The sequence below is a fragment of the Rhizobiaceae bacterium genome (assembly GCA_023953845.1).
In the GTDB taxonomy this organism is placed as follows: Bacteria; Pseudomonadota; Alphaproteobacteria; order Rhizobiales; family Rhizobiaceae; genus Arvimicrobium.
Map to the genome: position 1 here is coordinate 621,362 of JAMLJC010000001.1, position 57,671 is coordinate 679,032.

Annotated in this window: 49 protein-coding genes (1 of these 49 cut by a window edge); 16 read left to right on the forward strand and 33 right to left on the reverse strand. The window is 64.4% G+C overall.

Annotated elements, in window-relative coordinates; translation table 11 throughout:
• Window positions 1–101 precede the first annotated feature (101 nt).
• Both M9955_03090 and M9955_03095 read left to right on the forward strand, forming a co-directional pair.
• A complete protein-coding gene (locus tag M9955_03090; GenBank protein MCO5080627.1) occupies window positions 102–1,697 on the forward strand; it encodes an NAD(P)/FAD-dependent oxidoreductase in 1,596 nt (531 codons plus the stop codon).
• A gap of 178 nt (window positions 1,698–1,875) precedes the next feature.
• Window positions 1,876–2,700 (forward strand): IclR family transcriptional regulator, encoded by an 825-nt coding sequence (locus M9955_03095; protein MCO5080628.1) that lies wholly within the window; start codon window positions 1,876–1,878, stop codon window positions 2,698–2,700.
• A 30-nt stretch (window positions 2,701–2,730) separates the two neighbouring features.
• Here M9955_03095 and M9955_03100 read toward each other — a convergent pair whose 3' ends face one another.
• From M9955_03100 to M9955_03120, 5 genes are read right to left on the reverse strand one after another with little or no spacing between them, the layout of a single operon-like run.
• The gene (locus M9955_03100; GenBank protein ID MCO5080629.1) at window positions 2,731–3,924 is read right to left on the reverse strand and encodes an aminomethyltransferase family protein; all 1,194 of its coding nucleotides are present in this window, start codon (window positions 3,922–3,924) and stop codon (window positions 2,731–2,733) included.
• A gap of 12 nt (window positions 3,925–3,936) precedes the next feature.
• On the reverse strand, window positions 3,937–5,598 hold the full coding sequence (locus M9955_03105) for an ABC transporter ATP-binding protein (protein MCO5080630.1): 1,662 nt from the start codon (window positions 5,596–5,598) through the stop codon (window positions 3,937–3,939).
• A complete protein-coding gene (locus M9955_03110; protein ID MCO5080631.1) occupies window positions 5,595–6,479 on the reverse strand; it encodes an ABC transporter permease in 885 nt (294 codons plus the stop codon). Before M9955_03110 ends, M9955_03105 begins: the two co-directional genes overlap by 4 nt.
• Window position 6,480: 1 nt before the next feature.
• Complete coding sequence (locus tag M9955_03115; GenBank protein MCO5080632.1) at window positions 6,481–7,389, reverse strand: ABC transporter permease; 909 nt, start codon at window positions 7,387–7,389, stop codon at window positions 6,481–6,483.
• 39 nt (window positions 7,390–7,428) lie between these two features.
• Window positions 7,429–8,985 (reverse strand): ABC transporter substrate-binding protein, encoded by a 1,557-nt coding sequence (locus M9955_03120; protein ID MCO5080633.1) that lies wholly within the window; start codon window positions 8,983–8,985, stop codon window positions 7,429–7,431.
• Window positions 8,986–9,420: 435 nt separating this feature from the next.
• On the opposite strand from M9955_03120, the gene M9955_03125 reads away from it, so the two are divergent.
• From M9955_03125 to M9955_03135, 3 genes are all read left to right on the forward strand, one after another.
• Complete coding sequence (locus M9955_03125) at window positions 9,421–10,533, forward strand: M14-type cytosolic carboxypeptidase (protein ID MCO5080634.1); 1,113 nt, start codon at window positions 9,421–9,423, stop codon at window positions 10,531–10,533.
• A gap of 175 nt (window positions 10,534–10,708) precedes the next feature.
• Entirely contained in the window at window positions 10,709–11,530 is an 822-nt protein-coding gene (locus tag M9955_03130) for an SDR family oxidoreductase (protein ID MCO5080635.1), read from the forward strand.
• A gap of 21 nt (window positions 11,531–11,551) precedes the next feature.
• Window positions 11,552–13,042: a GMC family oxidoreductase N-terminal domain-containing protein gene (locus M9955_03135; GenBank protein ID MCO5080636.1), complete on the forward strand. Its 1,491-nt coding sequence runs from the start codon at window positions 11,552–11,554 to the stop codon at window positions 13,040–13,042.
• A gap of 24 nt (window positions 13,043–13,066) precedes the next feature.
• Here the strand turns inward: M9955_03135 and M9955_03140 are convergent, their stop codons facing one another.
• The 10 genes from M9955_03140 to M9955_03185 all read right to left on the reverse strand — a co-directional run bounded on the left by M9955_03140 (window position 13,067) and on the right by M9955_03185 (window position 25,663).
• A complete protein-coding gene (locus tag M9955_03140; GenBank protein ID MCO5080637.1) occupies window positions 13,067–14,875 on the reverse strand; it encodes a dihydroxy-acid dehydratase family protein in 1,809 nt (602 codons plus the stop codon).
• Window positions 14,876–14,935: 60 nt separating this feature from the next.
• Window positions 14,936–16,555 (reverse strand): GMC family oxidoreductase N-terminal domain-containing protein, encoded by a 1,620-nt coding sequence (locus M9955_03145; GenBank protein ID MCO5080638.1) that lies wholly within the window; start codon window positions 16,553–16,555, stop codon window positions 14,936–14,938.
• Between the two features lie 11 nt (window positions 16,556–16,566).
• Window positions 16,567–17,313, reverse strand: coding sequence for an SDR family oxidoreductase (locus M9955_03150; GenBank protein MCO5080639.1), 747 nt, complete (start codon window positions 17,311–17,313; stop codon window positions 16,567–16,569).
• A 12-nt stretch (window positions 17,314–17,325) separates the two neighbouring features.
• Window positions 17,326–17,982, reverse strand: a complete 657-nt coding sequence (locus M9955_03155; protein ID MCO5080640.1) for an RraA family protein — start codon at window positions 17,980–17,982, stop codon at window positions 17,326–17,328.
• 63 nt (window positions 17,983–18,045) lie between these two features.
• Window positions 18,046–18,813, reverse strand: coding sequence for an SDR family oxidoreductase (locus tag M9955_03160; protein ID MCO5080641.1), 768 nt, complete (start codon window positions 18,811–18,813; stop codon window positions 18,046–18,048).
• A gap of 90 nt (window positions 18,814–18,903) precedes the next feature.
• A complete protein-coding gene (locus M9955_03165; protein ID MCO5080642.1) occupies window positions 18,904–20,619 on the reverse strand; it encodes an NAD(P)/FAD-dependent oxidoreductase in 1,716 nt (571 codons plus the stop codon).
• Window positions 20,620–20,632: 13 nt separating this feature from the next.
• A complete protein-coding gene (locus M9955_03170) occupies window positions 20,633–21,691 on the reverse strand; it encodes a galactose mutarotase (GenBank protein ID MCO5080643.1) in 1,059 nt (352 codons plus the stop codon).
• Between the two features lie 14 nt (window positions 21,692–21,705).
• A complete protein-coding gene (locus M9955_03175) occupies window positions 21,706–23,430 on the reverse strand; it encodes an ABC transporter permease subunit (protein ID MCO5080644.1) in 1,725 nt (574 codons plus the stop codon).
• On the reverse strand, window positions 23,423–24,484 hold the full coding sequence (locus M9955_03180) for an ABC transporter ATP-binding protein (protein MCO5080645.1): 1,062 nt from the start codon (window positions 24,482–24,484) through the stop codon (window positions 23,423–23,425). The genes M9955_03175 and M9955_03180 overlap by 8 nt, the downstream gene beginning before the upstream one ends.
• Window positions 24,485–24,556: 72 nt before the next feature.
• Complete coding sequence (locus tag M9955_03185) at window positions 24,557–25,663, reverse strand: extracellular solute-binding protein (protein ID MCO5080646.1); 1,107 nt, start codon at window positions 25,661–25,663, stop codon at window positions 24,557–24,559.
• 365 nt (window positions 25,664–26,028) lie between these two features.
• Here M9955_03185 and M9955_03190 point away from each other — a divergent pair, with 365 nt between their 5' ends.
• Complete coding sequence (locus M9955_03190; GenBank protein MCO5080647.1) at window positions 26,029–27,072, forward strand: LacI family transcriptional regulator; 1,044 nt, start codon at window positions 26,029–26,031, stop codon at window positions 27,070–27,072.
• 280 nt (window positions 27,073–27,352) lie between these two features.
• Here the strand turns inward: M9955_03190 and M9955_03195 are convergent, their stop codons facing one another.
• The 3 genes from M9955_03195 to M9955_03205 all read right to left on the reverse strand — a co-directional run bounded on the left by M9955_03195 (window position 27,353) and on the right by M9955_03205 (window position 30,897).
• Window positions 27,353–28,135 (reverse strand): IclR family transcriptional regulator, encoded by a 783-nt coding sequence (locus tag M9955_03195; GenBank protein MCO5080648.1) that lies wholly within the window; start codon window positions 28,133–28,135, stop codon window positions 27,353–27,355.
• A gap of 163 nt (window positions 28,136–28,298) precedes the next feature.
• Window positions 28,299–29,795, reverse strand: coding sequence for a pyridoxal-dependent decarboxylase (locus tag M9955_03200; GenBank protein MCO5080649.1), 1,497 nt, complete (start codon window positions 29,793–29,795; stop codon window positions 28,299–28,301).
• Window positions 29,796–29,808: 13 nt separating this feature from the next.
• Window positions 29,809–30,897, reverse strand: coding sequence for a pyridoxal-phosphate dependent enzyme (locus M9955_03205; GenBank protein MCO5080650.1), 1,089 nt, complete (start codon window positions 30,895–30,897; stop codon window positions 29,809–29,811).
• Between the two features lie 141 nt (window positions 30,898–31,038).
• On the opposite strand from M9955_03205, the gene M9955_03210 reads away from it, so the two are divergent.
• Entirely contained in the window at window positions 31,039–33,009 is a 1,971-nt protein-coding gene (locus tag M9955_03210) for a transcriptional regulator (GenBank protein MCO5080651.1), read from the forward strand.
• Between the two features lie 23 nt (window positions 33,010–33,032).
• Here M9955_03210 and M9955_03215 read toward each other — a convergent pair whose 3' ends face one another.
• The 8 genes from M9955_03215 to M9955_03250 are packed head-to-tail and all read right to left on the reverse strand — an operon-like array spanning window position 33,033 to window position 45,153.
• A complete protein-coding gene (locus M9955_03215; protein ID MCO5080652.1) occupies window positions 33,033–33,545 on the reverse strand; it encodes a DUF2478 domain-containing protein in 513 nt (170 codons plus the stop codon).
• Between the two features lie 36 nt (window positions 33,546–33,581).
• Window positions 33,582–34,865, reverse strand: coding sequence for a molybdopterin molybdotransferase MoeA (locus M9955_03220; GenBank protein ID MCO5080653.1), 1,284 nt, complete (start codon window positions 34,863–34,865; stop codon window positions 33,582–33,584).
• Window positions 34,862–35,701 carry a peptidylprolyl isomerase gene (locus M9955_03225; protein ID MCO5080654.1) on the reverse strand — a complete coding sequence of 280 codons (840 nt, stop codon included), beginning with the start codon at window positions 35,699–35,701 and terminating at the stop codon, window positions 34,862–34,864. The genes M9955_03220 and M9955_03225 overlap by 4 nt, the downstream gene beginning before the upstream one ends.
• Before the next feature lie 4 nt (window positions 35,702–35,705).
• The gene (gene narI, locus M9955_03230; GenBank protein MCO5080655.1) at window positions 35,706–36,446 is read right to left on the reverse strand and encodes a respiratory nitrate reductase subunit gamma; all 741 of its coding nucleotides are present in this window, start codon (window positions 36,444–36,446) and stop codon (window positions 35,706–35,708) included.
• 11 nt (window positions 36,447–36,457) lie between these two features.
• Entirely contained in the window at window positions 36,458–37,141 is a 684-nt protein-coding gene (gene narJ / locus M9955_03235) for a nitrate reductase molybdenum cofactor assembly chaperone (GenBank protein ID MCO5080656.1), read from the reverse strand.
• Window positions 37,138–38,658, reverse strand: a complete 1,521-nt coding sequence (gene narH / locus M9955_03240) for a nitrate reductase subunit beta (GenBank protein ID MCO5080657.1) — start codon at window positions 38,656–38,658, stop codon at window positions 37,138–37,140. The genes narJ and narH overlap by 4 nt, the downstream gene beginning before the upstream one ends.
• Complete coding sequence (locus M9955_03245) at window positions 38,655–42,419, reverse strand: nitrate reductase subunit alpha (protein MCO5080658.1); 3,765 nt, start codon at window positions 42,417–42,419, stop codon at window positions 38,655–38,657. Before M9955_03245 ends, narH begins: the two co-directional genes overlap by 4 nt.
• 16 nt (window positions 42,420–42,435) lie before the next feature.
• Window positions 42,436–45,153, reverse strand: coding sequence for an MFS transporter (locus M9955_03250; protein ID MCO5080659.1), 2,718 nt, complete (start codon window positions 45,151–45,153; stop codon window positions 42,436–42,438).
• Window positions 45,154–45,404: 251 nt separating this feature from the next.
• Here M9955_03250 and M9955_03255 point away from each other — a divergent pair, with 251 nt between their 5' ends.
• From M9955_03255 to M9955_03265, 3 genes are all read left to right on the forward strand, one after another.
• Entirely contained in the window at window positions 45,405–46,118 is a 714-nt protein-coding gene (locus M9955_03255) for a helix-turn-helix domain-containing protein (GenBank protein ID MCO5080660.1), read from the forward strand.
• A gap of 324 nt (window positions 46,119–46,442) precedes the next feature.
• Window positions 46,443–46,892, forward strand: a complete 450-nt coding sequence (locus tag M9955_03260; GenBank protein MCO5080661.1) for an Rrf2 family transcriptional regulator — start codon at window positions 46,443–46,445, stop codon at window positions 46,890–46,892.
• Window positions 46,893–46,920: 28 nt separating this feature from the next.
• Window positions 46,921–48,258 (forward strand): FAD/NAD(P)-binding protein, encoded by a 1,338-nt coding sequence (locus M9955_03265; protein ID MCO5080662.1) that lies wholly within the window; start codon window positions 46,921–46,923, stop codon window positions 48,256–48,258.
• Between the two features lie 31 nt (window positions 48,259–48,289).
• On the opposite strand, the gene M9955_03270 is transcribed toward M9955_03265, so the two are convergent.
• The 4 genes from M9955_03270 to M9955_03285 form a co-directional block, all read right to left on the reverse strand.
• Entirely contained in the window at window positions 48,290–49,174 is an 885-nt protein-coding gene (locus tag M9955_03270; GenBank protein MCO5080663.1) for an LLM class flavin-dependent oxidoreductase, read from the reverse strand.
• 60 nt (window positions 49,175–49,234) lie between these two features.
• Window positions 49,235–49,390: a hypothetical protein gene (locus tag M9955_03275; protein MCO5080664.1), complete on the reverse strand. Its 156-nt coding sequence runs from the start codon at window positions 49,388–49,390 to the stop codon at window positions 49,235–49,237.
• A 181-nt stretch (window positions 49,391–49,571) separates the two neighbouring features.
• Complete coding sequence (locus M9955_03280; protein ID MCO5080665.1) at window positions 49,572–49,796, reverse strand: hypothetical protein; 225 nt, start codon at window positions 49,794–49,796, stop codon at window positions 49,572–49,574.
• A gap of 87 nt (window positions 49,797–49,883) precedes the next feature.
• On the reverse strand, window positions 49,884–50,090 hold the full coding sequence (locus M9955_03285; protein ID MCO5080666.1) for a hypothetical protein: 207 nt from the start codon (window positions 50,088–50,090) through the stop codon (window positions 49,884–49,886).
• Window positions 50,091–50,273: 183 nt separating this feature from the next.
• Between M9955_03285 and M9955_03290 the strand changes: the two genes are divergently transcribed.
• Entirely contained in the window at window positions 50,274–50,834 is a 561-nt protein-coding gene (locus M9955_03290; protein MCO5080667.1) for a LysE family transporter, read from the forward strand.
• A gap of 76 nt (window positions 50,835–50,910) precedes the next feature.
• Here the strand turns inward: M9955_03290 and M9955_03295 are convergent, their stop codons facing one another.
• Both M9955_03295 and M9955_03300 read right to left on the reverse strand, forming a co-directional pair.
• Window positions 50,911–52,251 (reverse strand): four-carbon acid sugar kinase family protein, encoded by a 1,341-nt coding sequence (locus M9955_03295; GenBank protein MCO5080668.1) that lies wholly within the window; start codon window positions 52,249–52,251, stop codon window positions 50,911–50,913.
• On the reverse strand, window positions 52,241–53,494 hold the full coding sequence (locus M9955_03300; GenBank protein MCO5080669.1) for a ribulose-bisphosphate carboxylase large subunit family protein: 1,254 nt from the start codon (window positions 53,492–53,494) through the stop codon (window positions 52,241–52,243). The genes M9955_03295 and M9955_03300 overlap by 11 nt, the downstream gene beginning before the upstream one ends.
• Window positions 53,495–53,598: 104 nt before the next feature.
• Between M9955_03300 and M9955_03305 the strand changes: the two genes are divergently transcribed.
• Entirely contained in the window at window positions 53,599–54,318 is a 720-nt protein-coding gene (locus M9955_03305; GenBank protein MCO5080670.1) for a transcriptional regulator NanR, read from the forward strand.
• A 30-nt stretch (window positions 54,319–54,348) separates the two neighbouring features.
• Here M9955_03305 and M9955_03310 read toward each other — a convergent pair whose 3' ends face one another.
• Window positions 54,349–55,176, reverse strand: coding sequence for an NAD(P)-binding domain-containing protein (locus M9955_03310; GenBank protein ID MCO5080671.1), 828 nt, complete (start codon window positions 55,174–55,176; stop codon window positions 54,349–54,351).
• Window positions 55,177–55,371: 195 nt separating this feature from the next.
• Between M9955_03310 and M9955_03315 the strand changes: the two genes are divergently transcribed.
• The 4 genes in view from M9955_03315 to M9955_03330 are tightly spaced (at most 58 nt apart) and all read left to right on the forward strand, a layout consistent with a single transcriptional unit that may run on beyond the window.
• Window positions 55,372–56,049 (forward strand): FCD domain-containing protein, encoded by a 678-nt coding sequence (locus M9955_03315; protein MCO5080672.1) that lies wholly within the window; start codon window positions 55,372–55,374, stop codon window positions 56,047–56,049.
• Window positions 56,046–56,345 carry an antibiotic biosynthesis monooxygenase gene (locus tag M9955_03320; GenBank protein ID MCO5080673.1) on the forward strand — a complete coding sequence of 100 codons (300 nt, stop codon included), beginning with the start codon at window positions 56,046–56,048 and terminating at the stop codon, window positions 56,343–56,345. The genes M9955_03315 and M9955_03320 overlap by 4 nt, the downstream gene beginning before the upstream one ends.
• Window positions 56,346–56,403: 58 nt before the next feature.
• Window positions 56,404–57,195, forward strand: a complete 792-nt coding sequence (locus tag M9955_03325; GenBank protein MCO5080674.1) for an aldolase/citrate lyase family protein — start codon at window positions 56,404–56,406, stop codon at window positions 57,193–57,195.
• Window positions 57,195–57,671 carry the beginning of a dehydrogenase gene (locus tag M9955_03330; protein MCO5080675.1) on the forward strand. It continues 576 nt past the right edge of the window, so the window shows 477 of its 1,053 coding nt (coding positions 1–477); it begins with the start codon at window positions 57,195–57,197; its stop codon lies beyond the right edge, outside the window. The genes M9955_03325 and M9955_03330 overlap by 1 nt, the downstream gene beginning before the upstream one ends.

Consider the following 57,671-nt stretch of genomic DNA (forward strand, 5'->3'; position numbering starts at 1 on the left):
TCGGAAGCCTCCTCCAAGTCTCTTGCGACCGCCCACCGGCGCGATGGACGGGGAGCCGCGCGACGCTCGGGTGCGCAGCAGGATGAGGCATAACGCCCGGTATGAAATATGATGTCGTGATCGTGGGTGCGGGCCACAACGGCCTCGTCTGCGGCGCTTATCTCGCCAGGGCGGGACTGACCGTATGCGTGGTCGAACGCCGTCCATTGGTGGGTGGCGCCTGCACGACGGAGGAAGTGTGGCCCGGCTACAAGGTGAGTACGGCGGCCCATATGCTGGGCCTGCTCCAGCCGCGCGTGATCCTCGATCTGGAGCTGCAGAAATTCGGCTACGAAGTGCTGACCACACCGCCGATCGTGCAGCCCATAGAGGGCGCCGGCCCGGTGGTGCTGTGGCGCGAGACGGACAGGCTCGCCGCGCAGCTGGCGCGGTTTTCGGCCAGGGACGCCGCCGCCTATCCGGAATACCTCGCCCATCTCTCGCGGGTCGGCCCGGTGTTCCGAAACCTGATGTGGGAGATCCCCTTCGACCCCGGCGTGACGAGCCCGCGCAACCTCCTCGACATAGCACGGTTCGGCTGGCGCAATCGCGGCATGATCGCCCGTTTCCACGATGTGGCCGACCTGCTGACGATGAGCGCCTATGACTATCTTCGCCGCTGGTTCGAATCCGACGCGGCATTGGCGATCCTTGGCTATTATCCGGCAGGCGGTTCCGGCCAGAGCGTCGGTTTCCACACCGAGGGCACGGCATACTTCCTGCTGCGCGGCCAAATGCGCGAGAACAACACACCGGCGGGCGGCACCGGCCTCGTACGCGGCGGCATGGGCACGGTGAGCGAGGCGATCGCGCTCTCCGGCGCCCGGTTCGGCATGAAGACGAGGGTGGATTCGGACGTCGCTTCCATCGTCGTCGAGAACGGCAGGGCGCGCGGCGTCGCCCTTGCGGACGGCGAGGTGATCCACGGCGATGTTGTCATCTCCAACGCGTCCGCGCGGCACACATTCCTGAGCCTCGTCCCGGAAAGCACGCTGCCGGCAGAGTTTCTGACGAGACTTCGCAGCTTCGACGGCCGCGCCACCGCCTTCAAGGTGCATCTCGCCGTGGAAGAGCTTCCGCGACTGGACGGCTTCGAAGCTTCCGGTTTCGGTCCGGGCAGTCCGTCCCAGATAACGATCGCTCCGAGCGTGGCCTATCTGGAACAGGCCTTCGCCGACCTGCAAGCGGGCATCCCTTCGAAGCGTCCCTATCTTACCGTCCAGACTCCCTCCGTCGTCGATTCGACCCTGGTTCCGGCCGGCCGCCACCTCTTGTCGATCTATGGCGGCCATATCCCGTCCGGACCGGAAGCCGATCATGGCGAGGCGACCAAGGAAGCCGTGACGGCGCGAGCGATCGATACGATCCGGCAATTCGCGCCTTCGTGGTCCGGCGAATATCTCTACAGGCATGTCATGCTTTCGGCGGATTACGAAGCGCAGTTCGGCCTGCCGGGCGGCAACCCGCATCACGCCGATCTCACGATGAGCCAGCTCTTCTTCCGTCGGCCCGTTCCCGGCTTCGCCGATCACACCACGCCGATCCGCGATCTTTTCCTGTGCAGCGCGTCGAATCACCCCGGCGGCGGCGTTACCGGCGTCCCCGGCTACAATGCCGCGCGTGTCGTCCTGAAGCGGTTTGGCAAAGGCCGCCCCTGAGCGCGGCAACGGCTCGGCTACTGGTGCACAACGCAAACGATCGGTGGGCTGCAATGGCGCAGATCGTTTCAAATATTGGAATTTGCTTGCAGCCGCGCTACAGCCTTTGTCGTGGATCGAAACGATTTACACGACCGATACCTGAAAATATCGGCAACGCCAGGGCGGGAGCGTCGGAATGGAAACAACGGTCGTAAAGGGACTTCGCGTGCTCGAAGCGCTGGCGACGAGCCCGGGCGACCGCACCCTCACCGACCTCGCCGTCGAATGCGGCATGAGCAAGAGCAACGTCCATCGGCTCCTGCGCACGCTGGAGGAATGCGGCTATGTGCGGCGCAACCCCGACGCGCGGACCTACAGGGCGTCGTTGCGCCTCTGGGAACTCGGGATACGCGTCTATTCACGCCTCGACCTGCGATCCTATGCGTCCCGCCATCTGCGCGAACTGGCGGAGGCGACCGAGGAGACCACCCATCTGTCGGTCTTTGATGGCGAAGGCGTGCTTTACCTCGACAAGGTCGACGGCATCCACGCCGTGCGCACCTACGTCAATATCGGCGACCGCGCACCCGCCTACTGCTCCTCCACCGGCAAGGCAATGCTGGCCTATCTTCCGGAGGAAACGATCCGGCGCGTCAGCAGCAATCTCAAGCGCTTCACCGACAACACCGTGCGAAGCGCGGCCCAGCTGCGCGCGCAGCTCGAACTGATCCGCCAGCGCGGCTACTCGGAAACATCCGGCGAGTATCGGGCAGGCGTGCTCGGCTTCTCCACGGCCATACGCAGCCCGTCCGGCGAGGTGATCGGCGCCATTGGCGTTGCCGGTCCGGAAGAACGGATGCGGCAGCGCGACGTGAATGAAACCATCGCGGCGGTGCTGCGCGCCGGCCGGCGTGTCGAGGCCGACCTCGGCTTCGGCAATGCGGGACCGGTCGCCGACGAAGCGCCGGCGAAGCGACGCAAGGCGAACGGCGCCAGCGATAACGCGGTCGCCGTCGACTGACCGCATCCCGCGATCGGGCAGCCGGTCAGCCTATGCCTTGGACAGCTTCCGCTCCGGATCGAAGAACGGCATCGGCGAAACGGTGCCGGAAAACCTGCTCCCGCCGGCAAGGACCTCAACCGCCGTGCCATGCGCAGCCGACGGCGTTTCGAGGAAGGCGATGGCGAGCGCATGGCCGAACTGCGGGGACAACGTCGCCGAGGTGATGAAACCCACATCGCGGCCATCGATCAATACCCTGTCGCCGTCGACCGGCGCTTCCGTGCCTGCGATTTTCAGACCCGCGAGCTGCGTCGTCGGCCCGGCCTTTTTGGCATTCACGAGAAGGTCCTTCGCGCGATAGTCGCCCTTGGTCTCGTTCACCATCCAGCCGAGGCCGATCTGCACCGGATTGTGCTGCCAGTCGAAATCCTGACCGAAATTGAGGATCGAGGCTTCCATGCGCCTGAGGTTGAGCGCCTTGCTGCCCGCCAGTTTGACGTCGTGCGCACGGGAATGATCCCAGAGATCGGCGAACATCCTGGCGCCGTGCTCGACCGGCACATAGATGTCGTAGCCGAGTTCGGCCGTGTAGCCCGTGCGCGAAATGATGACGGGCACACCGCACACGTCGGCTCCGACGGACCAGTAGAACGGCACCTGCGACAGATCGGCCGAGCACACTTCCTGCAGGATCTCGCGCGACATCGGGCCCTGGATGGACGCGACATGGATCGTGTCGAGATGGCTCTTGACGGTGACGCGTTTGCCGACAGCGTTGGTATAGATCCAGAGTTCCGATTCGCCCGGTCCCCCGACCCACCAGAACTTTTCGGCCGAGAAGCGGATCAACACGGCGTCCTCGACAATGCCGCCATGGTCGTAGCACATGATGGCGTAGTAGCACTGCCCGTCCTTCATGCGGGTCAGATCGCGGGGAACGAGACTGTCGAGAAGCGGCAGCGCATCCGGCCCGGTGATCTCGATCACCTCCTCGCCAGTGACGTCCCAGAGGCCGGCGACCTTCCGGCAGGCCCAGTATTCCTCCACCGGATCGGTGAAATAGTCCGGCTTGAGATAGGTGTTGTGCAGCTTGAAATCCGTCGCGATGGCGCCGATCGTCGGATAGAAGGCTGTCCGCTTCAGGCCCGACCGCGAGCGCATGCCGGTGCGCGCGTAGGGCGGCGCGCCGGTGACGCTCGCGAATTCGGTTCGCGCGAAAGGCACGCTTCTCTTGGCTGGCATCAAGGTCTCCGTTCAGGCCGGCGGTGTGGAGGAATGATGAGCAGCGGCGATCCGCGGCACCGCATCGAGCAACTGCGTCGTGTAGGCGCTGGACGGCGCACTGAGCGTCGTCTCCGTATCGCCGGCTTCGCAGAGCTCGCCCCGGCTGAGCACGCCAATATCTCTCGCGAACCAGCGCACCACTGCCAGATCGTGTGAAATGAACAGATAGGTCAGCCCGCGTTCGCGCTGGAGCGATTCGAGCAGCCGCAGGATGCTTGCCTGCACGGAGACGTCGAGCGCCGACAGGATCTCGTCGCAGATGATGAGTTCGGGATCGGCGGCGAGCGCACGGGCGATCGCCACGCGCTGCCTCTCTCCGCCCGAAAGCTGGTGCGGCCGGCGATCCGCATAGGCCGGATCGAGACGGACCGCCGTCAGCAACTCGATGACGCGGGCGTCGCGACCTGGGCCGTCGAGCTTGCCGAACATGCGCAGCGGGCGCGACAGGATGCTGCGCACCGTCTTTCGCGGATTGAGGGAGCTGTCCGGATTCTGAAAGATGATCTGGATCTTCTGGCGCAGTTGCAGCGACCGCTGACCGGCAAAAGCCGGCAATAGCTCGCCTTCGAACCGGATCGCGCCCGCGCGCGGCCCGGTGAGGCCGGCTACGGCGCGCGCGATGCTCGACTTACCGCTACCGCTTTCGCCGATCAGCGCGAAAGTCGTCCCGCGCTCCACCTTGAAGCTCACGCCCCTGACGGAATCCGCGTCCGTCGGCACTGATCCGAAGCCGAACAGGCCGCGCCTTGCATAGGTGATGCTGAGATCCCGAACGTCCAATAAGGTCGCGGGATGCTCCGGCGCGGCAGGCTCCGCCCGGTCGGTCGGCGGAACGTCGATCCGCGGAATGGCCGCGATCAGCCGGCGGGTGTAATCCTGCCACGGTTTCTCGAACAGCGAGCCGATCGTCCCGCTCTCGACAAGCCGCCCCTTCTGCATCACCGCGACGCGCTCGCAGATCTGCGCCAGAGCGGCGAGGTCGTGGCTCACATAGAGCATCGAAACGCCCGTCTCGCGCTTCAGGCCGGCAAGCAGTTCGAGGATGCGCTTCTGCGTCGTGACATCGAGACCGGTCGTGGGTTCATCGAGGATGACGAGATCCGGCCGGCAGGCCAGCGCCATGGCGATCGTCACCCGCTGTTGCTGGCCGCCCGACAGTTCGTGCGGATAGCGGCGTGCAGCGGAAGCCGGCGACGGAATGCCGACGGAATCGAGCAGTTCCGCGACCCGCGCGCCAACGCCCTGCGGCACAGCCTGCACGTGGAAACGCAGCATCTCGCCAATCTGGTCCCCGACCTTCATGGACGGGGTCAGGCTGGCCATCGGGTTCTGCGGCACGAACCCGATCGAACGGCCGCGGATGGACCGCAATTCCCTATCCGTCAGCGCGAAGACGTCGCGCCCCCTGAAAAGCACCTCGCCGCCGGCGACGCGGCTCGCACCCCGACGCTCGCCCATCAGCGTATAGGCGACTGTGGTCTTGCCGCTGCCCGACTCGCCCGCGAGCCCGAGCGCTTCGCCCTGCCCGATCTCGAGCGACACGCCGTCGACCGCCCGCAACCAGCCCCCGTCGGAGTGATAGTCCACCGACAGGTTCTTCAACTGGGCCACGGGTTGCGACGACTGGCTCACTTCGCCTCCGCTTCGACGCCATGACCCTGCTGGCCGATCAACCGCGACAGCCCGTCGGCGAGGAGGTTGATGCCGATCACCAGCACCGCCATCGCCGTCGCCGGCGCCAGCACCGGATAGAGGGAGTTGTTCGCATTCGCGCGCGCCTCGTTGATCATCAAGCCCCATTCGGGCGTAGGCGGCGGAGCGCCGAAGCCGAGAAACCCCAGCGATCCGATGAAGATGATGGCGAAGGCCGAACGGATGGCGAATTCGACCAGCATGACGCCCGTGATATTGGGCAGTATTTCCCGCAGGCATATGCTGAGCGTGGATTCGCCTCGAGCCAACGCCGCCGCGATGTAGTCGTTGGTAACGACGTTGAGCGTGGCGGCCCGCGCCACGCGCGCAACGCGCGGCGCGAACAGGAAGGCGACCGTGACCACGACGAGCCACAGGCTGTTGCCGACGCCGCTGATGATCAGCAGGGCCAGAACCAGCGTCGGTATGCTGATGAAGATGTCGACGATGCGCATTCCGATCTCGTCGATCCAGTTGCGCAGATAGCCGAGGACGACCCCTATGAGACCGCCAACGGCCACGGCCAGCAGCGTTGCGGCGAAGGTCATGGCCAGCACGGAACGCGTGCCGATGACCACCCGGCTGAACACGTCGCGGCCGAGATTGTCGGTGCCGAAGGGATGTTGCAGCGAAGCCCCCTCGAAGGGGTTGCCGGTGAGTATCTTCGCCGCCTCGTAGGGCGCCCACAGCGGGCCGGTCAGGGCGACCAGAACGTAGACGAGGACGATTGCAGCCCCCACCCACCCGCTTCTCGAAAGGCGGAGGCGGGCGCGGCCGGCGCGCGCACGTCCCTCCCCCGCATCGGCTTCCGCAACGCTCATCTTACCGCAGCTTCGGATTGAGCAGGATGACGAGGATGTCGGCGACGAGATTGGTCGCGATATAAGCGCCGGTCATCACCATACTGATGGCCAGGATGACCGGCACGTCCTTGTGGCTGATGGAATCCACCATGAGCCGGCCGATGCCGGGAAACTCGAAGACGGCCTCGACGACGACGACACCGCCGATCATCCAGGCGACGTTCAGCGCCGTGATGTTGATGGCGGGCCCGAGCGCATTTGGCAGCGCATGGAACAGCAGCACGCGCCAGGTCGGCAGCCCCTTCAGACGCGCCATCAATACGTAGCTGGACTCCAGAACCTCGATCAGGCTCTCCCGCATCATCCGCACGGCGTAGGCCGACATTGCGGCGACGATCGTGACGGTAGGCAGGGCGATCAGCTGGATCAGCTGCCCGAAACTCTGCGCCTGCCCGATCAGGGCGAGCGGCGGCAGCCAGGCGAGCTTGATGGCGAAGATCGAGATCAGCAGGATGCCGATGACGAATTCCGGCAGGCACATGAAGACGATGACGATCGCCGAGATGGCGTGGTCGATCATCTTGCCGCGATAGATGGCAGTGATCACGCCGAGCGCGATCGACACAGGAATATAGAGAAGCAGCGCGAAACCGGACAACAGCGCCGTATTGGCGATGCGCGACGAGATATAGTCGAGAACCGGACGGTCAGCGACGATGGACGTCCCGAGATCGCCCGACAGCAGTGCCGAGAGCCAGCGTAGATAGCGCTCGCCCGCGGAGAGGTTGAGATGCAGCTTTTCGCGCAGCAACGCCAGGGACTCCGGCGTCGCGTTGCGGCCGAGGATGCGCTCGGCGGCATCACCCGGCAGCAATTCCACGCACCAGAAGATGATGGCCGACACTGCGAGAAGGCTGATGAGAGCCATCCCGATCCGTGTCAGCACCATGCGCGACATCGACGGGGATCAGCCGATCTCGACTTCGGAGAAGTCTTTCGTCGACTGCTGCGGATGCAGCTTCCAGCCGGACACGTTGGCGCGCGTGGCGCCCAGCGCATCCGGGAACATGGAAATGATCGCGCCGCCATCGTCGCGCAGCAGCTGCTGCGCCTTCTGGTAGAGCTCCGTGCGCTTGGCGACATCCGTGGTTGCGCGCGCCTCGTTGATGAAGGCGTCGAACTCGGGGCGTTTCCAGTGCGTCTCGTTCCAGTCCGAGGTCGAGAGATATGGCGCGGCCAGCGCATCGTCCGCACCGCGGCCCGACCACGAGGAGCACACGAAGGGCTGCTTCAGCCATACGGCGCTCCAGTAGTCGTTGGACGGCGCCTTGTTCAGCTTGACGCGGATGTCGGCTTCCGAAGCCATGGCCTGATAGAGCGTCGCCATCTCGATGAAGCCCGGCGTCGTCTCGGACGTGTAGAGTTCGATGTCGATGCCGTCCGGATGCCCGGCCTCGGCGAGCAGCGCCTTCGCCTTCTCGATATCGCGAGCACGCGTCTCGACCTGCAGCGCATACTGCACCCACGGCGCCACCGGATTGTCGTCGCCGATGTTGCCGTAGCCCCGCAGCACGAGCTGCAGCATCTGCTCGCGGTCGACGACATACTTCATCGCCTGGCGCACGCGCACGTCGTCGAAAGGCGGCGTGTCGGCCCAGCAGCTCATCGTCAGCACGAAGGGCGAGCGGGTCGTCACCACCTTGATGTCGGCGTTCTTCTTGAGATCCTCGACGCCGGCGCGGCCGAGATCCCACACGAGGTCGATCTGGCCGGACTGGATCGCGGCAAGGCGCGCGGACTCTTCCGGGATGGCGCGCAGCTCGACGGCGTCCACCTTCGGCAGGCCTGGACGCCAGTAGTTCTCGTTCTTGACGTAGGTGCTGACGTCCTCGCCGGGAACGAAATGCTTCACCTTGAAGGGACCCGTGCCGATGCCGGCGGTGCGCAGCTCCGATTCCGGCTGGCCTTCGCGCAGGATGTAGGTGAAGCGGTTGGCGATGAGCGCCGGGAACTCCACCGTCGCCGCCTTGAGCTTGAAGCGGACGGTCAGATCGTCCAGCGCCGTGATGCCTTCGGGATCGATGGCGCTCATCGACGAAGCCCCGGGCGACGCGGTCTTCGGATCGAGCAGCCGCTTGAACGTATAGATGACGTGCTTCGCGGTGAAAGCCTCGCCGTCATGGAACTTGACGCCATCCTTCAGCTTGAAGGTCCACTCGTCGCCCTTGTCGTTGGTCTCCCACGACGTCGCGAGCTGCGGCGCCGCGGAGAACGTATCGTCCAGCACCACCAGCCGCTCGAAGACCAGACTGATGCGCGCGGCATCGGGATCGGCGGTGCTGAGAGCCGGGTCCATGGTTCCGGTCGCGCCGTCGGCTTCGCCCGCGGCGATCCTCAACGTCTTGGCCTGCGCCCAGCTCTTCGGGACATGCAGGGCGGCAGAGAGCGGCCCTGCCGCGAGCGCTGCTCCCGTTCCAGCCAGAACCTTGCGGCGCGAAATTCGAAGAATGTCCTTGCCGTACATGCAACCCCCTTGAGCTGGCGACGCGATGTCGCCCGTTTGACGTGATCTCTCATCGTTCCATCGAAGGCCATGATTATGCGCCAACGATGCCGGCTGCGCCGGTTCCCCGGTCTGAGAACGCTAACGCACAATCTCACTATTTGGAATAGCGTTTTTCATTCTGATACTCGCGAGCAGGAACATTTGATCGTACGCCGTCCGGTTTTCCGTGAGATGATCGGCCGCCGAGCGCCGAGCATCCCGCAAAATCGCCTGCCGGGACGCGCATGTTAAGCCAATTCTTCCTCAAGCGGCACATCGCACGCGAACGGACAACTCTTGTTGACCCGGAACTTGGCAAATCCACCCGCCATCACCGAAAGGCACGTTTCCAGTCGAAGCAAAGACGATCGGTTGCTAGGATTGCGTGCGAGCGGAAGGGAGCGCCGTGGAAACATGATCGAGCATGACGCCGGGTACTTCCTCGCCGCGCGTCGGTGTCCGAACGGACGCCCTGCGGCTTCTTTCGACGGCCGTTCGCTGGACGTGGCGATAGAGCCCGATCCGGTCACCGGGTCAGCCCAGTGGTTTCACTTCCGCGCCTTCGCCCGGGAAGCCGTCCCAATCCGGATCGTCAACGCCGTCGCAAGCAGCTATCCGCGCGGCTGGAGCGAAAGCATCGTCTGGGCTCGCCATGGCAGCCGGCGATGGACGCCTGTCGCCGCAAGCTATGCAGACGGGGTGCTTTCCTTTTCGCATGTGGCGCCCCGAGCAACCGCTTCCTATGCGCTGTTTCCGCCCTTTCCCTTCTCACGCCTCGCCCGGATCGCGGCGAACGTCGCCGCCAGTTCCTTTGGATCATCGACGATGGCAGTGCCGGAAGCCGGTGCGGCCTGCCACCTTGCCCTCGGCGATCCCGATCCTGCCGCGCGCCAGATCTGGATCGTCTGCGGCCAGCACGGCAACGAGCATCCGGCCATCTGGTTTGCCGACGGGTTCGTCGCGGCGCTGCTCGAACGCGGCAGCCTGCCGGCGGGAAAGCGTTTCCACATCGTCCCGGTCGCCAATCCGGCGGGCATGAAAGCAGGCCATCTGCGGACCAATTCCGACGGCCAGGACCCCAATCGGCATTGGGGCGTCAGCGATTCCCCGCAATGCCCTGAGGTCCGCACGCTGCTCGATGCGATGGAAGCGACCGGCGTCGATCTCCTCGTCGACGTCCACACCGACTTCGAGATGGCGTGCGTCTATCTCGACGTGCTCGAAGAATGGCTGGAAACACCGCCGGCGCTCGTCGCCATGCGCGAAGTCTTCGAGCGCGGCCTTGCGGACCGATCGCCGGACGTCTCCTTCGGCCGCCGCTACCCATGGGAGACGCCGCCCCGCGCCGAGCAACTGGCCGGCATGTGCGCGCCCGCCATCGAAAGGCGGTTCGGCGCTGCCGCAATCACGCTTGAACTGCCGATCGGCCGCTATCGCGACGGCGATGACAGGCGGGGAATCTGGACACCCCGCAAGTCACGGGCGCTCGGACGTGTGGCGGCTGAAATCCTTCTCGCCGAGTCTTGAGCGATGTCTAGCTCAGCCGGTCCGTCAATCCACGTCCAGGCGCCTTGCAATCGTATCGAATGCTAGAAGCCTGTTGCGATATCCGGAATATTCTGCATTGCTCACCGGATCGTCCGGAGACGTGCCGCGCCGATAACAGCGCGTGGCCAAGGGTCCTTTCTTGGAGAATCGAAACATGAAGCGGTTCGAGGGCAAGGTTGCGATCGTATCCGGCGGCGCAGACGGCATGGGCGCCGCCTGCGTGCGGCAACTCGCGGCAGAAGGCGCGGAAGTCTTCGCACTCGATGTCAAGATCGATGTAGCACAGGCGCTGGCGGGAGAGCTTTCGCAGACAGGTGCGCAGGTGACCGCGCTGGAAGCCGACGTTCTGGATGAGAACCGGTTTCGCGCCGCACTGCAGGCCGCGACCAATGCCGCAGGCCGCGTCGACGTGCTCGTCAACGTCGCAGGCGGTAGCGCGCCGGGACTGATTGCCGACATGGATCTCGGCATCTGGGACCGTCTCTACCAACTGAACGTGCGCAGCACCCTGATCGCCTGCCAGGAAGTCATTCCCGTGATGCGCCGGCAGGGCAAGGGCAGCATCGTCACCATGGCTTCCATCTCGGGTCTGCGCGGCGATCCGGGCTGGGCGGCATACAATTCCGCCAAGTCGGCCATCATCTCCCTCACCCAGTCGCTGGCATGGGAAGAAGGCCTGAACGGCATCCGCGTCAATGCCATCTGTCCCGGTCCCGTGGCTTCGCAGCGCATGCTCGCCACCCTGCCGCCCGAAGCCTTCGACCAGTATGACGAAGCCTGCGCCATCGGCCGCATGGGCCGGGCCGAGGAACTCGCGGAGGCGATCCTGTTCCTGGCCTCCGACCAAGCCTCTTTCGTCACCGGAGCCTCGCTGGTCGCCGATGGCGGACTGACGGCCAGCACCGGCCAGCCCACTGATTTCGACAATGTCCGCCGCGCGGAATTCGCCCGTCGACGCCGCCAGCGCAACGCCTGACCGATCCGGAAGAAGCCAACGATGGAGCGGCAGGAATTCGACTATGTGATCGTCGGCGGCGGCGGGTCCGGCGCGGTGCTGGCGCGAACGCTTGCCGAAAGGACCACCGCGACCGTGGCCCTGCTGGAAATCGGTCCCGACGACGCGGATCGCGACGAGGTGCTCGACTTCCGGCGCTATCGTGAAGTGCCTGCCGGCCCGCTCGGCACGCGCATACCGATCGTGCCGCCGCTGCGCGGAAACGGCCGCTTCGGCTACCCCATCAGCCGCGTGCTCGGCGGTTCGACCTCGCAGAACACATGCATCTGGTTTCGACCACCGGAGAGCGATTTCGATGACTGGGCGGCGGCAGGTGCGAAGGGCTGGGGACCGGACGCGATTACGCCTCATTTCAACGCGCTGGAATCGCGCATCCATGTGGAGACGGAAGCGGCCGATCTGGATTCTCACCGCGTCCTGTTCGACGCCGCGCATGAGGCCGGCTTCCAGCGGATCGATTTCAGCAGGCCTTTCGATGCTGGCATCGGCCAATACCGGATGAGTAAATCCGGTTCCTATCGCCAGTCGACGTCGGTCGTCTTCTTGCGCCCGGCCTCCGCCTTGCCAGAGAATCTGGCCGTCCTGACGGAAACCGCGGTCGAACGTCTCCTGTTCGACGATGGCGGCAAGATTTCCGGCGTCGCGACGAATCGTGGAGCGATCCATGCGCGACGTGAGGTCGTTCTTTGCGCCGGGGCGTTGGAGACGCCGAAACTGCTGATGCTGTCCGGCATAGGGCCTGCCGACGAACTCGCGGCGTTCGGCATTCCCGTCAGGCAGAATTTGCCCGCCGTGGGACGGCATCTGCTCGATCATCCGGCCGCCTGCGTGAACTTCGCGGCGACACGGGCGCTCGCCCGCGACGATGTCTGGAATTATGCCGGCGTTCTGTTCGAGCGCATCGAGAAGAGCGCGCCTTGGCCGGACATCGAGGTCCAGCTCGGGCCTGAGCTTTTCGAACAGCAGACGGGACCGGCCGGATACCCCTCCTCGGCATATGGCTTCACCGCCTATTTCACCGTCAACCGCGCGCGGAGCGAAGGCCGCGTGACCCTGGCGTCGCCCGATCCGCGCCATCATCTCAGCGTCGATCCCGCCTATTTCAGCGATCCGGACGGCTATGACATGCGCATCATGATCGGCGGTGTCCGTGCGGCGCGGCGGCTCTTCGCGACGGCAGCGATGAAGGGATGGATCGGCGCCGAACTCGCTCCCGGCGCCTCCTGCGCCAGCGATGCCGGGATCGAGGATTTTATCCGCGAAACCGCGACGACCGGCTATCATCCCGCCGGTACGTGCCGCATGGGCGATCCGGCGGACCCACGTTCCGTCGTCGATCCCGAACTCCGCGTCATCGGCGCGCCCGGCCTTCGCGTCGCCGACGCCTCCGTCATGCCGACGATGGTCAGCGTCAACATAGCGCCGACCTGCATGATGATCGGGCACCGGGCGGCGGCGCTGATCGCGAGGTAAGCGACGGCGCTTGTCGCGCGGCCGTCAATGATTATCGCGTGGCACGCCGCTTGTGTGGGCGACGTCGCGATACTTGATGGCCGGCTTGAGCACCATGCCCTCGTCGAACTGGTCGACCATGGAGCGCTGGATCTCCTGCCACGGCGTCTGGCTCTTCGGATACTGGTAGCCGCCGGCGGCCGCGAGCGCCTTGCGCCGCTCCTCCAGATCCGCCTCCGGGATCAGGATGTCGGCCGTGCCCTTCCTCAGATCGATGCGCACCCGGTCGCCGGACTTGAGCAGGGCCAGTCCGCCGCCGATGGCCGCCTCCGGCGCGGCGTTGAGGATCGACGGCGAGCCCGACGTGCCCGACTGCCGCCCGTCGCCGATGCAGGGCAAGGACAGCACGCCCTTCCTGATCAGATAGTCCGGCGGCTGCATGTTCACCACCTCCGCGCCACCCGGATAGCCGATCGGACCGGTGCCGCGCATGAACAGCACCGTGAACTCGTCGATGCCCAGCGACGGGTCGTCGATGCGCCTGTGATAGTCCTCCGGCCCGTCGAACACCATCGCCCTGCCCTCGAAGGCTTCCGGATCGTCCGGGTTGGACAGGTAGCGGTCGCGGAACTCAGGCGAGATCACGCTGGTCTTCATGATGGCGCTGTCGAACAGGTTGCCCTTGAGGTTGATGAAGCCGGCCGCCCGCTTCATCGGCTCGGCCACCGTCATGATCACACGGGTGTCGAGGTTCTCGACGCCCTTGCAGTTGTCGCCGATCGACTTGCCGTTGACCGTCAGCGCGTCCGGGTGCGGCAGCAGGTTGGCCTTCATCAGCTCCATCGCCACCGCCGGCACGCCGCCGGCATGATGGTAGTCCTCGCCCAGATACTCGCCGGCCGGCTGCAGGTTCACCAGCAGCGGGATCTCGTGGCCGACCTTCTGCCAGTCGTCATTGTCGAGCTGGACGCCGAGATGGCGCGCAATGGCGTTGAGATGGATCGGCGCATTGGTCGAGCCGCCAATGGCCGAGTTGATGACGATGGCGTTCTCGAAGGCCTTTCGCGTCATGATGTCGGAGGGCTTCAGATCCTCCCTGACCATGTCGACGATGCGCTTGCCCGTCGCATAGGCCATCTGGCCGCGCTCGCGATAGGGCGCGGGGATCGCCGCCGAGCCGGGAAGCTGCATGCCGAGCGCCTCGGCAAGGCTGTTCATCGTCGTCGCCGTGCCCATCGTGTTGCAATAGCCGACCGACGGCGCCGACGAGGCGACAAGCTCCATGAACTCGTTGTAGTCGATCTTGCCGGCGGCATGCAGCTCCCGCGCCTTCCAGGCGATGGTGCCGGAGCCCGTCCGCTCGCCCCGGTGCCAGCCGTTCAGCATCGGCCCGACCGAGAAGGCGATGGCCGGCAGGTTGACCGTGGCCGCCGCCATCAACAGCGCCGGCGTGGTCTTGTCGCAGCCGATGGTCAGCACCACCCCGTCCAGCGGATAGCCGTAGAGCAGCTCCACCAGTCCCAGATAGGCCAGGTTGCGGTCGAGCGTCGCCGTCGGCCGCTTGCCCGTCTCCTGGATCGGATGGACCGGGAACTCCATCGGGATGCCGCCCGCCGCCTCGATGCCGGAGCGGATGCGTTTGGCCAGCTCGATGTGGTGCCGGTTGCAGGGCGACAGGTCCGACCCCGTCTGCGCAATGCCGACGATCGGCTTGCCAGACTGCAACTCCTCACGCGTCAGGCCGAAGTTCAGATAACGCTCAAGATAAAGCGCCGTCATCCCCGGATTGTCAGGATTGTCAAACCACTCCTGAGACCGGTATTTTTTTGGGGGTCTGCTGCCTGCGTCGCTCATATTCGTCTGCCTTGATGGTGGATCTCTAAGCCGGGGTGATCGACGCTTGCTCGATGCGCATCAAGCGTGCGCCCCGGCTTCCTTCAGTATCAGTTCGGAAGCCTTCTCGCCGATCATCATGCACGGTGCGTTGAGGTTGCCGGAGGTCACGTTGGGCATGATCGAGGCGTCGGCGACGCGCAGATTGCGCACGCCGTTGACCTTCAGTTCGGGCGTGACGACGGCCGCATCGTCGGCACCCATGCGGCATGTGCCGCTCGGATGGTAGATGGTCGTGGCGGTCGCCCGAAGATACGATTTCATCTCATCGTCGGCGATGTCCTTCCACGACGGCTCGATCGGCCGTTTCACGACATCCGCGAGCGGATGCGTACCGACGATGGCGCGTGCGGCGCGGACGCCGCGCGACAGCCGCTCGAGATCGTCCTCATTGCCGAACAGCCTGTGACGGATAGCGGGCGGCTGCGCCGGATCGCCATTCTTCAACGCGATCTCGCCGCGACTCCTCGGACGGCACAGGCTGGCGATCATGGTGAAGGAGCTTTCCCTGAGGATGAGCTCGCCCTCGCCCGCCACGAGATAGCCCGCCGGCGTGACGTGGATCTGGATATCGGGAAGCGCTTCCGAGGCGCGCGATTTGATGAAGCCGACGACATGCGCGTCCGGCGTGGTGCCCACACCCTTGCCGCGGAACAGCCAGTTGGCGCCGTGCACCATCTGCTTCCAGAGTTGCATCTCGTCGTTGAAGGTCGGAATGGACACCTCCCACGTCATGCCGAGACCCGGATGATCCTGAAGGTTCTGTCCGACCTGGTCCCGGTCGGCGACCATGGCGACGCCATGTGCCTTGAGCTTCGCCGCCTCGCCGATGCCCGACAGCATCAGAAGCTGCGGCGAGGCGATCGCGCCGCATGACAGGATGATTTCGCGTGCGGCCTTGACGCGGGATACCGTGCCGCCGCGCATGATCTCCACACCCGTGGCGGAGGTGCCGTCGAACAGCACGCGCCGGACCGTCGTCCTGGTCATGACATGGAGGTTCGGCCGCTTGCGGACCGGATCGATGAAGGCGCACGCGGAACTGCACCGCCAGCCTTTCCGTTGGGTCGCCTGCACGAAGCCGAACCCCTCGACGCCGAGGCCGTTGACGTCGTCGACATGGGGATAGCCGCGCTCGCCGGCGGCAGCGATGAAGCGTCGGGCAAGGGGATGCGGGTCGGGAATGTCCGACACGGAAAGCGGGCCGCCGGCGCCATGCAGGGCGGAAGCGCCGCGCTGGTTGTCCTCCTGCCGCCTGAACAGCGGCAGAACGTCGGCCCATCCCCAGCCACGATTGCCAAGCGCTTCCCAGGCGTCGAAATCCTGCGGAAAGCCGCGGACATAGAGCATGCCGTTTATGGAGCTGGTGCCGCCCATCACCTTGCCGCGCGGCCAGATGTTGGTGCGGCCGTTCAGCGACGGATCGGCTTCGACCGGGTACATCCAGTCGAAGCGGGGATTGCCGATGCCCTTCACATAGGTCGCGGCGGGCATCTGGATGAACACCGATTTGTCGGAGCCGCCCGCCTCGATCAGCAGTACCTTCACCCCGGGATCGGCGGACAGCCGGTTTGCGATGACGCAGCCGGCCGAGCCGGCGCCGACCACGATGTAATCCCATGCGACATCGATCGGATTCACGGGAGTCGTCCTCAGACCATCGTTGTGCCGCCGTCGAGCCGCAACGTCGCGCCCGTGGCGTATCCCGCATCGGCGGCAAGGAAGAGGATCGCTCTCGCGACCTCCTCGGGCCGGGCGAAGCGCTTGAGCGGCACGCGGCCGATAGCCTCGTCGATCACCTCCTGCGTCCCGCCGAAAAGCTCGATCTCGGCGCGCAGCATCGGCGTGTCGATCGGACCGGGGCTGACAGAGTTGACGCGCACCTCGGGCGCCATTTCCGCAGCCAGCGCCATGGTCAGCCCCAGGACGCCGGCCTTCGCCGAACAATAGGCGACATATTGCGCCATGCCGATATGCGCGAGTTCGGACGAGACGTTGACGATGGAGCCGCCGCCGTTCTCCCGCATGTGGAGCGCGGCTGCCTGCGCCACGACGAAGTTTCCGACGAGATTGATGTCGAGCTGACGCCGGAAGGATTCGACCGACACGTCCTTCAGCGGACAGGGTTCGATCGACCCGGCGGTATAGACGAGGATATCGAGGCCGCCCATGGCCTCGATCGCCTCCCGCACGATACGCGCGCAATCGTCGGTGTCGGCGACGTCGCCGACCACGACATGGGCTCCGGCGCCAAGCTCGGACGCCAGGGCGCGCAGCTTGTCGGCGGACCGCGCCGCGATGGCGACGTCGGCCCCCTGCCCGGCGAAAAGCCGGGCCGTCTCCAGTCCGACGCCGGACGATGCGCCGACGACCAGCGTTCTCTTGCCCCGGAGCCTCATCGCCGCCCTCCCTCAGAGCACGCCGTACTTCTCGTAGACCTCGCGCAGCAGACGGCCCTGGCGCAGTTCGTCGCGGCTGTGGTTCTCGCTCGTGATCTTTTCCTGGGCGCGGGCGATGACACGATCGGCATAATCCCCGGGGATCACGACGACGCCGTCGATGTCGCCGAACACGATGTCGCCCGAGGAAACCTTCACGCCGCCGCACATCACCGTCGTGTCCATCTCCACCATCTTCGCGCGGCCGCGCGTGTCGAGCGGCCCGATACCGCCGTGGAACACCGGGAACTTCAGCGATCTGATGTGCCTGACGTCGCGGATGAGGCCGTCGGTGACGCAGCCGGCGCTGCCGCGCGCGATGGACGCGGTGGTCAGCAGTTCGCCCCATGGGGCGATATGGTTGGTCGGGCCGCCGCAGGCAAGCACGGACACTTCGCCCGGCTTCAGATCGTCGAGCAGGGCCATTTCGATCTCGTAGGGATTCTCGCCCTCAGCCGGATCGCCTGCTTCGACGAACTTGCCGGTGCGAGCCCGGCCCATGAAGACCAGTTCGTCGTCCACCGGACGCAGGAACGGCCGCATCGCCTGATTCTTCAGGCCGAAACTGTCGAGCGTATCGGAGATGACCGCGGAATAGAGAATTCCGGTAAGTTTTTTGAAATCGTGCATGTCGTCCTCACAAGTGTCTTGGGTTGCGGGACGGAGCCTTGCGCCGGCGATCCGTCCGAATTGTCATATCCAGCCGGCGTCGACTATGAAGGTCTGCTTCGAGCACATGCGGCTGTCGTCCGCCGCCAGGAACAGCGCCATCCGCGCTATGTCCGGCGAATGCAGGCGCGCCTTGAGCGCCTGACGGTCGGCGATCTGCTGTTCGCCCTTCTCGTCCAGCCAGAGCGAGACCTGGCGCTCGGTCATCACCCAGCCCGGCGCGATGGCGTTCACGCGGATATTCTCGCCGCCGAGTTCGGTCGCGAGCGCCCGCGTCAGTCCGACCACCGCCGATTTGGAGGTGACGTAGACGACGCAGTCGCCATCGGCCACCATCCAGGTGATGGAGGAGAAATTGATGATCGAGCCGCCGCCGGCCTCACGCATCTGCTTGCGCACGGCCTTGGCCGCGAAGAGCTGGTGCTTCAGGTTCACGGCGACGCGGTCGTCGAAATATTCCGACGTCACCTGGTCCAGCGTATGCCGGTCGTCATTGCCGGCATTGTTGACCAGTGCCGTGATCGGTCCGATCTCCTTGCCGATGCGGTCGATCACCGCGCCGAGTTGTTCGACGTCGCGCAGGTCGCAGACCTCGAAATGCGGCCTGTGGCCGCCTTTTGCGGCAAGCTCGTCGGCGAGTTCGCGCCCGGCCTTCTCGGCGATGTCGATGAATGCCACGCGGCTGCCCTGATCGTGGAAATGCTCCACGATGCTGCGTCCTATTCCCGACGCGCCGCCGGTGACGAACACCACCTTGTCCCGCAGGCTCGGATAGCGGGCCGTGTCTTTCATGATTCCGCGTTCCACGAAATGCCTCCTTTATTCAGGGCGTACGAAGCCCGGCCGGTCGGGGATCGGCCTGCCGGGTCCGTTGTTGATGTTTCAGCGTTTAGTCTTGGACAGATGCTTGGTCAGCGAGCGGAAGCCGCGCGATTTCGCGATCTGGAATCCCACCTTCTGACCGATACCGGTCTCCATGATGCTGTCGATGAACGTCTTGCCGCCGGCGCGCGTCCGCACCTGCCGCACATTGATCTCGCCGCGCAGATCCGCGAGGATGCGCATGGCCGCATTGTGGCCGGGAGCCCCGGTGACGCCGCCGCCCGGATGCGTGCCCGCGCCGCAGAGATAATAGTTGGCGACCGGCGTGCGATAATGCCCCGCAGCCCAGAGCGGGCGCGCGTCGAGCAACTGCTGCAGGCCGACCATCGACGCCTGGAAAATGTTGCCGCCGGTCAGGTTGTAGGTGTGTTCCAGATCGCGGGGCGTGACGACGTTGCGGCCGACGATATGGCCGCGTAGGTTCGGCGCGTAGCGGAAGAGCATCTCGCAGACGCTGTCCAGCCAGCTCTCGCGATGGTCGTCCCATGTGCCGTCGGCGAGATCGTAGGGCAGTTGCTGCACGCCGAGAGCCAGCGTGTGGTAGCCCGGCTGGCAGACCGACGGATCGGTGACGGAGTGAATCAGCGCCTCGATGACGTAGTCGTCGGCGAATACGCCCCGGCGCTGCGCTTCCCATGCCTGCTCGAAGAGCTCGACGCTGCCGCCGAGGATCGCGTGCCCCATATGCTCCGGCCCCGGCTTGCTGCTGCCGAAGCCGACATATTGGGGCAGTTCGTCGATCAGCAGATGAATGCGCGCCATCGAGCCCTTCTGGTCGATGTTCTCCGCTGCCTTGCGCACGCGGTCGGGCAGATGCTTGCGATCCAGCAGTCCGGTGAGCGAGCGCTTCGGATCGGCGTTCGACACCACAAGGCTCGCCTCGATTTCCTCGCCGGATTTCAGCACCACGCCGACCGCCTCGCCGCCCTTGACGAGCACGCTCTCGACGGGCGCATCGGTGCGGATCACCGCGCCGTGCGCCGCGGCGCTTGCCGCCAGCGCGCGGGTGATCGCGCCCATGCCGCCGACCGGCAGCGCCCAGCGGCCGAGTATCTCCTCGAACTCGCCCTGCGCGTGGTAGCCGTAGACGTAGGATGTCCCGGGCGTCGACGGTCCGCCCCAGGTCGAGACCATGCCGAGGAAGTTCATATAGCCGCGCATGCGTTCGGACTTGATGTACTTCTCCGTCAGTTCGCGCGCCGACGAGAAGACGAAGTCCTGCAGCAGCTCGTGCTCGCCTTCGTCCTCGAACATCTTGATGAATTCGGAGCGCGACATCGGCTCCGACAGGAGCACGTCGCGGGTGACGTCGCCGAAGCGCTTCATCCGGGACGCGAAGCGCAGGAAGTTCTCGCCGTCGCCCCTGCTGTGCTTCTCGATCGACGCCAGCGTCCGGTCGAGTTCCTTGTGGATGAAGAAATGGTCGCCGTCGTCCCAGAGCGCGAAGCCCTGCACGTCCGGCGCCTTGGACACCAGCCCGTATTTTCCGAGTTCGAGGTCGCTGATGATCTCAGGACGCAGCATGCCCTGCACGAAGGAGCAGGACGACCATGTGGAGTTCGGAATCAGTTCCTCGCTGACGCATGCGCCGCCGACCACATGGCGCGCCTCAAGCACCGCGACGGACAGACCGGCGCGGGCGAGATAGTTGGCGCAGACAAGGCCGTTATGCCCGGCTCCGATGATGACCACGTCGTATTTGTTCGCGTTTGCCATGGCGGCGCGCTCCTCAGCGGGCGAAGAACCGGTATTCCATCACGTGCTCGTAGACCTGGCCGGGATCGAGCCTGGTCGACGGGAAGTGCGCAAAGTTCGGCGAGCCGGGATATTTCTGGGTCTCGAAGGTGAGCCCGGCATAGGCGCAGTAGGGCCTGTCGCCCTTGCCGATCACCTTGGGCGTGATGTAGCCGCCGGTGTAGATCTGCACGCCGGGCTCGGTGGAGCGCAGCGACAGCCCGCGTCCGGATTTGGGGTCGAACAGGGTCGCGACCGGCCGCAGGCCGTTCTCGACATCGCGCAGCACCCAGTTGTGATCGTAGCCGCCCCCGCTCAGGCTGGCGACACCGGCATTCGGCACCGCCTCCAGATCCTGGCCGATCGTCTTCGCCTTGCGGAAATCGAATGGCGTGCCGGCGACCGTGACGATCTCGCCCGTCGCCAGCAGTTCCTCGGCGACCGGCGTGTAGAAGTCGGATTCGACCGTCAGCAACTGCTCGTGCAGGCTGCCGGAGGCGTGGCCGGCGGCGTTCCAGTAGGCATGGTTCACCATGTTCAGGATGGTCGGCTTGTCGGTCGTCCCGGTCATGGTGATGACCAGCCGGTCGTCCTCCGTGAGCACGTAACGGCTCTTGGCGACGACTTCGCCCGGATAGCCCTGGTCGCCGTCGGGCGAGACATGGGTGAAGGTGACGGCATTCGCGGCCTCGTCCGGGAAGGCGGACCAGATATACTTGTCCATTCCCTTCTTGCCGCCATGCAGGTGGTTGGGACCTTCATTGGCGCTCAGCGAATAGGTGTTTCCGTCGAGCCTGATCTCGCCTTTCCTGATGCGATTGCCGTAACGGCCGCAGGTGGCGCCGAAATAATGGTCGGTGGCGATGTAGCTCGCCATGTTGTCGAACCCCAGAACGACGTCCTCGACAGCGCCGCTCCTGTCCGGCACGTTCATGCCGACCAGACGCGCGCCGAAGGTGATCAGGTCGGCCGACAGGCCGTTGCCGTTGGTGAGCGTGTAGGCGTCGACCTGCCGCCCTTCCAGTTCGCCGAATTTCCTGCTGCGAATGCCCATGGTGTTCCAACCTGTCAGTTCGAGTTCTGTTTCGACGGCGCCGGATTGATCAGCGCCTGCGCAATGACGACGAGGATGAGGGAGAACACGCCGATGCAGGTGAAGATCGCATTCACCGAGGGCGTGAAGCCGAACCGCGTCTGGTTCCAGACGTAGACGGGCAGCGTCGGTTCGTTGCCCGTCAGGAAGAGGCTGACAACCACCTCGTCGATCGACAGGGTGAAGCCAAGCACCGCGCCGCCGATGATTGCGCTCTGGATCATCGGAAGCTGGATGTTGCGGAATGTCCGCCAGGCATCGGCGCCCAGATCCCGCGACGCCAGCGCGAAGCTCGGATCGATGCGGCGAAGCCGTGAAACCACGATGAACATCACCACCGGCATGACGAAGACCACGTGCCCGAGCACGAGACGGCCCATGCCCGCGGGAATACCGACGACCGACGCCGCCATGACCATGGTGATGCCGAGCACGACGCCGGGGACGGCAAGCGGCAGGGCGATGAAATTCTCGATGATTGTCGAGATGCGGCCCGGCCAGCCGGCGAAAACGAAGGCGAAGGCCGTGCCGATGACCGCGCCGAGCGCCGTGCTGATGAAGGCGAGTTGGATGCTTTTCCAGAGTGCGCCGAGCAGCGGCCCGTTCGACGGCAGGTCGAGATACCATTTCAGGGTGAAGCCCTTGAGCGGCAGCGACTGCACGGTGGAATCGTTGAACGAGAAGAGCGTCACCACCGCCAACGGGGCATACAGATACACATAGGGCAGCAGGAACAGGATGCGCCCGGCGACGCGCTTTGCCTTGGCCCCCGGCGTCAGGCTGGACCATGGCGCCGGCACCGGGGCGACGCCAGCATCGACCTCGGTCAGCACGCCGCGCGACCGCATCACCGCAAACAGCACGCCGAGGCATAGGGCGACGAGAATGAGGATATAGATCGCCTGCGCCGCGCCGAGCGACCAGTTGCCCGCCATGCCGAATTGCGAGGCGATCACCATGCCGAGCATCGTACCGTTGAGGCCGCCGACCATGGACGGGGTGACGTAGTCGCCCACGGCCATCAGGAAGGCCAGCGCAACGCCGATGGCGGTGCCTTGCCGCGTCAACGGCCAGATGACGGTCGTGAAGGTGCGCAGCGCCGACGCTCCGTTGTCACGCGCCGCCTCCACAAGGCTGAAGGGCACGCGCTCGATCGCCGTGTAGGCGGCGACGAAGACGTAGGGGATGGCGACCGACGTCAGCGTCAGCACCACCGAGAACGAGGTATAGAGAAACAGCGAACTCGGCTTGCTGATCAGGCCGATCTGCATGAGGGCGGTGTTAAGCAGGCCCTTCTCGCCGAGGATGACTCGCCAGGCGAAGATACGCATCAGAAGGCTGATCCAGAGCGGTATCACGATCAGAAGCGCGGCCGTCGTCTTGCTCCGCGCCAAGTTGCGGCTGACGTAGAAGGCGAGCGGATAGGCGATCAGCGTCGCGAGCGCGGCGGAAATGGCGGCAACCACGATGGTCTTGAGCGCCAGAAGCTGGACCGTGGCCGAACCGAAGACCGAGGCATAATTGCCGAAATTGAGTTCGTAGACCACCACGCCGCCGGACGACCGCGTGAAGCTTGTAGCGAGCAGCAGAAGATTGGGCAGGATCACCAGCGCGAGCAGCCATGCATAGACCGGCACGCGATCAAAGCTGGGCCGCCTGCGGGCCGGCGCGCCCGGCGTCGAAATCGCGACGTCAGTCATGGAGCACCACCCCGTCGGCCGGATCGAAGCAGCAATGGACGGCATCGCCGGAAGCCAGACCGCGTTCGCGCCGCGCGGGAACCAGCGCGATGATTTCAGTACCGTGGCAGTCGACGGACACTTCGAGGCCGGTGCCCATGAAGAGGACGTGCCGGACCGTCGCCGGCACGCAGACACCGCTTGCCGGCTTGTCGCTGCCGAGCGTCACGCTTTCGCAGCGCAGCACGAGCTTGGCGCGGCCGGCGCGGGTCGCCCGCGCGACCTCGAAGCGCTGGCCGGCGAATTCGGTTTCGTAAGTCGTTCCGTTCCGTTCGACGTCGATCTCGATGAGGTTCGATTTGCCGACGAAGCGCGCCACGAATTCGTTGCGCGGTGCGTAGTAGAGATCTTCGGGCCTGCCGATCTGCTCGATACGGCCGCCGCTCATGATGGCGACACGGTCGGACATCGACAGGGCCTCGCCCTGGTCGTGCGTCACATAGACGAAGGTGACGCCGAGATGGTCCTGCAACGATGTCAGCATGTGCTGCATCTGCTGGCGCAAACGCAGGTCTAGCGCGCCGAGCGGCTCGTCAAGCAGCAGCACCTTTGGTCGCCCCACGAGTGCGCGGGCAAGCGCGATACGCTGTCGCTGCCCGCCCGAAAGCTGATGCGGCAGACGACGCTCGAAGCCTGACATCTCCACCATCGTCAACGCTTCGCCGACCCGCCGCGCGATGTCCGGCTTGGTGACGCCCTTCATCTGCAACGGGTAGCCGATATTCTCGGCAACCGTCAGATGCGGGAACAGCGCGTAGTTCTGGAACACCGTGTTCACGTCCCGCTTGTCCGGAGGCAGGTCGTTCACCACGGCACCGCCGAGCCTGATCGTGCCGGAGTCAGGCTTCTCGAAGCCGGCGATCAGGCGCAGCGTCGTCGTCTTGCCCGAGCCGCTCGGTCCGAGGATGGAGAAGAACTCCCCTTCCCCGATGCCGAGATCCGTCGGCTGAAGAGCCGGCTGGCTGGCACCGGGATAGGTGCGGGAGACACCCGTCAGTTCCACGATGTTGCGCATGGCGGGTGTGGCCTCCCGACCACGCCCAGGCGTTTCTGAGCTGACGGCGGTCATGGCTGGTGCCTCGTGGAATCAGAGGGTGCCGGCCTTGAAGGCGTTCCAGATCTCGAGACGGCGATCGACGTTCTCGGGATGCTTGAAGAACGACATGCGTTCCCAGAACTTCGGGTCCTGAAGGGCCGGGATGTTGGTCTTGTTAAGACTGTCCTCCGGTAGGCCGGCCGCCGTCGCGGCCGCCGCATCGAGAATGCCGTTGTTGGAGGATTTCTGGATGAACCGCGCCTGCCATTGTGGCGTCATTGTCTCGTTGATGAAATCGTAGACCACCTGCCGCTTCGCGCCGGACTCGCTCAACGCATAGCAATCGATCCAGGTCGGCGTGCCTTCGTCGGGGAACGAGAAGTCGAACGGCTTGCCCTGATCCTTGAGGGCGAACACCGACGAGATGTTCTGGCAATAGCCGACATCGGCATCGCCCGAGGCGAAGATGGTCGTCGCATCGTCAAAGCCGCGGGCCAGCGTACGCAGTTGCGGCCGCAGATCGCGGAACGCCTGCATGCACTTCTCGAACTCCTCCTCGGTGAGGTTGTAGGGGTCCTTGGCGCCGATAGCGAGCGCCACCATCGGGAATACGATATAGGCATCGTCCGGCATCACCACCTTGCCGGCATGGTTCGGGTCCCAGAAGATCTTCCAGCTCATAGGCGCCGGCTTGACCGTCTCGGTATTGTACATCAGCGGCTGGGTGCCCCAGTTGTAGGGCACGGCCCGGGGCTGGCCGTCGAAGGTGGTCTCCTTCTGCCAGTCGAGGCCGCTGGCGATGTTCGACGCGTTCGGCACCTTCGACACGTCGAACGGCGCCATCAGCTTGGCCTCGATGAAGCGCTGCATCGAGCCGATGTCGAGCACGAACGCATCCACCTCGGCCGCGCCGGAGCGAAGCTTGGCATAGGTTTCGTCGTTGGAGCCGATGCGGATGGCATTGACCTTCACACCCGATTTCGCGGTCCATTCGGCCAGCCAGTCGTCGTCATGATAGGTTTCCCACGTCATGATGGTGATTTCTTCCGACTGCGCGAAGGCGCGCGGCGCGGTGCCGCCGAGGGCAGCCGCCCCGGCGGTCGCCGCCGCGACCTTCAGCAGCGAGCGCCGGGTGATGATGTTCTCCATGTTCGTCATGTGTCATTCCCCTTTGTCTTGAACGGTTGGCGCCCCGCGCCCTGCCACAAATTCTGAGCTGTCCCACGCCTTCGGCACCTGACGCCGAGCCACGGCAAACGGCATTGCATGCGATGCGTTCTTATTTTTCTTTAACGATTAAGTTACTCGCAGCCGAACTCCTGTCAAGAGGGATTCTCCGGGCATGCGAAATACCCTTCATTCAGGCCGATATGATCGATGCAACCCACGCAAGGTTTGCTAATCGGGAACTTTATCGTATAAGCTTCAGGTAATGAAATGGCGCGTCCCAGCGCCTTGTATGGTGCCGGATTTGATCTTACGACCCATGTCGGGCGTATGCAGAGGCTTGGACAAGAAACACCATGAGAGCACCGCGCACGAAACTGGATCTGCGACGCCCCTCTCTCCAGGACGTCGCCAGGATGGCCGGCGTGTCGGCAGCCGCGGTTTCCTATGTGGTCAACGGCCGCACGACCGAGGTGAGCGCCGAAACGAGCGCGCGGATCAAGGACGCCATCGCGAAACTCAAATACCAGCCGCAGAGACGCGGGCTCAGCCTCAAGCTCAGCCGTGAATTCGCAGTGGGTTTCGTCATCATGGATTCGACACCGAGTTTCCTCGCGGACCCCTTCACCACGCAGATCGCCACTGGCCTTTGCAATGCTTTCGTGGAGCCCGGATACGGGCTGATGCTGACCGGCTGCCGCACGCTGGATGATCTTCGTGCCCTGCTCAGGCGGCCGGTCGGCGTCGACGCCTTCGTGGTGATGACATCGGGACCACCGGCAATGCGCAGCGAAGCCTACGGGATTCTTGCCGAATCCAATCTGCCGCTGATCATCACCCAGGAGAACGCGCCGAGCGAAATCGACGACGCGTGCGCCATCATGCAGGACGACTTCGGCGGCGCGCAGATGCTGACGAAACATCTGACGGACCGCAACGCGAAACGCCTGCTTTGGGTGGCGCCGACGCGCGCCTGGCCCGCTATCGAACGCCGCGAGGCCGGCATAGCGGCCGCTCTGCCTGAAGGCGTGACGCTCGAACGCGTGGAGTGCGACGAGGAGAACTTTGCCGAGACGGTGGCCGTCATCGACCGCGCGCTGGATCGCCATCCGTTTCCCGATGCGATCCTCGGCGCCAATGACCAGATCGCTATCGCTGCGCTCAAGGTGCTCGGCCATCGCGGCATCGACGTGCCGGGCGGCGTGCAGGTGACGGGTTACAACGACTTCGTATTCCGCAACTATTCGACGCCCCTTCTGACGACGATCACCTCCTGCGCCTATCAGATCGGACAACGGGCCGCTCAGACGATGCTCGCCAGACTCGAGGACGGCCAGTTCTCGGAACGGAAGATCGAGCTTTCGGTGAAGCTGAACGTGGGCGGGACGACCCTCCCCTGACATTCGCCGCCAATCCTCACGGATTGTTTTCGACATAGCAGGGCGTCGGCATATCGGCGCCACGCCTCCCATTGCGCGGACCATAAGATCCGTCGTGATGCGATGTGACTTGCCGATTTGCGAACCCATCTTCGCGTCCAGCATGAGTTATACTATGTATAATTCTTTCATTACAATATCGTACATAGTGAAAAAGTCAATAGCTATTGCCTGCGGCACGCTTCAGAAAGGCGTGCGCAGCATGTCAGGCAGAACAGGATCTGATGGTCGCGTCGATGTATCAGCCGCGCGCGAGTGTCTGGCTGATGGCCTTCGTATGGCGGGCGAGTTCAAGCCGGATTTCTTCGATCCGCTGGGGTGTCATACGCTGGAGGACGCCCGCGACACTGATCGCGGCCACGATTTCGTTGAAGGGGCCGAAAATAGGCATGCCGATACATGCAGCGCCGAGCTCATTCTCCTGGACTTCCGTCGCGAATCCCTTCGCGCGGATGTCGGCAAGCTGGGCTTCGAGCAATTCCGGGTCGCATATCGTGAATTCCGTCACCCGCTCCAGGCCGACATGCTCGTAGTGCCAGCGGCGGCGTTCCTCGGGAAAGAACGCGAACAACGCCTTCCCGCACGCGCTGGAATGGTAGCTGGATTTCGCTCCGGCATAGGCGGTCGCCCTCACGCCATGCCCGCTTTCCAGCGATTCCACGAGAATCGCCTCGTGCAGATAGGGAAGCGCAAGATTCACCGTCTCGCGCGTCATCCGGCAAAGATCGAGCATGGCCGGCATGCTGGCCTCCAGCACCGGCAGGCGGCTGCTGACATGCCTGCCGAGTTCCAGGCAGCGCAGCCCGACAACATATCCTTTCGGCGATCTTGTGCGGGCCAGGAAACCGAGCGCGACAAGGCTTTCGGCGAGATTGAAAACTGTCGTCTTGTTCAGCCCTACCGCATCGGCAACCATGGAAAGCGGCGCTGGTCCGTCGTGCTGCATCACCGCCGTGAGAATGGCGTCGGCACGCGCCAGAGATTGAATGCGCGGCCCGCCGCTTTCGCCGTCATCAGCCGACATCAATCCATCCTTTTGCAGCCGTTACATTGCCGCACAATGTACGATTCTAGAAACCAAACATCGTACATTATAGAAAGAAATTGCCTGACGGCAAACTGTCGCCGCAGTTACGGCGGGGCGAACTGGCCAGTGTTGACGGATTAAGCGGGTCCGCGCAACGAAGCTACCTACGCGGGTCGATCCCTGTCGCTCCCACCCTCAACACCTCTGCGACGATCAGGTCGAGATCCTCGTAGCGGGTGCGGTGGTTGCAGATGGCGGCCCGCAGACAGTGTCTGCCGCCGATCGTCGTATCGGACAAGGCCGCAACGCCAGTCTCCTGAAGACGGATCATGATCTCCGTGTTTAGGGCCTTGAGCGCCTCTTCTCCCATGCCGGGCGGTGCGAACCGGAAGCAGACGATGTTAAGGTCCGGCTCGACCAGCAGTTCGAGCGGCGGACGAGCGCGGATCAGATCGGCCAGATATCGCGCCTGCGCGATGTTCTGGTCGATGAGGCGGCCGAATTTGGCGGTGCCCTGCTCCATGATCGACATCCATACCTTCAGCGCCCCGAAGCCGCGGCTGGTCTGCAGGCCGAACTCATGCAGGAACGTCCCCGAGGCGAGTCCGCGGACGCTGCTCTTCAGGTATTCCGGGGAGACGGCGAATGTCTGCCGATGGCTGGCGCGATCGCGGATCAGCGCGCAGCCGACCTCGAAAGGCGCATGCAGCCATTTGTGCGGATCGAGCGCGATGGAATCGGCGCGTTCGATGCCTTTCACACGCCAGGCGTTCTGCGGCGCCAGCGAAACCAGCGCACCGATGCAGCCGTCGACATGGAACCATAGCCGCTCTTCCGCCGCGAGGTCAGCCAGCGCGACAAGGTCGTCCACGGCGCCCGTGTTCACGGTGCCTGCCGTGCCGATGATGCAGGCCGGTTGGAAGCCTTTCGCGCGGTCTTCCCTGATAGCCTCGCGCAGGGCTGGAACGTCGATGCGGTATGCGGCGTCCGTCGCTACGCGCCGCAGCGCCTTGTTGCCGACGCCGAGCGTCTCGACCGCTTTGCGATGGCAGGAATGCACCTGATCGGAGGCATAGAACCGCAGCGGCCGTTCAAGCGCAGTCAGGCCTTCTTCCCGCAGATCGACGTCTGCCATCGCATTGCGGGCTACCGTCAGGCCGATCAGATTGGCCATGGAACCGCCGTTCACCAGCGTGCCGCTCGCGGTAGGCGGCAAACCGACCATGTCGCGCAGCCAGCCGACGACCTGCTGGTCCACGAGGGCCGCGGCATGACTGCCTCCACCTAGGTTGGACCCTTGCACGGCGGCGATGAAGTCCGCGAGCGCGCCGGTGAAATTCCCGGCTCCCATGAACCACGCCCAGAAGCAGGGATGTATGTTGCCCATCGGATAGGCGAGCACGTTTTGGCGTACAAGCGTATAGACCTCCTCGACAGGCGTCGGCAGTTCCGGAGCCGGCGCGCTGAACATCGCCTCCATGTGATCCGGCATAGGCTGCCAGACCGGCCGTTCCCGCACCGTGCCGATATGGGTCACCGCGTCGTCGACGATCCGATGGGCCAGCGCCGTGATGTGCGCCCAGTCCGGCGGATCGAGCGTCTCGGTCGTGCGCGGTGCCGTTTCCGTGAGCTGAGGATGCTGGGCGTGGCTTTCCATGAGGCTCTCCCGCTCAGGCGACGGCCAGTTGGAAGCCCGGCGTCGAGAGCGACAGAGCGTGCTCTTCGGCATCCATGTCAGCCGGAATGGTCTCGAAGAGCGGGGTCGAGAGATAGCGTTCGCCCGTATCCGGCAGCATGCACAGGATGACGGACCCTTGCGGCGCCTTCTCGGCCACCTGCCGCGCCACGCCGAACGTGGCGCCGCCGGAGACGCCGGTGAGAATGCCTTCCTTCTGCGCCAGCGCTTTCGCCCATTCGATCGCCCTGACGCCCGGAATCGGTATCACCTCGTCGTAGTATCTCCCGTCGATGGCCTCCTGCAGTACATCGGGTATGAAATCCGGCGTCCAGCCCTGTATAGGATGCGGTTCGAAAGCGGGGTGGCTTGCGGCCGGCGCACCGTCCGGGCCGCGCTGCTGCGCCTGCCCACTGCCCACCAGTTGCGCATTGGCCGGTTCGCTGAGGATGATCTTCGTCTCCGGCCGCTCGCGGCGCAACACGCGCGAGACCCCGACCACGGTACCGCCGGTGCCATAGCCGGTGACGAAATAATCGAGGCGCGAGCCGGCGAAATCGTTGACGATCTCGCGCCCGGTCGTCGCTTCGTGTATGTCGGCATTGGCCGCCGTCTCGAACTGTCGCGCAAGGAACCAGCCGTTCCTCTCCGCAAGTTCGACCGCCTTCTGATACATGCCGAAACCTTTTTGGGCGCGCGGAGTCAGCACGACCTTGGCGCCGAGCATCCGCATCAGTCGCCGCCGTTCGACGGAGAAGCTGTCGGCCATGGTGACGACAAGCGGATAGCCCTTCTGGGCGCATACCATGGCGAGCCCTATGCCGGTGTTGCCGCTGGTCGCCTCCACCACCGTCTGGCCGGGCTTGAGCGCGCCGCTGCGTTCCGCATGCTCGATGATGGCAATGGCCAGCCGGTCTTTCACCGACGCAGCCGGGTTGAAGAATTCGGCCTTGACGTAAAGGGCGGCATGCCCAACGCCGAGATTGTTGATGCGGATCGCGGGCGTGTCGCCGATCGTGTCGAGCACGTTGTCAAAAAGTCGTCCGCGTCCGTTGGTGGTCCTCGATGCTTCCTTCGTAGTCATGGCGTCTCTCCATGTGTGCGCTGCGGCATCGTCTGGTGCTTTGCGTTTGCGCGGCGGATGCTAAAGTGCGCGCCGCGACGTGGCATGGGAGCCAGCGTTGGAGCGAGCATGGAATCGGACGGTTCCGCCGCAGATTCATTGATGTCGGGACTTGAACTCCGGCTGCTGGGACCGTTGACGGTGCTGCGCGCCGGTGCTGCGGCACAGCTTCCGCCGTCTCGCAAGGTGCGGATATTGATCGCCTATCTGGCGCTTTCTTCTCACCCGGTTACGCGAGAACGCCTGTGCGAGCTGCTGTGGCGGGTGCCGAACGATCCGCGCAGCGAATTGCGATGGTGCCTGAGCAAGCTGCGGCCGCTTCTTGACGAGCCCGGAAGGCGGCGCGTCATTGCCGACGACAACCGGGTTTCGCTGGATCTTCAGAACTGCGATGTCGATGCGCTGAGGCTTATGTCGGCCTTGCACGACGGCGCTGGACAGCTTGCCGACGATGAGCTGGCGTCACTTTCGGCGAAAGCGGCAGGCGACTTCCTCGAAGGGCTCGACGCCGACGGCAGCCCGGACCTCCAGCATTGGCTGATGGCGCGGCGCAGCGAGTTTCGCTCCCTGCGCGCAGAGATCGTCGCCGAGATCGGCAACCGGTCGACGCCGGGCACGCCCAGAGGGCTTGCCGCCGCACGCGACTGGGTGGAGAGCGCGCCACTGGACGCGCGCGCTCACCAGAGGTTCCTCGCCGAACTCTTCGATCGGCGCATGATCGAAGAAGGCGACCGGCATCTGGAAGCCGCGGCGCGGACTTTCGCGGAAGAAGGCATGGATTTCGCGCCGGCCAGGGCCGCCTGGACGGCAATGCGCGGCGGGAGCACGCCCGTGCCCGCGGCCGTCTTGCAAGCACAGGCCGTTCCGGTCGAGCGAGCGGCCGCGCGGCGCGCTTCCATCGCCATTATGCCCTTCACCGAGCTCGTGTCCGGCAGGCACGACCGCAGCGAACTGGGCAACGCACTTGCCCACGACGTCATCAGCCGGCTGGCGCGTCTGCGCAGCCTCTTCGTCATCGCGCGCGGTTCGGTTTTCGCCATAGCCGAGGAAACGCTGTCTTTGCGCGAGATCGGGGAGCGGCTGGCGATAGACTACGTCGCCACCGGCTATCTCGAGCGCCATGCAGACAGGGTCGTCATTGCTGTCGACATCGCAGAGGCGGCGACGTCACGCATCTTGTGGACCGAGCGCTTCGAGGCCGCTTCCTCGGTACATGTCGCCGTGCTCGATGATGTGTGCGACGGCATCGTCTCGTCGATCGCCTCGGAGATCGAGAATGCCGAGCGCAACCGCGCGATTCTGAAGCCGCCGGATTCGCTGGACGCCTGGGAATGCTACCATCGCGGCCTTTGGCATATGTATCGTTTCACTGCCGAGGAAAACGTCCGCGCAGCCGACTTCTTCCGGCAGTCGATAACCCTCGATCCGACATTCTCACGCGCCTATGCCGGTCTGTCCTTCACGCACTGGCAGAATGCCTTCCAGCGCTGGGACGACCGCACCGAACAGACGAAGCAGGCGCTGGAAACGGCGGGCCGCAGCGTGCTTGTCGACGATCACAATCCGGCGGCCCATTGGGCGATGGGCCGGGCGCTCTGGCTCTCGGGCGAAGTCTCCGAAGCGGTCCATGCTCTGGAGGAATGCGTGCAGTTGAGTCCGAATTTCGCGCTCGGGCACTACACCCTCGCCTTCGTGCATTCGCAGGCCGGCGATCCTGCGACCGCGATAGCCTCCTCTGACCACTCGCGTCTCCTGAGTCCCTGCGACCCGCTGCTGTTCGGCATGCTCGGCTCACGCGCGCTGGCGCTGGTACGCCTTGGAAATTATGCCGAAGCGGCCGAATGGAGCCTGAAGGCGGCGTCCCGCCCGAACGCCCATGTCCATATACTGGCCATAGCGGCCCATTGCCTGGCGCTTGCCGGACGGATCGAGGAGGCACGTACTCACGCCGCGCGGATCAGGCGGCAGAATCCCGGCTATGGCGTCGCGAACTTCCTCGACACTTTCCGCTTCGAGGAAGACGTGAATTCGCAGTACCGGAGTGCGGCGGGACTCATCGGCCTTTCGCCGTGATCGCGGTTTCTTATGCGCTGGCGTTATGCAGCCCGGACCTGCCGTGCGGCGAGGCACCAGTCGGCAACTGACTGCGCATCCGGCACGAGTTCCGTCGCGAGGCTCCCGGCAAAATCGAGGAAGGCGGGAAGGTTTCGCCCGTTGACGCCCACAAGCACGGGAAGGCCGCGATCGAGCGCGTCGGCGATCACCGCCGTCAGGCCCCGGCCCTCGGCCTCCTGCTTGCCGAATTTGTTCACGACCAGCAGTTCGGCTCCGTCCAGCGCCTGCGCCACCCAACTCACGGACTGTTCCAGTGCTCCGGCGTCCAGCCGGCAACCGCGCGCGCCTGCGCCGCGGTCGACGCTGATGCGCACCACCGGCCCGTCCGGCAGCAGCCGCAGGTCCATATCGCATTTGGGACGGTCGTCCCGCTCGATATTTGTCTGCACGGTGCCGGCAATGGCGAGGCGGCTTGCCTTGAGCCGTTCCACCACATCCGCCAGCAGAAGATCGATCCGGCCCCGGCCGGCGACGCTCACATAACCCAGCTTCACGGCGCTCTCCCCTGGCATTGGCAATCGGCTTGATCGTCACTCGTCTGCAAACGGCAGGAACTCCAGCAGATCGCCGCGCGCGACGCGGTCGGCCTCGGCGGGGATCAGAAGCAGGCCATCGGCTCCGGCCAGCAATGCCAGCCTGTGCGAGACAGCGGATGTGGCTATCTCTGCGATTCTGGTTCCGTGACCATCGTATCCGCCAAGACGGGCGGGCAGGAACTCGCAACGCCCCGGATATCGCGAACGCTCGAAGCCTGCGCGAACGATGAAGCGGCGGGGGCCGTTGCCGCGAATGCCGGCCAGCGCCTCCGCGATTCGTGCCCCGATCACATGCCAGGTTACAAACGCCGCGACCGGATTACCCGGCAGGCCAAGATAGAGTGCCCGGCCCAGCCGACCGATCACCAGAGGCTTGCCGGGCTTGACCGCCACTTTCATCACATGGATTTCGCCGCCCGCGGCACGCAACATGGCCGGCATATGGTCCTCGTCGCCGACCGACACGCCGCCGGTCGTGACGACGAGATCCGCATCGCTGGCAGCCTGTTGCAGCGTCTGCAACAAAAGGTCGGGCTTGTCGGGGACACTTCCCAGATCCAGCGGCTCCACCCAGGGAAGGTTGAGAGAGCCAGCCAGATGATACCGATTGGCGTTCCATATCTGCCCATGCGCCAGCGGCGTGCCGGGTGAGCGCAGTTCGGATCCCGTGCTGAAGAATGCAACCTTGATGCGACGCCGCACGGCGACATCGGCGCAACCTGCCCCGGCGAGCAGCGCCACCGCGCGCGGTCCTATGCGTCGCCCGGCGGACAGCAATTCCGCTCCCGCGACAAGGTCCTCGCCGGTGCGCCGGATGTTCTCGCCGTGCCGGGGACGCCGGTCTATGCGCACGACGCGCCCCTCCAGCAGCGTCATTTCCTGCATGACCACGGCATCGCATTCCGGCGGAACCGGCGCTCCGGTAAGGATACGCAAGGCGACACCCCGGAGCGACAGCTCAGCCCCCGTATCACCCGCCGCGATACGACCAGCCACCGGCAGCCGCCACGGCCCCTTGCCGGCAAGATCGGCAAGCCGGACCGCGTAGCCGTCCATGGCGGAACTGTCGAAATAGGGCAGTGATACGCCGGCCTCCACCCGTTCCGCCAAGACCCGGCCGTGCGCCCGCTCGAGCGGCATACGCTCGACCTCCTTCACCGGGCGGACCAGCGACATCGCCAGGCGAAGGGCAGCGTCGACGGATATCGGCCCGCCATTCTCCGGTGAAGCTTCACACCCGCAATAGAACGGGTCGGACAGGACAGCGACGGCGCTCATGCAGGTATCTTTGCCTCCATCCAGGGCGTTTCGGCGAGGACGATGCCGGTCACATCCGCTCGCGCCGCCAGCTCCTCGACATAGGTGCGGCTGGCGCGCACCCAGTCCGCTTTCTCCTGCGCCTCGCGCAGATGCGGCAGTACCGCCGCGAACGGCAGAATTTCCCCGCGCGCCCGCGCGTCCAGCCGGATCAGATGGAAGCCATATCGGCTTTCCACCGGTTCCCGGGAGATAGCGCCTTCCTCCATACCGGCAAGAGCGGCCTCGAATTCCGGCACCGTGTCGCCCGAAGCAAGCTGCCCGAGAAGGCCGCCATTGCTTCGAGACGGACAGGCGCTATGCTCGGTCGCAAGAGCGGCGAAACGGAGCGGCGCGTCCTGCAGTCCCGCGAGAACCCGCTCGGCATCCATCCTTGCCGCCATACGGGCGGCGGCATCGCCGGGCGGCGCGGGAAAGAGGATATGCGCCGCCTCGAACAGCGAAGGTCCGCGAAAGCGGTCGGGCGAATTCTCGTAAATCGCGCGCAGCTTCATCTCGTCAACCGGCGCCGGTGCTATGGCGGTTTCGAGAAGCTGACGGATCAGCGCCTCTTCCTCCGTCTCCCATTGGCCCTCTGCAAGTTCCACGGGTGCGGGCACGATCTGCCTTGCCTTAGCCTCCTGAAGCAGGACCTCGCGCAGGACAAGCGCCCGCGCTGCTGCACGCCAGGCCCAGCCCGGCTTGCCTTTCGGCACGGGGTGGTTCTGCGCCTCCTCCGCGATCGCCTCCGCAGGGATGACGACGCCGTTGATCGTGACAGGTTCAGGCCGGAGTGCCGGTTTCAGGGCGAGTTGCATGATCCTACTCCGCAGGATGCTGGTAGGGCGCCCGCGCGAGCGGCGCCAGTCCCGCCGCTCCGAGCTTCGCGCCACGCCGCGACCGCACGATCTGGTAGCCAGGCCGCCAGAGATAGCGCACCGGAGCCGAGAACATGTGGACCAGCCGGGTGAACGGGAACAGCAGGAAGATGGTGAGGCCGAGCAGGATATGCGCCTTGAAGAGCCAGTGCACGTCCAAAATGTGGTCGGCCGCGCCGCCGCGCATGTAGATTATCCCCTGCGCCCAGCTCATGAACTTCACCATCTCATGTCCGTCCAGATGTCGCAGCGAAACGACGATCGTCGCCAGCCCCAGCAGCAGCTGGACCATCAGAAGGACCAAAATGCCGGTATCGGCGAACGTGGAGTTGGCGCGGATGCGCGGGTCGGAGAGCCGACGGTGCAGGAGCAGGACGCCGCCTACCAGCGCCATGATGCCGGCGACGCCTCCGGCGACGACGGCGAGGATCTGCTTGGCGCCATGGCTGACCCCGAGCATGTCGAAGATCTGGATGGGGGTCAGGAGCCCGACGAGGTGGCCGGCGAATATCATCAGCACGCCCACGTGAAAGAGCACCGATCCGGCGATGAACTGCCGCTTGCGCAGAAGCTGGCTTGACTTGGATTTCCATGTGAAAGGATCGCGCTCGTAGCGCGCGATGCTCGCGATCACCATCACCGTGACGGCGATGTAGGGATAGATGCCGAAGAGGAAATTGTGCATCGCGACCTCCTTCACTGCGCCGGGGCGGGTGCGGGATTCATGCGGGCAAGCACGTCGCGGCTGACCGGGCAGCCGGCGTTCGGGTCCGGGCCGAAGGTCACCTGCGCTTCCTCCCACACGGCATCGAGCGCGGCGAGATCTTCCGGGTCGTCGTCCTGTTGCGAGAGCAGGATCTGCGCTTCCTCGTCTGTCGGATCTGCCGAAGCGAGCGTCACAAGCGCGTCCAGAACCGCCGCATAGACCGATTCACGACGCGTCAGCCGCTCGGCCAGCGCAACGAGTATGTGACCCGCATCGGCGAGCACCTGCCGCGCCTCGGCGAGCGGTTGGGTGGACAGAAACTCCAGCAGCACCGGCAAGTGGTCCGGGAGTTCCGGTTCGGCAAGCTCGAAGCCGCCTGCGCGATAGGTTTCGAGCAGGTCGACCATGGCGCCTCCCCGATCTCGACTCTCGCCATGGATGTGCTCGAACAGATTCAGCGACAGGGTCCGCGACCTGTCGAACAAAAGCACATAGCGTTCCTGAAGATCATAGAGATCGCCGGTCTCGAGAGAGCAAAGCAGCGGCTCCAGCGCCGTCGCGGCGGAGGACGAGATCACACCCTCCGCGAGAACAGCGCGGATCGCCGGGATTACGTGCTGCAGTTCCTCGCCCGGATAACTCAGCAGTACCGAGAGCGCCTTGAAGGTCTTCATGCGATGAACTCCTGCGGGCTGCGGAATTTCTTGCCGCCGAAAAGCGAGGCGCGCGAATGGCCCGTGGAGCAGCCATTGCCGTCCGTGAAGCCGCAGCCTCCCTTGAGGTCGTAGGCGTCCTCCACCAGTTCGCGATGGGTCGTCGGGATGACGAAGCGATCCTCGTAATTGGCGATGGCGAGAAGCTGGTACATCTCGTCGATCTGCTGCGGCGTCAGGCCGACGCGCCTCGCCACGCCGAGGTTCACGATCCCGTCGACTGACTTCGACCGCATATAGGCCCGCATGGCCAGCATGCGCTCCAGCGCGGAGACGACGGGAGCCTCGTCCCCCGCCGTCAGCATGTTGGCGAGATAACGCACGGGGATGCGCAGGGAGTGCACGTCCGGCATGTCGTCCTGCGCGGCGATCCGCCCGGCCTCCACCGCGTTCTGGATCGGCGAGAGCGGCGGGACGTACCAGACCATCGGCAGCGTGCGGTATTCGGGATGCAGGGGGAAGGCGATCTTCCACTCCATCGCCATCTTCCAGATCGGCGATCTGCGCGCGCCCCTGATCCAGTCCTCCGGAATGCCCTCGGCGCGCGCGGCCGCGATCACTTCCGGATCGTCCGGATCGAGGAACACGCCGAGCTGCGCGTCATAGAGGTCCTTCTCGTTCTCGACGCCGGCCGCCTCGGCGATGCGATCCGCGTCATAGAGCATAACGCCGAGATAGCGGATGCGGCCTACGCAGGTTTCCGAGCACACCGTCGGCTGGCCGCTTTCAAGGCGCGGGTAGCAGAGCGTGCACTTCTCGGATTTGCCGCTTGACCAGTTGTAGTAGATCTTCTTGTAGGGACAGCCCGAGACGCACATGCGCCAGCCGCGGCATTTCTCCTGATCGATCAGGACGACGCCGTCGTCCTCCCGCTTGTAGATGGCGCCCGACGGACAGGAAGCGACGCAGGCCGGATTGAGGCAGTGCTCGCACAGCCTCGGCAGGTACATCATGAAGGTGTTTTCGTACTGTCCGTAGATTTCCTTCTGCACACCCTCGAAATTGTAGTCCTTCGACCGTTTCGCGAACTCGCCACCCAGGATCTCTTCCCAGTTCGGTCCCCATTCGATCTTTTCCATGCGCTCGCCCGATATCTTCGAGCGCGGGCGCGCGGTGGGGAACGCCTCCATTTCCGGCGCGGACTTCAGATGGTCGTAGTCGAAATCGAACGGCTCGTAGAAATCGTCGATCTCGGGCAGGTCCGGATTGGCAAAAATGTTCGCAAGGATGCGCCATTTGCCGCCCTGCTTCGGCTGCAGCGCGCCGTTCCGGGTCCGCGTCCAGCCGCCTTTCCAGCGCTTCTGGTTCTCCCAGTCCTTCGGATAGCCGATGCCGGGCTTCGTCTCGACATTGTTGAACCAGGCGTATTCGACGCCTTCGCGGCTGGTCCAGACGTTCTTGCAGGTCACGGAGCAGGTATGGCACCCGATGCATTTGTCGAGGTTGAGCACCATACCGATCTGGGCACGTACCTTCATTCCGCTGCCTCCGTGATTTGGGTTGCGGGGATTTGGGTTGCGGGCCGGTCGAGCCAGTCGACTTCCGCCATCTTCCGCACGATCACGAACTCGTCGCGATTGGCGCCGACCGTGCCGTAGTAGTTGAAGCCGTAGGCGAGCTGGGCGTAGCCGCCGATCATGTGGGTCGGCTTCGGCACGATGCGCGTGACCGAGTTGTGGATGCCGCCTCGCTTGCCGGTGATCCGGCTGCCCGGCGTGTTCACGATCTTCTCCTGCGCGTGGTACATGAACATCGAGCCTTCCTTCATCCGCTGGCTGACCACCGCGCGCGCGGTGATGACACCGTTGGTGTTGAAGACTTCGAGCCAGTCGTTGTCGACGACCCCGGCCTTTTTCGCGTCGGCCTCTGAAATCCAGACGACCGGCCCGCCGCGATTGAGCGTCAGCATCAGGAGATTGTCGCTGTAGGTGGAGTGGATTCCCCATTTCTGATGCGGCGTCAGGAAGTTCAGCACCACATGCGGCTCGCCGGTCGCGAGCGCTCTGGTCGCCGCCTCGCCCACCGTCTTGAGGTCCACGGGCGGTCGCCAGGTGACGAAGGCCTCGCCGAAGGCGAGCATCCATTCGTGGTCCTGATAGAGCTGCTGCCGGCCCGTGACCGTACGCCACGGGATCAGCTCGTGCACGTTGGTCCAGCCGGCATTGTAGCAGACATCCTCGCTTTCGATCCCCGACCAGGTCGGCGAGGAAATGATCTTCCTCGGCTGCGCGGCGATGTCGCGAAAGCGGATCTTCTCGTCCTCCTTGACTTCGGCCAGATGCTTGTGATCGAGGCCTGTCGCCTTGCCCAATGCCTCCCACGCCTTGACCGCGACCTCGCCATTGGTTTCGGGAGCCAGCATCAGGACGACCTCGGCCGCATCTATCGCGGTCTCGATGCGGGCCATGCCCCGGGTTGCGCCTTCCTCCGCCACGGTGCCGTTCAGGGCCTTGAGGTGATGGACTTCCTCCTTCGTGTCCCAGGCTATCCCCTTGCCGCCATTGCCTGCCTTTTCCATCAGCGGGCCGAGCGCGGTAAACCGCCTGTAGACATTCGGATAATCCCGCTCGATGGCGATATAGGCGGGCGCCGTACGCCCGGGGATCAGGTCGCATTCGCCGCGCTTCCAGTCGCGCACCGCCGCCTGGGCGATCTCGCCCGGGCTGTCGTGCTGGAGAGGCTGCTGCACCACATCCGTTTCCACGCCCAGAATTTCGGGCGCGACATCCGAGAATTTCTTCGCGATCGCCTTGAAGATCTCCCAGTCCGTCTTCGACTCGTAGGCCGGGTCCACGGCCGCCTGCAGCGGGTGGATGAACGGATGCATGTCGGACGTGTTCATGTCGTCCTTCTCGTACCAGCTCGCCGTCGGCAGGACGATGTCGGCATAGACGGCGGTGGTCGACATGCGGAAGTCGATGGTGACGAGGAGGTCCAGCTTCCCTTCCGGGGCTTGCTCGTGCCAGACGGCCTCGACCGGCCTTGCCCGGCCTTCCGCGCCGAGATCCTTGCCCTGCACCCCGTGGTCGGTGCCGAGCAGGTGCTTGAGGAAATATTCGTGCCCCTTGCCGGACGAACCGAGCAGGTTGGAGCGCCAGACGAACAGGTTACGCGGCCAGTTCTCCGGCGCATCGGGGTCCTCGCATGACATCTGCAATTCACCCGACTTCAGACGCTGTGCAACATAGTCCTTCACCTCGACTCCGGCTGCCTTTGCCGCGCGGCCGACCTCAAGCGGATTGGTCTTCAGTTGCGGCGCCGAGGGCAGCCAGCCCATGCGTTCGGCACGGATGTTGTAGTCGATCAGGCTCAGCCGGTCCCACTCGCCCTTGGGCGCGGTGGGTGATAGCAGTTCGCGCGCCGTCACCGTCTCGTAGCGCCACTGGTCGGTATGGGCATACCAGGCACTGGTGGAGTTCATGTGGCGGGGCGGACGTGCCCAGTCCAGAGCGAAGGCCAGCGCCGTCCAGCCGGTTTGCGGCCGCAGCTTCTCCTGCCCGACATAGTGCGCCCAGCCGCCGCCCGAATTGCCGACGCAGCCGCACATCACCAGCATGTTGATGACCGCGCGATAGTTCATGTCCATGTGGAACCAATGGTTCATCGCCGCGCCGATGATGACCATCGACCGGCCGCTGGTCTTTTCCGCATTGGCTGCGAATTCGCGCGCCACCTGGATGATCTTGTCGCGGCGCACCCCGGTGATCCGCTCCGCCCAGGCCGGGGTGAAGGGCACATCGGCGTCATAGCTGTTGGCGACATGGTCGCCGCCCAACCCCCTATCGAGGCTGTAGTTGGCGCAGAAGAGGTCGAAAACCGTGGAGACGAGCGCCTCTTCTCCCCCCGCCAGCCGCATCCGCTTCACCGGCACATTGCGGGTGAGTATCTGGCCGCGGTCATCGAGAGCGAAGCCATTGGTCGCGGCGCCGCCGAAATAGGGGAAATCGACGCCGGCCACCTCGTCGTGGTCCCCGTCCAGGATCAGGCTCATCTTGAGCCGGATCTCGTCGCCGCCGGCCTTCTCCTCAAGGTTCCACCTGCCCGTCTCGCCCCAGCGGAAGCCGATGGAGCCATTGGGAACGACAATCTCGCCGCTGGCCTCATCGATGCCGACCGTCTTCCAGTCCGGATTGTTCTGCTGGCCGAGCGAGCCGTCGAAATCGGCGGCGCGAAGCTGCCGCCCGGGGACGAGACGTCCGTCGCGTTTTTCGAGGCGCACCAGCATCGGCATGTCGGAATATTTGCGGCAGTAGTGCGCGAAGTAAGGCACCTGCCGGTCGAGATGGAATTCGCGCAGGATGACATGGCCGAAGGCCATGCCGAGGGCGGCATCCGTTCCCTGCTTGGCGTTCAGCCAGATGTCCGCGAACTTGGCCGCTTCGGAATAGTCCGGGCAGATGACGGCGCTCTTGGTGCCCTTGTAGCGGACCTCGGTGTAGAAATGAGCGTCGGGCGTGCGCGTCTGCGGCACGTTCGAGCCCCACAGCAGCAGATAGCCCGCATTGTACCAGTCCGCTGATTCCGGCACGTCGGTCTGTTCGCCCCATGTCTGCGGGCTGGAAGGCGGCAGGTCGCAGTACCAGTCGTAGAAGGACATGCAGGTGCCGCCTAGCAACGACAGATAGCGCGTGCCGGCGGCGTAGGAGACCATCGACATGGCCGGGATCGGCGAGAAGCCGAACACCCGGTCGGGTCCGTATTTGCGCGTCGTGTAGGCATTGGCTGCGGCCACGATCTCGGTCGCCTCGTCCCAGCTTGCGCGCACGAAGCCGCCCTTGCCTCGAATGCGGGTATAGCTCGCGCGTGCCGCGAGATCGTCCTGGATCGCCGTCCACGCCTCGACCGGACTCATGATCCTGCGCTTCTCGCGCCACAGCCGCATCAGCCGGCCCCGCACCAGCGGCGTCTTCACCCGGTTGGCGCTGTAGAGGTACCAACTGTACGAGGCCCCGCGCGCGCAGCCGCGCGGCTCGTGATTGGGCAGATCCGGCCGCGTGCGCGGATAATCGGTCTGCTGTGTCTCCCACGTGACGATCCCCGATTTCACGTAGATCTTCCAGGAGCACGACCCGGTGCAGTTCACGCCATGGGTCGAGCGAACGATCTTGTCGTGCTGCCAGCGGCGGCGATAGGCGTCCTCCCAGTCGCGGCTCTCGATCGTGGTCTGGCCATGACCGTCCGAGAAGGTGTCCTTGCGGAGCGTCGTCAGGAAATTCAGGCGATCCAGAAGATGGCTCATGGCTCTCTCCGTCGGGTCATTCGGCGGGAACCGCAGCGAGCGGCACGCGGCTGCGTTCGACGTCATGGAGGAATCCGCCGCGGCGCGTGTAGACGGCCCAGGTGACGGCAAGGCAGATCACGTAGAAGATCAGGAAGGCCCAGAGCGCAGCCAGCGGCGATCCGGTCATGCCGATCGACGTGCCGTAGGCCTTGGGAATGAAGAACCCGCCATAGCCGCCGATCGCGCTGGTGAAGGCGATGATCGCCGCTGCTTCCCGCTCGGATTGGCGGCGCTGCTCGGCGACGCCCTGGCCGGGCGTCAGCCGGGCGATGTCCTTGCGCATGATCACCGGGATCATCTGGAAGGTCGAGGCGTTGCCGACGCCGGTGAAGAAGAACAGGGCGATGAAGCAGGCGAAGAAGCCGGGGAAGGAGCCCATCTGGAGGGACCAGATCACGCCGAGCACGGCCGCGATCATGCCGACGAAGACCCAGAACGTCACACGCCCACCGCCGACCCTGTCGGACAGCCAGCCCGTTCCGGCGCGGCTCAGGGCGCCGACGAGCGGGCCGAGGAAGACGTATTGCAACGCATCGACCTCGGGGAAGGCCAGCTTCGACAGAAGCGGAAAGCCCGCCGAATAGCCCAGGAAACTGCCGAAGGTGCCGACATAGAGCAGGCACATCACACAGTTGTGCGGACGGGTGAAGATGATCGCCTGCTCGCGGAAGCTGGCCCGCGCATCGGCGATGTCGTTCATGCCCACCCATGCCGCGGCCGTCGAGGCCAGGATGAAAGGCACCCAGACGAAGCCCGCATTCTGTATCCACATGCGGCCGCCATCCGACAATTGCTGCGGCTCGCCGCCGATTGCGCCGAAGACGCCAGCGGTGACCACCAGCGGCACGAGGAACTGCATGACCGAGACACCGAGATTGCCGAGGCCCGCGTTCAGCGCCATGGCGTTGCCCTTCTCCGCGCGGGGGAAGAAGAAGCTGATATTGGCCATGGAGGAAGCGAAGTTGCCGCCACCGAGGCCGCACAGCAGCGCGAGGACCACGAAGATCAGATATGGCGTGCCGGGGTCCTGCACCGCGTAGCCGATGCCCATGGCGGGGATCAGCAGCGACGCGGTCGAGAGCGTCGTCCACAGCCGGCCGCCGAAGATCGGCACCATGAAACTGTAGAAGATCCTCAGCGTCGCCCCCGACAGCGCCGGCAGCGCAGCAAGCCAGAAAAGCTGGTCCTGCGTGAAGGCGAAGCCGATCGACGGCAACCGGGCGACCACGACCGACCAGACCATCCAGACCGCGAACGCCAGCAGAAGCGCCGGGATCGATATCCACAAATTGCGCCGCGCGATGCGCTGTCCTTTTTCGGCCCAGAACTGCGCGTCCTCGGGCCGCCAGTCCTCTATCACGCGCGGCATCACGGTGCGGCCGGGTTCGTGAACGTCCTTCAGTTCGGGGAAGCTGGGCAGCCGGTCGAGCACGGCGCCATGCGCCTGCCGCTCCATGACGCGGATCGAGAGATGCATCCAACCCATCGAGACCAGCACGATCAGGAACAGCAGCACGAAGGCCGAAGTCCAGACCCCGGTGACATCGAGCAGCGCGCCGAAGAGCACCGGCAGGATGAAGCCGCCAAGACCGCCGATCATGCCGACAAGGCCGCCGACCGCGCCAACATGATTGGGATAGTAGACCGGGATATGCTTGAAGACCGCCGCCTTGCCGAGGCTCATGAAGAAACCCAGCGCGAAGAGCGTCGCGACGAAGGGCCACAACCCCATTTCGGTCGAAAAGGCGATCGGGCCGTCCTTGCCCCGGATCACGTAATCCGTCGGCGGATAGGACAGCATGAACAGGAAGACCGGCGAGAACCCGAAGGTCCAGTACATGACGGAGCGCGCGCCGAAACGATCCGACAGCACCCCGCCATAGGCACGGAACACGCTGGCTGAAAGGCTGAAGGCCGCCGCCGCCATGCCGGCGGTGCGCACATCGACGCCATAGACCTGCACGAGATAATGCGGCAGCCACAGCGCCAGGGCGACGAAACCGCCGAAGACGAAGAAGTAGTATAGCGAGAAGCGCCAGACCTGCAGATTCTTCAGCGGCGCGAACTGTTCGGCGAGACTCGGCGCGGCGATTCCCTGGGCGCGCCGGGCGGCAAAATCCGGATCGTCCTTGGCCAGCAGATAGAAGGCTACGCCCATCAGGGCGATGCCGGCAGCCCACAGCTCCGCCACTCCCTGCCAGCCCCAGGCGACGAGCACGAAGGGGGCGAGGAACTTCGTCACTGCCGCGCCGACATTGCCCATCCCGAAGGTTCCCAGCGCCGTGCCCTGGCGCTCCTGGGGAAACCACTTCGAGACGTAGGCCACGCCGATGATGAAGGACCCGCCCGCGAGGCCTACGCCCAGCGCGGCCAGAAGAAAGGTCGGATAGCTGTCCGCCCAGGTCAGAGCGAAGGTCGCCACACCGGTGAGAACCATCTGGGCGGAAAATACCAGGCGGCCGCCATAGCGCTCTGTCCAGACGCCGAGGATGATCCTGATCAGCGAACCGGTGAGCACCGGCGTGGCGATCAGAAGACCGTATTCGAACTCGGACAAGCCGAGTTCGTCCTTGATGGAGATTCCGATGATCGAAAAGATCGTCCAGACGGCGAAGCACAGCGTGAAAGCGAGGGTGCTCAGCCAGAGGGCCTTTTGCTGGTCTGCACGACTTGACGTGGCACTGCCTGACATAGCGCGACTCCGGCTTCGGTATCCGTGGCTTGAGGCGTATTTTCAGGCACCAGCGAATATGTCCGTCCGCCCTCCGTCTTTGATGTGGATCAATCAAAAAGAATGGCAGACAGGTAATTCGAATCTTTCGCCAGAGATAAAGAGAAATCCATATATTATGGGACTTTCTCTTTGATAAAATAGGTTCTTGGGATTGACTGTACTCGATTTATGAATTGATAAATCTCAATCATCACGAAGGAGCATATGTCATGCGAGACGACGAGAGGCCCGGTCTGAGGCGCTTGCCGCTGTTCCGTGAAATGATGACTCCGACCTTCGACAGCGTGATGGAGATCGCCTATTCCCAAAGCTTCCCGCCACAACTGGAGCTTATCCGGCAGGGGGAGTACGCCGATTTCCTGCACATCCTCGTCGAAGGCGCGGTGGAGTTGCGCGCGCAATGGAACGGACACGAGTCGATCATGGGCTTCGTTCGCCCCGTCTCCACCTTCATCCTGGCCGCCTGCGTGTGCGACGCGCCATATCTGATGTCGGCGTGGACCCTGGAGCGGTCCCGCATCGTCATGATCCCCGCCGCCGACCTGCGCGCCGCGCTTCGCCGGGACCCGGACTTCGCGATGGCGGCCATGCGGGAACTGGGCGAAGGCTACCGGACCTTCGTGCGGCACGCCAAGAATCTGAAGCTGCGCAATTCCCGGGAAAGGCTCGCCGCCTACATCCTGCAGCAATCTCAACTTGCCGATGACGCCTCAACCGTGTTCCTTCCAGTGGAGAAGCGGCATCTGGCCTCCTATCTCGGCATGACGCCCGAAAACCTGTCGCGGACGGTCAAGGCTCTGCAGGCGGATGGCGTCAGGATGAAAGGAATGCAGGTGACGATAACGGATCGCGCCCGGCTTATGGCCGTCGCGGGGCCTGATCTGTTGATGGACGGACCGGACCCCAAGAACACAACGAGCTGACCGCCAACGCGGAATCCCACTCCCATCGTTCCGGAAGAGCCGCAGGAAAATTTCACAACGGCTACCGAACATGGGAAGCCATGCCAAGCGTGGATTGTTCCACATGATTATGGTGCACCATGGGAGCTTTTCGCGACAATCCTCAGGTAGGCGTGTTGCTTGGGAGTTCGGCCGAATCCGCGCCGACACGCTGCGGGTCATTGTCGATGGGCATGAGACATATTATCAGACGCCTTAGCTTGGCCGCAGTTCGGATGAACGAGCGTGTCAGGCGCCATGGGATCGCATCGTTCCCCTGGCATTGTTCGGGGCAGATTCCTTCTCATGCTTACCCGCAAAGGCAAATACGGTCTCAAGGCGCTGGTGCACCTCGCCGGACTTCCGGTCGGTCAACTGGCGTTCGTCAACGACATCGCGGTCGCCAACAACATCCCGAAGAAGTTTCTGGACGCGATCCTCGGCGAACTGCGCAATGCGGGTTTCGTCCAGAGCCGCAAGGGCAAGGAAGGCGGCTATCGCCTGGCGCGGCCCGCTGCCGAAATCAAGGTGGGCCATGTGGTGCGCGTGCTCGACGGGCCGCTCGCGCCCATACCCTGCGCCAGCAGGACCCGGTATGAGCCGTGCGAGGATTGCGACGAGGCTACATGCCAGGTCCGTCACATGATGATCGAGGTCAGGCACGCCATCGCAACGGTTCTGGACAATCGGAGCCTTGCCGAGATGCGCGAAAGCGCCAACGACGACATCGCAGTGGAACTCCAGCACCAGGCTTGACCGATTTCCGCATGGCAGGTCGGTGCGCATGAGCGCCGCGACCCACATTGCGATTGTCGGCGGCGGGGCGTCGGGCGTCATCCTGACAGCGCATCTCCTGCGCAGCAACTATCCCGGACTTCGCGTCACACTGATCGAGAAACGCGACGCCTTCGGTCAGGGCATGGCCTATTCGACATCGCTGCCGGATCATCTCCTCAATGTCAGCGCCATGGGAATGAGCGCGTTCGCCGACGATCCGGAACATTTCTGGCGCTGGGTCCATGCCAGAGGCCTGACGAACGATAGAACCATACCCTACTACGCGCCGCGCAGCCTCTACGGGATTTATCTGCACGAGCTTCTCGACGATCTGGTGAAGCAGGAGTCGCGAAGGCTGCGCCTTGTCCACGACGTCGTCACGTCCGTCACGCCGACAGCCGGGGGAGTCGATATCAGCCTCGCCGGCGGTGTCAGCATAGCGGCCCACTACGCAGTGCTTGCCGTCGGCCATGACGAAGAGCCTGCGCCGGATCAGGATTTCGCGATGCGTATCGGTTCGCGGGGCGACATGCCGCTTGATCCGGGCAGCCGCGTGATGATTCTCGGCACGGGCCTGAGCATGGTGGATGCGTGGCTGACCCTCGAGCACCGTGGCCATCACGGCGAGGTGCTCGCCGTTTCGCGACGCGGACTGCTGCCGTCACCGCATCAACCCAGCCGGCCGATCCGGCTCGACAGTGCCGACATACCGCTCGGCACGGACCTGTCCTATTTCGTGCGCTGGTTCCGCGATCTGGTGCGCACGACCGAAGCGGCGGGCAGGAACTGGCGGGACGTGGTCGACGGCATCCGCCCCTTCAACCAGCAGATATGGCAGAGCTGGCCAGTCGGCGCGAAAAGCCGTTTTCTGCAGCACACGAAAGCCTGGTGGGATATTCACCGGCACCGCATGGCGCGCGCGATTCACCGCAAACTGACGGAAGCCGTGAACAGTGGCCGGCTCAGGCTTATTGCCGGCCGGATCGTCAGGGTGGCGGCGAAAAACGGGGGTAACGCCGTCACACTGCAGCGGCGCCACATGCAATCCTTCGAGGAAATCGAGGTACAGCGCATCTACGATTGCACAGGCATCGTGAAGGACGTCTCGACCGGCTCCATCACGGTGCTGCGATCGCTTACCGATCGGGGTTATGCGCGGCCGGACCCATTGCGGCTGGGGCTCGACGTCACCCCCGGATGCGCGGTGATCGACGCTTCCGGCACTGCGTCAAAGCGGCTGTTCGCCGTCGGCTCGCTCACGCGGGGCACGTTTTTCGAGATCGATGCGATACCGGATATTCGGGTCCAGTGCGCCAGGCTGGCCAGGCATCTCGTCTCCGGATAGAGCCGGCATTTTCCGGACAGGCGACGCGGCTTCACTGCCAGCGGCGCACTCCACCGGCCCAATCACGCTGCCGCACGGGCGCGAGCGGCTGCGCGACGGCGTCCCGGCGCAGCGCACTGTTGCGAACCAGCGTGGCAACGGTGGCGCCAAACAGCATGAGGCTGCGTTCTGTCGAAACCCGGACCGTGAATTCCGATATTCCGGCTTCGATATAGGCCAGCAGCAACAGCGCGCTCTGCGCCGACGTGTCGACCACAAGCGCCTCTCCCGGCAGAGGGTGGCCGTCGGACACCGCGATCGGCAGGGCGAATCTGATTTTCCGGGACCTCCCATGCTGTGTAGCCGCCGCCCGGACGCGTTCCATCAGCAGTCGTGCCTCGTCCAGATCCGCCGCCGCGATCTCGATGAGATCGGCATGGCGGGCTGCGACTTTCAGCGCCGTTCCGGAGAGGCCCCGCATGCGGAGCGGAATATTGACAGGTCCATCGGCGCCGTCACGCACGAAACCGCCGCGAATGCTGTAGAACGGGCCTTCATAGTCGAACGGACGTTCACTCGACCAAAGCCGCTTCAGCAGCGTCAGATATTCATCGATACGATGCCAGGAATCGATATGTCCCTCGCCCGTTTCTCCGGGATTTACATCGAGTTCGAGACGCCCCCCGCTCGACCGCCGCAGATCGGACAGACGCCGCGCCGCGGCAACCGGCGAGCCCGTCGCAGCATGTGAGAGAACCAGCCGCTCCGGCGCTTCGGGAAAAGCGGCGCGGCGACCGAAACCCGCAAAATTGGGAAGGACGACACCCTGAAGACCGGCCCGCGCGGCGAGTTTGCCGAGCGCTACGGCATCATCCTTAAGCGCGGATATTCCGCTGTCGGAACGAGCTTGTGGAACGAAAGTGAACTTGACAGGCATCACATTCCTCCTTCGCCTTGAAACCTGGTTTACTTGGCGCGCCTTCCAGCGGTGCTGCTCTCATTCAACGAACCAGCCAAACATCACCGCGGCGGCGAAGCCAGGTGACAGGGTGAAACCGCATCGATGATGGCGCTTTGGGACGGCTTCGATGCCCCGCCGTTCCTTCCCGGCATTGGCGAGCACCAGCATATCCATTGTCTGGATGTTAGCCATATTCAGCCTCCGGTCGATGACGAGTCTATAAAATTTGTAGACTTTGTCGATTTCTATTTTGTCGGAGTGCGTGGAATCCTGTTCTCAAAAAATGCAATTCGAAAGCAATAGAAACTAAGGAAGGATAGCGATGCTCCAACAGAGCGCCATCGATCCCTCGTGTCTCTCCAGAGTCTACTATCTAGTCGGTCGGTGTGGGCTGGTTGAGGATCGGCTTGCCAACCCTGGACGATGTCCCGTCCGGAGAATTCGCCTGACTTTCCCCGCCGGTGCTGCTCGGCGGCGTCGGGTCGGAATCGATCTGCGGATTGGGATCGGTTTCCGTGGATCGGGTGGTATTCGGATCAGGCGCATCACAGGCCGCCACCGCTCCGGCCAGCAACGATATGCATAAAAGCCTGTACATGATGCTCACTCCATGCCCCGCCAGGAGTGTAAGCTTGCCGGGCGTCCAAGGTTCCGATGAATCTCGGTGAACCGGATCAAAGGATTCTCACCGGTCGCCGCGCGCCTTCCACCTTTTTGCTTCTGCTTCGATGGCGTCCGGATCATTGCCGCATTTGGTGATGATAGCCCTCGCCTGATCGACGGATATTCCATGGCGGCTTGCGAGAGCGCCGGCTTCGAATTCCGGGTCCTGCGCTCCGGCAGGCTGGCCGCCGGCTCCGCTGGACGTACGATCTTCCGCGCTGATCAACATAGCCGAATCCTTTCGACTTTCGAGTGTGCAGACCAATACGCGCGCACCGCATTTGTTCCGCAAAATCGCATCTCGCCGCGTCGATTCCCCTGCCTCGACTTTCAACTCGCCGGGCAATAGACAGGCATTCCGGCGATTGACCTTTGTCAAAGTTTGTGGAGAGCAGGCCGGTTAGAAGCACGCATGTCGTTCACCTCATTCATCCTTTCCGCCGTCGCAATCCTGCTGACACCGGGACCGACCAACACGCTTCTCGCTGCGTCCGGCGCTGCGGTCGGCCTTAGAAGAGCGCTGGCGCTGCCACTGGCGGAGGCAGCGGGCTACGCCGTGGCAATCAGCCTCTTCTTCTCCGCAAGCGACATTCTCCACGAGGTGCCGGCGGCGATGGCGGTATTGAAGGCTACAGCGGCGGCGTGGCTTCTCTTCTCCGCGTCCAGGCTGTGGCGACAGCCCGTGGTGCCGAGCCTTTCCGATCACCGACAGTCTTTCCGGCGCGTATTCATCACCACGCTGCTCAATCCCAAGGCGATGCTGGTTGCAACGATTGTGATTCCGGGATTGATGGCCGGGTACAGGATGCAGGCGCTTCTGATCTTCATCACTCTCTCGACCTGCGCGGGAATGGCCTGGACAGCGTTCGGGGCGATGCTGCCCACCCGCATCCGCAGGCATTCCTACAAGGCGGCGGCCATGGTGCTTGTGGGTTTCGCCATCTTCGCGTCGGCAGGCGCGCTCCAGACCTGACCGCGTGCCTCGCCTGCGGATGGCAGGCTAGTCCTTGTAGATTGCGGGTTTGCCGGGTTCGGAAGTCACCCCGGCGTCACCGCACGCCGCCATCACGGATGACGCAGAAATAGTCGTCAAGACCGATCTGGCCTCCCTTCATGGCGATTTCCAGCCCATCGATCGCTGGCCGCCACGAGTGCGCGACGCAAAGCGGAGACCCCGGCGACTGCGTCAGCGGCATGCGCATCAGGAGTGCGTCGACTCCGAGTTCCGCCAGCGCATGGCTGGACGTGTCGCCTCCCGCGATGACGGCCCGCCTTAACCCGGCCCTCTCCACAAGCTGCGAAAGAATGCGGCCCAGCGAGCGCCCGAGCCGCTGCCGCGCGCCTGCGTCGAGTTCCGCGCCTTGATCGGAAGCCGGTCCGAGCGCGGTGTAGAGCACCACGCTCCTGCCATCCGCCAGAACGCCTAGCGCATCGCGCGCGGCCTCGCTAGTGGCGCGGCCAGCCTCGTCGCCGCAGAGGCGCAACGGATCGAGCGCGATCCCCGCAAAACCGTTGTCGCAAGCGTACCGGATCTGCGCCTCGGTGGTCGACGAGACGCTGCCGGAAACGACGGCGATTTTTCCCGCCGGCTCCACACTCGCCTGCACCGCGTCATCGCCGTTCCGCTGCTCCTCCTGCCACGCAGACAGCAGCGCATATTCGACGCCCGAGGAACCGCAGCAGAACGCGCCGCCGCCATCCATCATCCGCAAAATCTGTTTGCCGGCTATCTTCTGCGTTTCCGGATCGGCGACATCGAGCAGGACGATGCCGCCGCTGTCCTTCGCCCTGTCGATTCTCTGGCCGATGTCGGGCGCCCGAAGTGAAGCGAGATCGATGAGGAAGGACGGCAGCGATGTCTGCCTTGAGAGATGCGCCAACACGTCCGCCTCGTCCATGGGTGTGACAGGATGGCGGCTCATCACGGGATGCCGGTCTATCCGGAAGATTTTGTCCCTATAGGCCGCGAACAGCTGGCCAAAGGCGGTGTAGCGCCGCAGTTGCGGCGCGCCGATGACAAGCGGCACAGCGCGTTGACCGAAGACGCGCAAACCGATCTCGATGGCCCGCCCGATATTGCCGATGGCCGGGCTGGAATCGAAGGTCGAGCACACCTTGTAGTGGCTGACCCGCGCGCTGAGCGATTTCAGCCACGCGAATGCCTGCGGCAGGTTCGCGTCCATCCACTGCGGCGTTTCGCTGCGGCTTGTCCCGGCAAGACCGATGGCGCGGCAATGCGCGAAGCGCGCCATCAACCCTTCATCCGGGATGCGCAGGAAAAGCACTGTCGGCACGCCATGCGAGGAGAGCGCCTCCATCACGTCGGTCGAGCCGGTGAGGTCGTCGCCGTAATAGCTGAGCAGCAGATGCTTTTCCTGCTCAGGCCGCATCGGCGCTGGCTCCGAACTTTTCGAGCGACTGCGCGAGTTCCGGATGGCTGCGCGCATAGACCGGAAGATCGATGCCTTCCACTGCCGCCTCCCACGCCTGCCGGACGGCGCGGACGCCTGCCGCGGGACCGCCGGGATGACTGACGATGCCGCCGCCGCAAAGATACATCAGGTCGACGGTGTGGCCGGTGCGGCGATAGGTTTCGGGGGCTTGGCCACCCCATTGCCCCGAGCAAACCACGGGCAAGGCGCAGTCGCCGGGCGCGAAGAGCGGCGTGGTGACGGCCTTGAAGGAGTCGACAAACGAGTCGTCCGGCTCCCAGTATTTCGCGCCGATGCCGTTGATCTGGAACTGGTCGACGCCGAGCAGCCGCCAGAACTGCTGCCAGACGCTGAAGCTCATGCCGAGCCCCGGGTGCCGGGTGAGGATGTCCCAGCCGTTGCGGTGAGCATGGATGACGAGGTTCGACCGTTTGCGCAGGAAGGCGAGCCCTCCCATGCCGACGGAGTTGATGTTGACCACCGCGGCATTGCCGCCGGCCTTCGCGACGATGTCGTGATTGCGCATCATCACGTCCGGATCGGAATGCGAGATGCCGAAGGCGTACATGGGCTTGCGGCCGGTCTTCTGTTCGCGATCCAGCACGCGCGGCATAATGGCGGCCACGCGTTCGGCCAGCGGCGAATAGGACGGGCTCATGAGCTTCTCGTCGTCCTTGATGAAGTCGACATCGGCGTCGATCAGCTCGCCGACCATCGCGGCAGCCTCGTCAGGCCTGAGACCGAGCGCCGGCTTGATGATGCCGCCGATGATCGGGCGGCCCTCGACGCCGGTGAGGCGCCTGCTTCCCGCGACGCCGAACCGCGGTCCCGGATGCGCATCCCGGAACTCGTCCGGCAGCCGCATGCCGACAACGCGTATGCCGGTCAGCCCCTTGATCGAAAAGACGCCGCCGACCGCGATCGTCATCAGCGCGGAGAGATCGGTGCCGATCGCGTCAACAGGAAAGCCGATGTCGGCCTCGGCGCGATTGAAGCGCATGCCGGGAACATCCGGGAGCGATGGCGTCGTCGTCGGTTCGAGGCGGCGCACATCGAGCACGCGCGCCGCGGCGCGCGCCTTGAGCTCGGCGGTCTCGCCGGGAAGCGGAACGAAGGTGCCGGTGGACTGATCGCTCGCGATCTTCGCCGCGAGCGCCTCGGTGCTGCCGGGCGTCTCGATCAGATAGGTAAGGACGATCATCGAGGCCCGGCCCAGCTTTTGCTTTCCGGCGAACTGGTATAATGAGCATCACTGCAATGCAAGCGCCACGCCCGCCGGCAACCGCCGATGTCAGGAATACGCTCATGGAGCCAACGGAACCGATCGTCCGACGCAAGCTGTCCGATGAAGTCCTCGCACGGCTGAAGCTTCTGATAACGAGTGGCGCGCTGAAGCCGGGCGACGAGATGCCGTCCGAACGCGAGCTCATGGAGCGCTTCGGCGTAGGCCGTCCCGCCGTCAGGGAAGCATTGCAGGCGCTGGCGAACATGGGGCTTGTCGCGATCTCGCATGGCGAGCGGGCCAAGGTATTGCGGCTCAACGCCCAATCCATCCTGAAACAGGTCGACAGCGCCGCGAAGATCATGCTGTCTTCGTCCAGCGACTCGCTGGAGCACCTGAAGAGCGCGCGCATCTTCTTCGAGCGCGGCATGGTGCGCGAGGCGGCCGAGAGGGCGATGCCGGCCGATGTCGAGACGCTGCAGTCGATCCTCGAGCGCCAGCGCGGCCTGCTTGGCGACGCCGACGGTTTCATCGACGCCGACATGGCGTTTCACACGCAGATCGCGTCGATCTCCGGCAACCCGATCTATGCGGCCGTCAGCGCCGCCATGCTCGGCTGGCTGAAGGAGTACCACACCGAGATGCTGATCTGGACGGGCAAGGAGAAGTATACGCTCGCCGAGCACCAGCGGATCATCGGACGCATCGCCGCGAACGACCCCGATGGCGCCGAACGCGAAATGGTCAAGCATCTGGAGCGCTCGCGCGCCCTCTATGTCGCGGCCGAACGCAACGCGTCCTGACGCGCCTGGCCCTCGCCTCCTTCCGCGCGCTCAGGTGATGCGGCGGATGCTGGCGGCGATCTCTTCCGGCTCGAAGATGCGTTTCCAGTCATCCTTCATCAGCGCCGGCTTGCCGAATTCGATCGCCTTGTTGCAGGCATCGGAAAAAGCGCCCTCGCGTTCGCCGAAGATGACGGATGCCAGCACGTTGATGTGTCCCAGCAGGAAGTCGAGCGCGGCCTGGCGGTCGACGCCGCGCCGGACGACCTCGTCGACGCCGTCGCGCATCACTTCCAGCAACGAGGCGCACATGGTCTCGGCAAGCGCCGGCTCCAGCATCGCGAGTTGCTCCACGGTCAGCCGATGCGAGCGCATCACCGGCGCCCAGATGGTTTTCGCCACCGCTTCACCTCTGGCGTAGTCGCTTTCCGGGCCTTGCATCAGCGCGCTGACGATGTGCTGCCTGGCCTTGACGCCGCCGAAATAGTCTTTCTTCGCCTCCATGTCCGTCTCATCGTTGAACAGCGGCGGATGGCAGGGATGGGTGATGAAATAGGTCAGATCGGGACGGTCGGGCAGATGGCCGGCATAGGGCGCGGCCGCGTCGAGCACGATGACCATGGTGCCGGGCTTGAGCTGCTTCTCGATGCCCGCCGCGACCTTGCCGATATGCGTGTCAGGGACGGCCAGAACGACGATCTCGGCGCCGTCGAGCGCCTGGTCGACCGGCACCGCGTCGAGGCCGAGGCCGCCCTTCAGCCTCTGCCGGCCGGCCTCGCTCACCTCCACATGCCGCACCTCAAAGGGTGAGGCGCGGAAGTTCGCCGCCAGACGGTAACCCATCTTTCCACCGGCTCCGAACAGAGCAACCGTAGTCATCGCATTTCCTCTTCTCCGGATAACTGGTATGCTGAGTATCAGATTATCAATCCATATGTCAGCGGGATTGTGTGAGAAAGAACCTATGCCCCGCTTGACTCAACCGTCGGCTGCGATACGGTGGTCCAATGGTATGACAGGTATGCCAGAGCAGTGATAGGGGTTCTTCTCAAACAACGGAAGTTGTCGGACGAGGTGGCGGAACACCTCGAACGCCTCATTCGCACCGGCGAGCTCGCGGAGGCCGATCGCCTGCCGTCGGAGCGGGAGTTGATGCGGCAGTTCGGCGTCGGCCGTCCCTCGATCCGCGAGGCCTTGCTGCATCTCAGCAAGATGGGTCTGGTCGAGGTCCGGTCGGGCGAGCGGGCGCGGATCACCCGGCCGACGCCGCAATTCGTCATTGATGCGCTGGCGGTCCCTGCACGCCACATGATGAGCGCGCCGGGCGGCGTTCAGAATTTCCAGAATGCGCGCCTTTTCTTCGAGATCGGCCTGGTGCGGAATGCGGCTGCCACGGCGACGGAGGAAGACATCGCACGGCTGCGGGAAGCTCTGGAGGCCAATCGCGAATCGATCGGCGATATCAGGCGTTTCGAGCAGACCGACGTCGACTTCCACTACGAACTGGCGCTGATGGCCCGCAATCCGATCTTCACGGCCATCCACGCGGCTCTGGCTGACTGGCTGCACGAGCAACGGCGAACGACGCTCTCGGCGGGCGAGGACGAAGCCACTCATGCCGCATATGACGCGCACCGCCTGATCTTCGAGGCGGTAGAGGCGCGCGATCAGGATCGGGCGGAAAGGGCGATGCGCGATCATCTCGAATATGTCGCACGCCGCTACAACTCGGTTGTGGAGGCGCGCGCGTGAGCGGTTTCGTGATCATCGTCGACTTCCGCCTCATGCCCGGGACCCGCGCAGCCTTCCGGCCGCTGATGGACGCCAACGCCCGCGCTTCGGTTCGGGACGAGCCGGGCTGCCGCCGTTTCGACGTGGTCGAGCCGGAAGGCGATCCGGAGCGCATCCTGCTCTACGAGGTCTATGACGATGCTGCCGCCTTCGACGCGCATTGCCGCACTTCGCATTTTCTCGCTTTCGACGCGAAAAGCGCGCCGCTGGTGAAAGACAAGCAGGTCATTCGCGGGGCGCTGGTCTGCGAAGGCTAGGAAAGACATATGGCCGGAATGCCTCAGCGGCGGCGCGGCCCCAGGGAGGAAATGGACGATGGCTGAAAACGCCCTGAGGGAGATGATGCAACACGGCAAGGTGAAGCTCGGGCACCTCGTCGCCGAGTTCGCGACGCCGGGGATAGGACACATACTGAAGGCGGCGGGTTGCGACTACGTCTTCTTCGACATGGAGCATTCCGGATTCGGCATGGAGACCCTGAAGAACGCCCTGCGCTTCTTCGAGGCTGCCGATCTTCCGGCCATGGTGCGCGTCCCCTCTCACGATACGCATTTCATCGCCCGCGCGATGGACATGGGCGTCGAGGGGCTCATCGTCCCGATGGTCGGCAACATCGAGCAGGTGCGCCGCATCGTCAGCGCCATGAAGTACCATCCCGCCGGCGGGCGCGGCGTCGCGCTTCAGATCGCCCACGACCGCTACAGGCCGGGCACTGTCGCCGACAAGTTCTCTGCCGCCAACAACCGCACCGTCTTCATAGCGCTGATCGAGACCGCGGAGGGCGTGGACAATATCGACGCGATCGCGACGGCCGAGGGAGTCGATTGCCTGTGGGTCGGCCATTTTGATCTTTCGGTTTCGCTGGGGATTCCCGGCGAGTTCGGCAATCCCGCCTTCACGGCCGCAATGGACAAGGTGGTCGCGGCCGCGAAGCGTCACGGAAAGTCGCTCGGCCGCCTCGTCGGCAACGTTCAGCAGGGCGCCGACATGTATGGCCAGGGTTTCGATTTTGTCTGCTATCAGGGCGATATCTGGCTGCTTTACGAAGCGCTCGCCGATGCGGTCGGCAAGCTGCGCGAAAGCTGCCAGACGGACGGAGGTCGGTGATGGCTGGCGACCTATTCCGGATCGCGCTGTCGGGCGACTTCCGCAAGCCGGACGGCTCGCCGACCTACCCCGATTTCGATCTTCGGCCGCTTTATGAGGCGCCGGGCGTCGAGGTGGAATTCCTCGAATCCAACAATCCGCTGAAGGCCGAGCAACTCGAGGATTTCGACGCTCTCATCCTTTTGGTGCACCGCTTCTCGCCCGACAGTGTGCCGAAAAGCGGCCGTCTCTCCGTCGTCGCCCGCTTCGGCGTCGGCTACGACACGGTGGACGTGCCCGCCTGCACGAAAGCCGGCATCGCGCTTGTCATAACGCCCGACGGCGTGCGCCGTCCCGTGGCCGTGTCGGTGATCACGCTCATGCTGGCGCTCACCGGCAAGCTCATGGTCAAGGATCGGCTCACGCGCATGGGCGCGCGCGGTTTCGAGCAGCGGTCGGCGCATATGGGCATCGGCCTTGTCGGCCGCACGCTCGGC

Excerpts from the sequence above, each read along its gene's own strand:
- M9955_03090 (MCO5080627.1), top strand. The coding sequence starts at position 102 with ATGAAATATGATGTCGTGATCGTGGGTGCGGGCCACAACGGCCTCGTC.
- M9955_03095 (MCO5080628.1), top strand. The coding sequence starts at position 1,876 with ATGGAAACAACGGTCGTAAAGGGACTTCGCGTGCTCGAAGCGCTGGCG.
- M9955_03100 (MCO5080629.1), bottom strand. The coding sequence starts at position 3,924 with ATGCCAGCCAAGAGAAGCGTGCCTTTCGCGCGAACCGAATTCGCGAGC.
- M9955_03110 (MCO5080631.1), bottom strand. The coding sequence starts at position 6,479 with ATGAGCGTTGCGGAAGCCGATGCGGGGGAGGGACGTGCGCGCGCCGGC.
- M9955_03115 (MCO5080632.1), bottom strand. The coding sequence starts at position 7,389 with ATGGCTCTCATCAGCCTTCTCGCAGTGTCGGCCATCATCTTCTGGTGC.
- M9955_03120 (MCO5080633.1), bottom strand. The coding sequence starts at position 8,985 with ATGTACGGCAAGGACATTCTTCGAATTTCGCGCCGCAAGGTTCTGGCT.
- M9955_03125 (MCO5080634.1), top strand. The coding sequence starts at position 9,421 with ATGATCGAGCATGACGCCGGGTACTTCCTCGCCGCGCGTCGGTGTCCG.
- M9955_03130 (MCO5080635.1), top strand. The coding sequence starts at position 10,709 with ATGAAGCGGTTCGAGGGCAAGGTTGCGATCGTATCCGGCGGCGCAGAC.
- M9955_03135 (MCO5080636.1), top strand. The coding sequence starts at position 11,552 with ATGGAGCGGCAGGAATTCGACTATGTGATCGTCGGCGGCGGCGGGTCC.
- M9955_03140 (MCO5080637.1), bottom strand. The coding sequence starts at position 14,875 with ATGAGCGACGCAGGCAGCAGACCCCCAAAAAAATACCGGTCTCAGGAG.
- M9955_03150 (MCO5080639.1), bottom strand. The coding sequence starts at position 17,313 with ATGAGGCTCCGGGGCAAGAGAACGCTGGTCGTCGGCGCATCGTCCGGC.
- M9955_03155 (MCO5080640.1), bottom strand. The coding sequence starts at position 17,982 with ATGCACGATTTCAAAAAACTTACCGGAATTCTCTATTCCGCGGTCATC.
- M9955_03160 (MCO5080641.1), bottom strand. The coding sequence starts at position 18,813 with ATGAAAGACACGGCCCGCTATCCGAGCCTGCGGGACAAGGTGGTGTTC.
- M9955_03165 (MCO5080642.1), bottom strand. The coding sequence starts at position 20,619 with ATGGCAAACGCGAACAAATACGACGTGGTCATCATCGGAGCCGGGCAT.
- M9955_03170 (MCO5080643.1), bottom strand. The coding sequence starts at position 21,691 with ATGGGCATTCGCAGCAGGAAATTCGGCGAACTGGAAGGGCGGCAGGTC.
- M9955_03175 (MCO5080644.1), bottom strand. The coding sequence starts at position 23,430 with ATGACTGACGTCGCGATTTCGACGCCGGGCGCGCCGGCCCGCAGGCGG.
- M9955_03180 (MCO5080645.1), bottom strand. The coding sequence starts at position 24,484 with ATGCGCAACATCGTGGAACTGACGGGTGTCTCCCGCACCTATCCCGGT.
- M9955_03185 (MCO5080646.1), bottom strand. The coding sequence starts at position 25,663 with ATGACGAACATGGAGAACATCATCACCCGGCGCTCGCTGCTGAAGGTC.
- M9955_03190 (MCO5080647.1), top strand. The coding sequence starts at position 26,029 with ATGAGAGCACCGCGCACGAAACTGGATCTGCGACGCCCCTCTCTCCAG.
- M9955_03195 (MCO5080648.1), bottom strand. The coding sequence starts at position 28,135 with ATGTCGGCTGATGACGGCGAAAGCGGCGGGCCGCGCATTCAATCTCTG.
- M9955_03200 (MCO5080649.1), bottom strand. The coding sequence starts at position 29,795 with ATGGAAAGCCACGCCCAGCATCCTCAGCTCACGGAAACGGCACCGCGC.
- M9955_03205 (MCO5080650.1), bottom strand. The coding sequence starts at position 30,897 with ATGACTACGAAGGAAGCATCGAGGACCACCAACGGACGCGGACGACTT.
- M9955_03210 (MCO5080651.1), top strand. The coding sequence starts at position 31,039 with ATGTCGGGACTTGAACTCCGGCTGCTGGGACCGTTGACGGTGCTGCGC.
- M9955_03220 (MCO5080653.1), bottom strand. The coding sequence starts at position 34,865 with ATGAGCGCCGTCGCTGTCCTGTCCGACCCGTTCTATTGCGGGTGTGAA.
- M9955_03225 (MCO5080654.1), bottom strand. The coding sequence starts at position 35,701 with ATGCAACTCGCCCTGAAACCGGCACTCCGGCCTGAACCTGTCACGATC.
- narI (MCO5080655.1), bottom strand. The coding sequence starts at position 36,446 with ATGCACAATTTCCTCTTCGGCATCTATCCCTACATCGCCGTCACGGTG.
- narJ (MCO5080656.1), bottom strand. The coding sequence starts at position 37,141 with ATGAAGACCTTCAAGGCGCTCTCGGTACTGCTGAGTTATCCGGGCGAG.
- narH (MCO5080657.1), bottom strand. The coding sequence starts at position 38,658 with ATGAAGGTACGTGCCCAGATCGGTATGGTGCTCAACCTCGACAAATGC.
- M9955_03245 (MCO5080658.1), bottom strand. The coding sequence starts at position 42,419 with ATGAGCCATCTTCTGGATCGCCTGAATTTCCTGACGACGCTCCGCAAG.
- M9955_03250 (MCO5080659.1), bottom strand. The coding sequence starts at position 45,153 with ATGTCAGGCAGTGCCACGTCAAGTCGTGCAGACCAGCAAAAGGCCCTC.
- M9955_03255 (MCO5080660.1), top strand. The coding sequence starts at position 45,405 with ATGCGAGACGACGAGAGGCCCGGTCTGAGGCGCTTGCCGCTGTTCCGT.
- M9955_03260 (MCO5080661.1), top strand. The coding sequence starts at position 46,443 with ATGCTTACCCGCAAAGGCAAATACGGTCTCAAGGCGCTGGTGCACCTC.
- M9955_03265 (MCO5080662.1), top strand. The coding sequence starts at position 46,921 with ATGAGCGCCGCGACCCACATTGCGATTGTCGGCGGCGGGGCGTCGGGC.
- M9955_03270 (MCO5080663.1), bottom strand. The coding sequence starts at position 49,174 with ATGCCTGTCAAGTTCACTTTCGTTCCACAAGCTCGTTCCGACAGCGGA.
- M9955_03275 (MCO5080664.1), bottom strand. The coding sequence starts at position 49,390 with ATGGCTAACATCCAGACAATGGATATGCTGGTGCTCGCCAATGCCGGG.
- M9955_03280 (MCO5080665.1), bottom strand. The coding sequence starts at position 49,796 with ATGTACAGGCTTTTATGCATATCGTTGCTGGCCGGAGCGGTGGCGGCC.
- M9955_03285 (MCO5080666.1), bottom strand. The coding sequence starts at position 50,090 with ATGTTGATCAGCGCGGAAGATCGTACGTCCAGCGGAGCCGGCGGCCAG.
- M9955_03290 (MCO5080667.1), top strand. The coding sequence starts at position 50,274 with ATGTCGTTCACCTCATTCATCCTTTCCGCCGTCGCAATCCTGCTGACA.
- M9955_03295 (MCO5080668.1), bottom strand. The coding sequence starts at position 52,251 with ATGCGGCCTGAGCAGGAAAAGCATCTGCTGCTCAGCTATTACGGCGAC.
- M9955_03300 (MCO5080669.1), bottom strand. The coding sequence starts at position 53,494 with ATGATCGTCCTTACCTATCTGATCGAGACGCCCGGCAGCACCGAGGCG.
- M9955_03305 (MCO5080670.1), top strand. The coding sequence starts at position 53,599 with ATGGAGCCAACGGAACCGATCGTCCGACGCAAGCTGTCCGATGAAGTC.
- M9955_03310 (MCO5080671.1), bottom strand. The coding sequence starts at position 55,176 with ATGACTACGGTTGCTCTGTTCGGAGCCGGTGGAAAGATGGGTTACCGT.
- M9955_03325 (MCO5080674.1), top strand. The coding sequence starts at position 56,404 with ATGGCTGAAAACGCCCTGAGGGAGATGATGCAACACGGCAAGGTGAAG.